This window comes from Ruegeria sp. BK1 (assembly GCF_056535645.1).
On the sequence record NZ_JBQFIS010000001.1, the window covers coordinates 564,032 to 619,004 of the forward strand.

At 58.1% G+C, this 54,973-nt stretch carries 59 protein-coding genes and 3 tRNA genes (1 of these 62 only partly in view); 26 read left to right on the plus strand and 36 right to left on the minus strand.

What is annotated here, in order from left to right:
* From ACR3E7_RS02775 to ACR3E7_RS02785, 3 genes are all read left to right on the plus strand, one after another.
* Nucleotides 1-571: the final stretch of an ABC transporter transmembrane domain-containing protein gene (locus ACR3E7_RS02775; protein ID WP_480503086.1), read on the plus strand. Its footprint begins 1,136 nt before the window's first position; 571 of the gene's 1,707 nt are visible here — the last part of the coding sequence; the start codon falls outside the window, past its left edge; its stop codon occupies nucleotides 569-571.
* Nucleotides 568-2,643 (plus strand): ABC transporter transmembrane domain-containing protein, encoded by a 2,076-nt coding sequence (locus tag ACR3E7_RS02780; protein ID WP_480503085.1) that lies wholly within the window; start codon nucleotides 568-570, stop codon nucleotides 2,641-2,643. Before ACR3E7_RS02775 ends, ACR3E7_RS02780 begins: the two co-directional genes overlap by 4 nt.
* Before the next feature lie 82 nt (nucleotides 2,644-2,725).
* Nucleotides 2,726-3,973: an HlyD family type I secretion periplasmic adaptor subunit gene (locus ACR3E7_RS02785; protein WP_480503084.1), complete on the plus strand. Its 1,248-nt coding sequence runs from the start codon at nucleotides 2,726-2,728 to the stop codon at nucleotides 3,971-3,973.
* 55 nt (nucleotides 3,974-4,028) lie between these two features.
* On the opposite strand, the gene ACR3E7_RS02790 is transcribed toward ACR3E7_RS02785, so the two are convergent.
* From ACR3E7_RS02790 to ACR3E7_RS02800, 3 genes are all read right to left on the minus strand, one after another.
* Nucleotides 4,029-4,559 (minus strand): DUF3299 domain-containing protein, encoded by a 531-nt coding sequence (locus ACR3E7_RS02790; protein WP_480503083.1) that lies wholly within the window; start codon nucleotides 4,557-4,559, stop codon nucleotides 4,029-4,031.
* A gap of 295 nt (nucleotides 4,560-4,854) precedes the next feature.
* A complete protein-coding gene (locus ACR3E7_RS02795) occupies nucleotides 4,855-5,280 on the minus strand; it encodes a hypothetical protein (protein ID WP_170784284.1) in 426 nt (141 codons plus the stop codon).
* Nucleotides 5,277-6,689, minus strand: a complete 1,413-nt coding sequence (locus ACR3E7_RS02800; RefSeq protein ID WP_480503082.1) for a GMC oxidoreductase — start codon at nucleotides 6,687-6,689, stop codon at nucleotides 5,277-5,279. Before ACR3E7_RS02800 ends, ACR3E7_RS02795 begins: the two co-directional genes overlap by 4 nt.
* Nucleotides 6,690-6,889: 200 nt before the next feature.
* On the opposite strand from ACR3E7_RS02800, the gene ACR3E7_RS02805 reads away from it, so the two are divergent.
* The 3 genes from ACR3E7_RS02805 (at nucleotide 6,890) to ACR3E7_RS02815 (ending at nucleotide 10,044) form a co-directional block, all read left to right on the plus strand.
* On the plus strand, nucleotides 6,890-7,081 hold the full coding sequence (locus ACR3E7_RS02805) for a hypothetical protein (RefSeq protein ID WP_170784288.1): 192 nt from the start codon (nucleotides 6,890-6,892) through the stop codon (nucleotides 7,079-7,081).
* Complete coding sequence (locus tag ACR3E7_RS02810; protein ID WP_480503081.1) at nucleotides 7,078-8,574, plus strand: GMC oxidoreductase; 1,497 nt, start codon at nucleotides 7,078-7,080, stop codon at nucleotides 8,572-8,574. Before ACR3E7_RS02805 ends, ACR3E7_RS02810 begins: the two co-directional genes overlap by 4 nt.
* A gap of 66 nt (nucleotides 8,575-8,640) precedes the next feature.
* Nucleotides 8,641-10,044, plus strand: a complete 1,404-nt coding sequence (locus ACR3E7_RS02815; RefSeq protein WP_480503080.1) for an MATE family efflux transporter — start codon at nucleotides 8,641-8,643, stop codon at nucleotides 10,042-10,044.
* 6 nt (nucleotides 10,045-10,050) lie between these two features.
* Here ACR3E7_RS02815 and ACR3E7_RS02820 read toward each other — a convergent pair whose 3' ends face one another.
* The 14 genes from ACR3E7_RS02820 to ACR3E7_RS02885 form a co-directional block, all read right to left on the minus strand.
* Complete coding sequence (locus tag ACR3E7_RS02820; RefSeq protein ID WP_480503079.1) at nucleotides 10,051-11,139, minus strand: M56 family metallopeptidase; 1,089 nt, start codon at nucleotides 11,137-11,139, stop codon at nucleotides 10,051-10,053.
* Nucleotides 11,126-11,521, minus strand: a complete 396-nt coding sequence (locus tag ACR3E7_RS02825) for a BlaI/MecI/CopY family transcriptional regulator (RefSeq protein WP_170769322.1) — start codon at nucleotides 11,519-11,521, stop codon at nucleotides 11,126-11,128. The genes ACR3E7_RS02820 and ACR3E7_RS02825 overlap by 14 nt, the downstream gene beginning before the upstream one ends.
* 66 nt (nucleotides 11,522-11,587) lie before the next feature.
* A complete protein-coding gene (locus ACR3E7_RS02830) occupies nucleotides 11,588-11,989 on the minus strand; it encodes a DUF2160 domain-containing protein (RefSeq protein ID WP_170769323.1) in 402 nt (133 codons plus the stop codon).
* 8 nt (nucleotides 11,990-11,997) lie between these two features.
* Nucleotides 11,998-12,795: a carbohydrate ABC transporter permease gene (locus ACR3E7_RS02835; RefSeq protein ID WP_085807800.1), complete on the minus strand. Its 798-nt coding sequence runs from the start codon at nucleotides 12,793-12,795 to the stop codon at nucleotides 11,998-12,000.
* The gene (locus ACR3E7_RS02840; protein WP_085807799.1) at nucleotides 12,792-13,655 is read right to left on the minus strand and encodes a carbohydrate ABC transporter permease; all 864 of its coding nucleotides are present in this window, start codon (nucleotides 13,653-13,655) and stop codon (nucleotides 12,792-12,794) included. The genes ACR3E7_RS02835 and ACR3E7_RS02840 overlap by 4 nt, the downstream gene beginning before the upstream one ends.
* Entirely contained in the window at nucleotides 13,655-14,728 is a 1,074-nt protein-coding gene (locus ACR3E7_RS02845; RefSeq protein ID WP_480503077.1) for an ABC transporter ATP-binding protein, read from the minus strand. The genes ACR3E7_RS02840 and ACR3E7_RS02845 overlap by 1 nt, the downstream gene beginning before the upstream one ends.
* Nucleotide 14,729: 1 nt before the next feature.
* Nucleotides 14,730-15,779: an ABC transporter ATP-binding protein gene (locus ACR3E7_RS02850; protein WP_480503075.1), complete on the minus strand. Its 1,050-nt coding sequence runs from the start codon at nucleotides 15,777-15,779 to the stop codon at nucleotides 14,730-14,732.
* A gap of 81 nt (nucleotides 15,780-15,860) precedes the next feature.
* Complete coding sequence (locus ACR3E7_RS02855) at nucleotides 15,861-17,600, minus strand: ABC transporter substrate-binding protein (protein ID WP_480503074.1); 1,740 nt, start codon at nucleotides 17,598-17,600, stop codon at nucleotides 15,861-15,863.
* Nucleotides 17,601-17,882: 282 nt separating this feature from the next.
* Nucleotides 17,883-17,957, minus strand: a tRNA-Glu gene (locus ACR3E7_RS02860).
* Nucleotides 17,958-17,979: 22 nt separating this feature from the next.
* Nucleotides 17,980-18,054, minus strand: a tRNA-Glu gene (locus ACR3E7_RS02865).
* A gap of 98 nt (nucleotides 18,055-18,152) precedes the next feature.
* A complete protein-coding gene (recJ, locus tag ACR3E7_RS02870) occupies nucleotides 18,153-19,895 on the minus strand; it encodes a single-stranded-DNA-specific exonuclease RecJ (RefSeq protein WP_480503073.1) in 1,743 nt (580 codons plus the stop codon).
* A gap of 97 nt (nucleotides 19,896-19,992) precedes the next feature.
* Nucleotides 19,993-20,973, minus strand: coding sequence for a class II fructose-bisphosphatase (gene glpX / locus ACR3E7_RS02875; protein ID WP_480503072.1), 981 nt, complete (start codon nucleotides 20,971-20,973; stop codon nucleotides 19,993-19,995).
* Between the two features lie 69 nt (nucleotides 20,974-21,042).
* The gene (locus ACR3E7_RS02880) at nucleotides 21,043-22,329 is read right to left on the minus strand and encodes a homoserine dehydrogenase (protein ID WP_480503071.1); all 1,287 of its coding nucleotides are present in this window, start codon (nucleotides 22,327-22,329) and stop codon (nucleotides 21,043-21,045) included.
* 125 nt (nucleotides 22,330-22,454) lie between these two features.
* Nucleotides 22,455-22,703, minus strand: coding sequence for a hypothetical protein (locus ACR3E7_RS02885; RefSeq protein ID WP_480503070.1), 249 nt, complete (start codon nucleotides 22,701-22,703; stop codon nucleotides 22,455-22,457).
* A gap of 99 nt (nucleotides 22,704-22,802) precedes the next feature.
* Here ACR3E7_RS02885 and ACR3E7_RS02890 point away from each other — a divergent pair, with 99 nt between their 5' ends.
* A complete protein-coding gene (locus ACR3E7_RS02890) occupies nucleotides 22,803-23,399 on the plus strand; it encodes a TetR/AcrR family transcriptional regulator (protein ID WP_480503069.1) in 597 nt (198 codons plus the stop codon).
* Here ACR3E7_RS02890 and ACR3E7_RS02895 read toward each other — a convergent pair.
* A complete protein-coding gene (locus ACR3E7_RS02895; protein ID WP_480503068.1) occupies nucleotides 23,380-24,291 on the minus strand; it encodes a pirin family protein in 912 nt (303 codons plus the stop codon). The genes ACR3E7_RS02890 and ACR3E7_RS02895 overlap by 20 nt on opposite strands.
* 91 nt (nucleotides 24,292-24,382) lie before the next feature.
* Between ACR3E7_RS02895 and ACR3E7_RS02900 the strand changes: the two genes are divergently transcribed.
* A complete protein-coding gene (locus ACR3E7_RS02900; RefSeq protein WP_480503067.1) occupies nucleotides 24,383-24,946 on the plus strand; it encodes a hypothetical protein in 564 nt (187 codons plus the stop codon).
* Here ACR3E7_RS02900 and ACR3E7_RS02905 read toward each other — a convergent pair.
* Genes ACR3E7_RS02905 through ACR3E7_RS02915 form a run of 3 tightly spaced genes read right to left on the minus strand, consistent with a single transcriptional unit; the run spans nucleotide 24,906 to nucleotide 27,668 of the window.
* Nucleotides 24,906-25,502 carry a TadE/TadG family type IV pilus assembly protein gene (locus ACR3E7_RS02905; RefSeq protein WP_480503066.1) on the minus strand — a complete coding sequence of 199 codons (597 nt, stop codon included), beginning with the start codon at nucleotides 25,500-25,502 and terminating at the stop codon, nucleotides 24,906-24,908. The two genes, ACR3E7_RS02900 and ACR3E7_RS02905, sit on opposite strands and share 41 nt — an antisense overlap.
* A gap of 7 nt (nucleotides 25,503-25,509) precedes the next feature.
* Entirely contained in the window at nucleotides 25,510-26,040 is a 531-nt protein-coding gene (locus tag ACR3E7_RS02910) for a TadE/TadG family type IV pilus assembly protein (RefSeq protein ID WP_480503065.1), read from the minus strand.
* The gene (locus ACR3E7_RS02915) at nucleotides 26,037-27,668 is read right to left on the minus strand and encodes a TadE/TadG family type IV pilus assembly protein (protein ID WP_170788418.1); all 1,632 of its coding nucleotides are present in this window, start codon (nucleotides 27,666-27,668) and stop codon (nucleotides 26,037-26,039) included. The genes ACR3E7_RS02910 and ACR3E7_RS02915 overlap by 4 nt, the downstream gene beginning before the upstream one ends.
* A 328-nt stretch (nucleotides 27,669-27,996) precedes the next feature.
* Between ACR3E7_RS02915 and ACR3E7_RS02920 the strand changes: the two genes are divergently transcribed.
* From ACR3E7_RS02920 to rpoD, 4 genes are all read left to right on the plus strand, one after another.
* Nucleotides 27,997-29,427: a Glu/Leu/Phe/Val family dehydrogenase gene (locus ACR3E7_RS02920; protein ID WP_170788419.1), complete on the plus strand. Its 1,431-nt coding sequence runs from the start codon at nucleotides 27,997-27,999 to the stop codon at nucleotides 29,425-29,427.
* A 126-nt stretch (nucleotides 29,428-29,553) separates the two neighbouring features.
* Complete coding sequence (locus ACR3E7_RS02925; protein ID WP_170769339.1) at nucleotides 29,554-29,850, plus strand: hypothetical protein; 297 nt, start codon at nucleotides 29,554-29,556, stop codon at nucleotides 29,848-29,850.
* Nucleotides 29,851-29,930: 80 nt separating this feature from the next.
* Nucleotides 29,931-31,877: a DNA primase gene (dnaG, locus tag ACR3E7_RS02930; protein ID WP_480503064.1), complete on the plus strand. Its 1,947-nt coding sequence runs from the start codon at nucleotides 29,931-29,933 to the stop codon at nucleotides 31,875-31,877.
* A gap of 114 nt (nucleotides 31,878-31,991) precedes the next feature.
* Entirely contained in the window at nucleotides 31,992-33,983 is a 1,992-nt protein-coding gene (rpoD, locus tag ACR3E7_RS02935) for an RNA polymerase sigma factor RpoD (protein ID WP_170769341.1), read from the plus strand.
* A gap of 163 nt (nucleotides 33,984-34,146) precedes the next feature.
* On the opposite strand, the gene ACR3E7_RS02940 is transcribed toward rpoD, so the two are convergent.
* Nucleotides 34,147-35,166 carry a helix-turn-helix domain-containing protein gene (locus tag ACR3E7_RS02940; RefSeq protein ID WP_480503063.1) on the minus strand — a complete coding sequence of 340 codons (1,020 nt, stop codon included), beginning with the start codon at nucleotides 35,164-35,166 and terminating at the stop codon, nucleotides 34,147-34,149.
* A 272-nt stretch (nucleotides 35,167-35,438) separates the two neighbouring features.
* Between ACR3E7_RS02940 and ACR3E7_RS02945 the strand changes: the two genes are divergently transcribed.
* From ACR3E7_RS02945 to ribD, 6 genes are all read left to right on the plus strand, one after another.
* A complete protein-coding gene (locus ACR3E7_RS02945) occupies nucleotides 35,439-35,876 on the plus strand; it encodes a thiol-disulfide oxidoreductase DCC family protein (RefSeq protein ID WP_480503062.1) in 438 nt (145 codons plus the stop codon).
* Between the two features lie 39 nt (nucleotides 35,877-35,915).
* Nucleotides 35,916-36,413, plus strand: a complete 498-nt coding sequence (locus tag ACR3E7_RS02950; RefSeq protein ID WP_480506603.1) for a DUF4166 domain-containing protein — start codon at nucleotides 35,916-35,918, stop codon at nucleotides 36,411-36,413.
* An 84-nt stretch (nucleotides 36,414-36,497) separates the two neighbouring features.
* On the plus strand, nucleotides 36,498-36,902 hold the full coding sequence (locus ACR3E7_RS02955; RefSeq protein WP_170788423.1) for a hypothetical protein: 405 nt from the start codon (nucleotides 36,498-36,500) through the stop codon (nucleotides 36,900-36,902).
* A gap of 17 nt (nucleotides 36,903-36,919) precedes the next feature.
* Nucleotides 36,920-37,333, plus strand: coding sequence for a secondary thiamine-phosphate synthase enzyme YjbQ (locus ACR3E7_RS02960; protein WP_170788424.1), 414 nt, complete (start codon nucleotides 36,920-36,922; stop codon nucleotides 37,331-37,333).
* Between the two features lie 120 nt (nucleotides 37,334-37,453).
* A complete protein-coding gene (nrdR, locus tag ACR3E7_RS02965; protein ID WP_008756450.1) occupies nucleotides 37,454-37,924 on the plus strand; it encodes a transcriptional regulator NrdR in 471 nt (156 codons plus the stop codon).
* The gene (gene ribD, locus ACR3E7_RS02970; RefSeq protein ID WP_480503060.1) at nucleotides 37,921-39,021 is read left to right on the plus strand and encodes a bifunctional diaminohydroxyphosphoribosylaminopyrimidine deaminase/5-amino-6-(5-phosphoribosylamino)uracil reductase RibD; all 1,101 of its coding nucleotides are present in this window, start codon (nucleotides 37,921-37,923) and stop codon (nucleotides 39,019-39,021) included. Before nrdR ends, ribD begins: the two co-directional genes overlap by 4 nt.
* Here the strand turns inward: ribD and ACR3E7_RS02975 are convergent.
* Genes ACR3E7_RS02975 through ACR3E7_RS02985 form a run of 3 tightly spaced genes read right to left on the minus strand, consistent with a single transcriptional unit; the run spans nucleotide 39,018 to nucleotide 43,517 of the window.
* Nucleotides 39,018-41,012 carry a capsular polysaccharide biosynthesis protein gene (locus ACR3E7_RS02975; RefSeq protein ID WP_480503059.1) on the minus strand — a complete coding sequence of 665 codons (1,995 nt, stop codon included), beginning with the start codon at nucleotides 41,010-41,012 and terminating at the stop codon, nucleotides 39,018-39,020. The two genes, ribD and ACR3E7_RS02975, sit on opposite strands and share 4 nt — an antisense overlap.
* Nucleotides 41,012-42,145: a polysaccharide biosynthesis/export family protein gene (locus ACR3E7_RS02980; RefSeq protein WP_170769347.1), complete on the minus strand. Its 1,134-nt coding sequence runs from the start codon at nucleotides 42,143-42,145 to the stop codon at nucleotides 41,012-41,014. The genes ACR3E7_RS02975 and ACR3E7_RS02980 overlap by 1 nt, the downstream gene beginning before the upstream one ends.
* Nucleotides 42,146-42,176: 31 nt before the next feature.
* Nucleotides 42,177-43,517, minus strand: a complete 1,341-nt coding sequence (locus ACR3E7_RS02985) for a capsule biosynthesis protein (protein WP_480503058.1) — start codon at nucleotides 43,515-43,517, stop codon at nucleotides 42,177-42,179.
* A 141-nt stretch (nucleotides 43,518-43,658) separates the two neighbouring features.
* Between ACR3E7_RS02985 and ACR3E7_RS02990 the strand changes: the two genes are divergently transcribed.
* From ACR3E7_RS02990 to ACR3E7_RS03010, 5 genes are all read left to right on the plus strand, one after another.
* Nucleotides 43,659-44,246, plus strand: a complete 588-nt coding sequence (locus ACR3E7_RS02990; RefSeq protein WP_170788428.1) for a riboflavin synthase — start codon at nucleotides 43,659-43,661, stop codon at nucleotides 44,244-44,246.
* Between the two features lie 103 nt (nucleotides 44,247-44,349).
* Nucleotides 44,350-45,471 (plus strand): 3,4-dihydroxy-2-butanone-4-phosphate synthase, encoded by a 1,122-nt coding sequence (gene ribB / locus ACR3E7_RS02995; protein ID WP_170788429.1) that lies wholly within the window; start codon nucleotides 44,350-44,352, stop codon nucleotides 45,469-45,471.
* A 2-nt stretch (nucleotides 45,472-45,473) separates the two neighbouring features.
* Nucleotides 45,474-46,025, plus strand: coding sequence for a 6,7-dimethyl-8-ribityllumazine synthase (locus tag ACR3E7_RS03000; RefSeq protein ID WP_480503057.1), 552 nt, complete (start codon nucleotides 45,474-45,476; stop codon nucleotides 46,023-46,025).
* Nucleotides 46,022-46,504 carry a transcription antitermination factor NusB gene (nusB, locus tag ACR3E7_RS03005; RefSeq protein ID WP_170784329.1) on the plus strand — a complete coding sequence of 161 codons (483 nt, stop codon included), beginning with the start codon at nucleotides 46,022-46,024 and terminating at the stop codon, nucleotides 46,502-46,504. The genes ACR3E7_RS03000 and nusB overlap by 4 nt, the downstream gene beginning before the upstream one ends.
* A gap of 56 nt (nucleotides 46,505-46,560) precedes the next feature.
* Nucleotides 46,561-46,866 carry a hypothetical protein gene (locus ACR3E7_RS03010; protein WP_170352750.1) on the plus strand — a complete coding sequence of 102 codons (306 nt, stop codon included), beginning with the start codon at nucleotides 46,561-46,563 and terminating at the stop codon, nucleotides 46,864-46,866.
* A 214-nt stretch (nucleotides 46,867-47,080) separates the two neighbouring features.
* On the opposite strand, the gene ACR3E7_RS03015 is transcribed toward ACR3E7_RS03010, so the two are convergent.
* Entirely contained in the window at nucleotides 47,081-47,506 is a 426-nt protein-coding gene (locus ACR3E7_RS03015) for an SRPBCC family protein (protein ID WP_170769354.1), read from the minus strand.
* On the minus strand, nucleotides 47,503-47,823 hold the full coding sequence (locus ACR3E7_RS03020; RefSeq protein WP_170750564.1) for an ArsR/SmtB family transcription factor: 321 nt from the start codon (nucleotides 47,821-47,823) through the stop codon (nucleotides 47,503-47,505). The genes ACR3E7_RS03015 and ACR3E7_RS03020 overlap by 4 nt, the downstream gene beginning before the upstream one ends.
* A gap of 114 nt (nucleotides 47,824-47,937) precedes the next feature.
* On the opposite strand from ACR3E7_RS03020, the gene ACR3E7_RS03025 reads away from it, so the two are divergent.
* Nucleotides 47,938-48,369, plus strand: a complete 432-nt coding sequence (locus ACR3E7_RS03025; RefSeq protein ID WP_170784335.1) for an MmcB family DNA repair protein — start codon at nucleotides 47,938-47,940, stop codon at nucleotides 48,367-48,369.
* Nucleotides 48,370-48,373: 4 nt separating this feature from the next.
* Here ACR3E7_RS03025 and ACR3E7_RS03030 read toward each other — a convergent pair whose 3' ends face one another.
* Nucleotides 48,374-48,562 (minus strand): DUF6324 family protein, encoded by a 189-nt coding sequence (locus ACR3E7_RS03030; protein WP_170769357.1) that lies wholly within the window; start codon nucleotides 48,560-48,562, stop codon nucleotides 48,374-48,376.
* Nucleotides 48,563-48,639: 77 nt separating this feature from the next.
* On the opposite strand from ACR3E7_RS03030, the gene ACR3E7_RS03035 reads away from it, so the two are divergent.
* Complete coding sequence (locus ACR3E7_RS03035; protein ID WP_480503056.1) at nucleotides 48,640-49,122, plus strand: GNAT family N-acetyltransferase; 483 nt, start codon at nucleotides 48,640-48,642, stop codon at nucleotides 49,120-49,122.
* Nucleotides 49,123-49,169: 47 nt separating this feature from the next.
* A tRNA-His gene (locus ACR3E7_RS03040) sits at nucleotides 49,170-49,246 on the plus strand.
* An 85-nt stretch (nucleotides 49,247-49,331) separates the two neighbouring features.
* On the opposite strand, the gene ACR3E7_RS03045 is transcribed toward ACR3E7_RS03040, so the two are convergent.
* The 8 genes from ACR3E7_RS03045 to ACR3E7_RS03080 all read right to left on the minus strand — a co-directional run bounded on the left by ACR3E7_RS03045 (nucleotide 49,332) and on the right by ACR3E7_RS03080 (nucleotide 54,906).
* Nucleotides 49,332-49,730, minus strand: a complete 399-nt coding sequence (locus ACR3E7_RS03045) for a hypothetical protein (protein WP_480503055.1) — start codon at nucleotides 49,728-49,730, stop codon at nucleotides 49,332-49,334.
* A 112-nt stretch (nucleotides 49,731-49,842) separates the two neighbouring features.
* The gene (locus ACR3E7_RS03050; protein WP_170788435.1) at nucleotides 49,843-50,649 is read right to left on the minus strand and encodes an ABC transporter permease; all 807 of its coding nucleotides are present in this window, start codon (nucleotides 50,647-50,649) and stop codon (nucleotides 49,843-49,845) included.
* Nucleotides 50,646-51,533: an ABC transporter permease gene (locus ACR3E7_RS03055; RefSeq protein WP_170769835.1), complete on the minus strand. Its 888-nt coding sequence runs from the start codon at nucleotides 51,531-51,533 to the stop codon at nucleotides 50,646-50,648. The genes ACR3E7_RS03050 and ACR3E7_RS03055 overlap by 4 nt, the downstream gene beginning before the upstream one ends.
* A 68-nt stretch (nucleotides 51,534-51,601) precedes the next feature.
* Entirely contained in the window at nucleotides 51,602-52,315 is a 714-nt protein-coding gene (locus tag ACR3E7_RS03060) for a transporter substrate-binding domain-containing protein (RefSeq protein ID WP_170769361.1), read from the minus strand.
* Nucleotides 52,316-52,347: 32 nt separating this feature from the next.
* Complete coding sequence (locus ACR3E7_RS03065; protein WP_170769362.1) at nucleotides 52,348-53,124, minus strand: ABC transporter ATP-binding protein; 777 nt, start codon at nucleotides 53,122-53,124, stop codon at nucleotides 52,348-52,350.
* A gap of 125 nt (nucleotides 53,125-53,249) precedes the next feature.
* Nucleotides 53,250-53,993, minus strand: a complete 744-nt coding sequence (locus ACR3E7_RS03070) for a phosphate/phosphite/phosphonate ABC transporter substrate-binding protein (protein WP_480503366.1) — start codon at nucleotides 53,991-53,993, stop codon at nucleotides 53,250-53,252.
* Between the two features lie 5 nt (nucleotides 53,994-53,998).
* A complete protein-coding gene (locus ACR3E7_RS03075; protein ID WP_170769364.1) occupies nucleotides 53,999-54,436 on the minus strand; it encodes a tellurite resistance TerB family protein in 438 nt (145 codons plus the stop codon).
* 20 nt (nucleotides 54,437-54,456) lie between these two features.
* A complete protein-coding gene (locus ACR3E7_RS03080) occupies nucleotides 54,457-54,906 on the minus strand; it encodes a tellurite resistance TerB family protein (RefSeq protein WP_170769836.1) in 450 nt (149 codons plus the stop codon).
* Nucleotides 54,907-54,973 lie beyond the last annotated feature (67 nt).

The window sequence follows — 54,973 nt, forward strand, 5'->3', positions numbered from 1 at the left end:
GTGCGACCTGGATCAGGGAAGCATTCTTTTCGACAAAGTGGATGCCAAAAAACGAGTTGCCTTTCGCGGCGAAAACGCGTTGGTCGCGCTGGAGAGCGAACCGGTTATCCTTTCAGGTACCTTGCTGGAAAACCTAAGTGCGTTTGGTGATCACGAACGGATCGAAAACGCCAAGACGGTTGCCGCTGCATTGGGGTTGGAACGCCGGATTTTTCGCCTTCCGCTTGGGTACAACACCCCAATGACAATTGGGTCGGCGTTCGAACGCGACCCGGTGAACCGGCAATTGATCGCATTGGTGCGCGCACTGGCTCTACAGCCTCACATCCTGCTAATGAACGAGCCGACCGCTGTGCTTGATACGGCTGAGCGACAGGCGCTGGCAGATTATCTGGCTAAGTTAGAAGTGCGACCGACGCTTATAGTGGCATCGCCCGACCCGCGTTTTAAGCAATTTGCGCCACAGGTCGTCAGGCTAAATGCAACCAAGTCACGCGACATGGCAGCGTGGGTCGCGGATACGGATCTTGAAAGGCTGACATCAGAGGCCATGCAAAAGGGGGCCGCATGACGACGCTTGAAGTAGAAAAAGCAACCGGCCTGCTGGACGCTCTGCTTTACAACCAAGGGTGCCGAAGCAGCCTAAACACGTTGCTGGAAGCACTCCCACATCAATCAGAAAGGCTAGATCAGGATGACATTCTGGATGTGCTCGACACGCTGAAAATTTCTTATACCAAAACTCGATGCCGGGAAGACACCATTGTGGACGCGGATTGCCCGGCTTTGGTTATTCCCGAAACCGGGCCGTGGTACGTCGCCTTGGGGCGTAACGGCTTGTCTTTGCGGGTGGCTGGCGCGAAAGACCACTCACCAAAACGTCGTAAGTGTTTGGTCATCCGAATTGAATCGAAGGCTTGGCGCGAAGAGGATGGTACGCCGCAAACTGTTCGTATGGCATTCCGAGTCTTTAGGCCGATGTTGCCTTGGCTTTTTCTTGCGTCATTCCTCATCAATCTATTGGGCTTGGCTGCGCCACTTTTGATCATGGCGATTTATGACAAGGTTATCCCATCGGGTTCGGTGGCAATGCTTACGTCATTGGTTGTTGCGGTCTTGGTTATCGGCCTCTCGGATATGTGTTTCCGACACGCGCGAACACGGGCATTGGCGTATATCGGCGCGCGCGGCGAACACCAACTCATGATTGCGTTGTTTCACAAACTGATGTCGCTGCCCCTGCAGCAGTTGCAGAAGTCGGATATCAGCCAACAGCTCTCTCGTTTCAGGCAATTCGAAGCCCTGCGAGACGTGTTCACAGGCCAGATCATGACCAGCTTGCTCGATTTGCCTTTCGTTTTAATTTTCTTTGCCGTCCTGACTTTTCTTGCCCCTCAGGTCGGATTGTTGACGCTTGGGCTTGTTGTTATTTTGGTGATACTCGGTTTCGTTACCATCCCCGAACAGCGGCGACTGGACAGTGCAGCCTCAGATGCGGCTGCAAAAAGTCAATCTGCAATGCAGCAGGCGATATTGCACCAGCGCATGATGAGCGACTTGGGACTGCAACAGAGATGGCTGGATCGCAGCTTGTCTTTGTCCGAAGCGGCAGAGGATGCAACGCGGCGTGCACGTGTGTTTCAGGCATTCACGCAGTCCTTGTCCCAATCGATGACAGCGTTGGCCACTGTGGGGGCCATTATTCTCAGCGCTTATGCAGCGGTGAATGGCGATCTCAGTTTTGGCGCTTTAATCGCTGTGATTGCTCTGGTGTCAAAAATTCTTGCCCCGGTACAGACATTGTGTAGTTGCTGGGCTCAAATCCTGATTTTCAGTCACAGCCGCAATCAGGCTGATCGGGTGCTTTCATTGCCAGAAGAGCTTGAACTGGGGTTGGAGCATTCTCATCGCAAAGACATTCAGGGCGCGATCCAGTTTTCTGCCGTCACTTTTCGCCCAGATCCGCTGAATGCACCGCTTCTGTCGCAGGCGAGTTTGAGCTGTGATCCCGGTGAAGTCACCTTAATCATGAGCAGTGATGCAGCCGTGCGAACGGCGGTCTTAGACCTGATGGACGGGTTGGCTACGCCTTTGGCGGGCACTGTATCTTATGATGACGTTGACTTGCGGCAAATCGCCAGGGACGAACTGCGCACTTCGGTTACTTACGCGACCTTTGAAAAAAAGCTGTTCTACGGCACGATCGCACAGAATTTTCGATTGGCGTCTGTGTCACTGAGTGATTGCCAAATCGAAACGGCCTTGTCGCAGATGGGATTGTCGCAGGACCAGGAGTTGTTGCCAGATGGTCTTGAAACTCGTCTGACCGACGCTCACCTGGCGCAGTTGCCAGATGAAACCCTCAAGGCTCTGACCCTTTCGCGTAGCATGGCGCGCCCTTCATCGGTTTATCTGTTTTCGGAACCGACCAATGGTTTGTCAGATCAGCGCCGTGCTGCCTTCAAGGAGTGGGTGCGACAGCAAAAGAGGCGGAGCACCGTTGTGATCGCAACTGCGGACCGGTCCTTCCTTTCGATCGCAGATCGCTTTGTGTTTCTAAACGGAGAGCGCGTGGTTTTGAATGACACCGGAGAGGTCGGGCGCAGAAAGTTGAAGGCCATTTTACAGGCAACGGAAAAATAAAATGAGAGAGCAGACACAACAAAATTCGACCTCCGGTCCCACGGCACGTTTAATAAATCGTCGTCGGATGCGACCTCCAAGGGTGGCCGCGTTTTTGGCGCTGACGATCTCGGGCTTTCTGGGCGTGATACTAGTTCTGGCGGGGCAAACCAACGTTCCTCAAATCACGCGGGCCCCGGGGACAATCTTGCCGTTCGGGGACTATGCTCAGATCGAAACTCTGCACGGAGGCGTGGTCAGTGCCGTTCATGTGCGCAATGGCCAAACGGTCGAGGCGGGCCAACTTTTGGTGGAATTGGACCATCCAGACCTTTCGCGTGAGCAGGACATTATGACGGGTCAGCTTTCAGCAATTATTCGTCAGACCGAAAATGCCAAAACCGTTTTGTCCATGCTAGACAGCGAGACTTTGCCAAGTGACCGCGCGCTTGATGAGATAAGGAGTAGAGGCCTGACCAATGCCGCGGCTAGGCTGGATCTGTATTCTGAAAGCCAGACGATCCATCAGGTATCGATCCAGCAGCAAGAGGGGACGCTGCGAATTTTGCAAGATGCAGCCGAACTGTCAGCAGCACGGGTCGAAAGAAAACAAGATCTTCTGGCAAGATATGCACAGCTTAGGGCACGTGGATTGAAAACCCTGAGCGACTATCTTGAAGAGGAAGATGAGGTTGAAGCGGTTCGAATTGCGGCATCGGACGCGCGGGTTCGGTTGGCCCAGGCTGAAAATGCGTTGAATTTGGCCCGCGCGTCTATGGCAGAGGAAACTCTGGCTCTGCGCGAAGAGGTATTGACGAAACTTTCTGATCTGGATCAGGAAAGGGCAGAGCTTATTGCCGCTCTCAAAATAGTGGGAGCTCAGATCGCAAGCCTGGCCATCGTGGCTCCGGCCCGCGGAGTCGTTCAAGCTGCTGCCTATCCCAATCCGGGAGAGGTCATTGCGCCAGGTGAGGTGCTGTTCGAATTGTCGCCAACACATGACGCGCTATTGGTTGAGGCACGCATTCCAAACGCGGATATCGGTCATGTGGATACCAGTCAGCCAGTGTCCGTCAGCGTTGACACATTCGATGTGCGCAGGTTCGGAAAGATCCAAGGGCGATTGCAAACTGTCTACCCCATGCCGCTTACCGATGAGAGGACCGGCGAGACCTATTTTCGCGCATCCTTTGTTTTGGCTGAAGGCAATGTGGGACGTGGACCTTATGAAAGGCCACTTCAGGCCGGGATGACGGTTGTGGCCGAGATGACGACAGGGGAGCAAACGCTGTTGTCCTACATGTTGAAACCTGTCCAGACGACTTTGGGCCGTGCTTTCAACGAAAGATAGTAGCCCGACCTGCGTGCTGCCTCATCTCGTCACGTAGGTTGAGCAGGCGATGAATTTAGTTTTCATTCGACAAAACCGCGCCACCCGTTTTGTTGCGGGATGCGGCACGCAGACGGTCCTTGAAAGTCTGGGTCGCGCTGTCTGCAACGTCAGCCCGGGTGACAATGGCGTCAGATAGAAGAAACGTGGCACGCATTGCGACAGGTCCATCCACGACAATAAATTGAGTGTTGCTCGGGGAAATCGTCAGCCGGCCAGTGACCTCTACACTTTGGTGAATGTATTCGGGCATCCAATCCGTCTCCAGTTCGACGCGGATCATCTGGTTCGGAGGCGGCGGCGGTAAATGGCTGCACATGCCTGGCCTCGGTACAAGGTATATGATTGAAGCACCGTTAGGAGCTTGAGGAGCCGGGATAGCATAGCCTTGAATTGTGGCGGCTTTACCCTCAAGATCGGGATTGCCTTGGGAACCGGCTTTCGCGCGCTGCGCGATCACATTGTCGCGCTGACTCAACAATCGGTCGATGTCGATTTTTTCAGCGGCAAGAGCATCTTCGGTTTCAAACAGATTTTGTTGCCACATCTGCCGTTCCTCGGCGGTGCCTACATCCTGTTGCAAGCGGCTGCGCAAACGCAGGACGTAAACAAGATCATCGAACTGTTCCGGGCTGAGTGCGCGAAACGGGTCGTGAAAATCCTGTACGGATGGGTCGGGCAATTCAGACCAAAGCAATGGCGTCGCGGCCCATGTCCCGAGGGGCGCACACAATACTGAAAACGCACAGATCAAAACTGCTCGCAGGCGCATCCCAACGGCCTTTCATGACTTAGAAAATAGCGGTCATTCAAATGTGAGAGATATCCGGGTAAACCGCAAATCACGACACTGCAAACGCCCCCAATTGGTTCAGGCAGGGGGTGTGATAGGGTTCGAACAAGGCGACAAATTCCAGCGGTAGTCCGTCCTCTGCTGCACGGATGACATTAGTCGAAGTTGCAAATTTGTCGATGACGCTGTCGTCGATCTTGCCGAGGACGTCTTTTGCATAGGGCAATCGGTGCAGCCCGCTCCAATATCCCAAATCCAGAGCCTTCCCTTCGATCCCTTTCTCTAGAACGAATTCTTCGTAAGCATAGGCGAACTCAGTGGCCGCATCCTGTCGCGCGATCTGGGGGCCATAGATCCGGTTGATGACGTCAAGCGCGTGACCGGCAATGCCGTGCCCCTTGATCAGCCGGTAGGCAACACCTGCGCCAAGGGCACCAACCCCCAAGGCAAGAACGCGACGGCGCGACCAGCTCATGTGACAACCTCCGATGCTCTGAGGGATAGGGCGGAAATGGTCAGGGATGGGTTGGCAGGCGAGCAGGTCGGGAAAGCGCCCGAGCCCAGTACGAACAGGTTTGGAACCCCATGCAGGCGCAACCGATCGTCAACCACCGATGACTCGGCCGAGGGACCCATGCGGTGCGTGCCTTGAATATGCGCCTGTGATCGGATTTTTTCGTCCACTATCAGTTTCTCGATCGTGTCGGGGATGATGCCCGGCAGGCCGTCAATCGCCCGCCGCAACCCGCGCATCGCATAGTCGGTGTACCCGATCCATTCGATGACGGGTTCGTCGTCCTCCAGCAGGATCCTGTTCTCTGCCATTGGAATATCATCGACGGTTAACCGGAGATGCAGTCGGTTGGCCCATTTGCCCTGTTCTCGTCGGATCGAGACCGGGGCGTTAACAGTTTCGATCAGAACAGCGCCGGCCTCTGATCGGTCAATGTCATGGTAGAAATGATACCCATGCCCGGTTTCGGACGCACCGCCGTAAAAGGCTTTGATATTTGCGGTGTCCAGAATGATATCAACCTCACCTTGCTCATGAAGGTACGCACCTAGAGCTTTGTTTTTTATTCCTGATCTCAGCAAAATGGCAGCGTTGAATATCCCGTTTGTTCCCAGCGCAATTGTGTTGCCGCGCAAGCGCGCCTCAGCCCCGTCAGCAGTCTTGACCTGTACTGCGCGGGCCTGACCGCCTTCGATATCCACCGTGCGTACTTCGGTGCCCAACAGGTAGTGCGCGCCGGGATGTTCCAGCCGCTCGAACCCGTTCAGAATTGTAAATTTCGCGTCCACTGGGCAGATGCGGCAGACACCGTTTGCACAACACCGCGCTCGCGAGCCTCCGTTCGAGGTCGCGCTTGGCAAGGGCACCCATAGCGGGCTGTCTTCACGCAAAGCTATGTCAGAGCGAGATGGCGCGTGGGGCGGATACGGAAACGGCGCACTGCGCGGCAGGATGTGATCGGATTGCCCACCGCAGACTTCAATCATCTCTTCGGCCTGAATCCAGAAAGGTTCAAGATCATCGTAGGTTATGGGCCAATCTTCGCCGATACCGAACTTGCTTTTCAGGATGAAATCATCGGGATGCAGACGCGGAGTGTTGCCCCACCAATAGTTCGAATTCCCGCCAAACAAGGTGAATGCAACCCATTCCTTGGGTGCGCCCGAGCTGTTGCGTTGCTCGATCTTTTCACGGACGGCCCACCCATGCGCGATCTGGTCTGCATGAGAATAGTCCTGCCCTTTTTCGACAAACAGGATGTTAAGATGATCGGGCAAGCCGTGGGCGAAAAACATCGCGGAAAAGCTGCTGCCTGCGATCACCACATCCCAATCGCGGGCGCTGGCTTGTTCAAGAGACAATAGGCGCATCAGAACTCATTAACCTTATTAATCTTCACCTGTTGACCAAATTACAGGCTTCCGTCCGACCCGACCAGATCACGCGAGAATTGCGGCGGGGCAAGACAATCACTTTATGGTTTGCAATAATCAGGCCCTTGTCAATAAAGTTAAAGAGACGGCAATGCAGTCGCCTTGCCGGAATTGTTGTTGTTTGTTTGGTGTGTTCGTTGAAATTTGCTTTGAAAAGACGTCATCTTCTTGGGGCTGTTGCTGCGGTGGTCATTGTCCCACCGGTTGCCAGGATTGCAATTTTGAAGTCGCGGGATAATCCGCTGCCTCCCATTTCCGATCCGAAAGTGGTTTTTGCTGATGGCTGGCTGTTGGATGCGAGCGACCTGGATGTGGACGGGTTGTCATGATCCTGGATGCGCGCGCTGAAATCCCGGCGTTAGAGGGGCCCTATGACTGCTGCATCGTAGGCGCGGGGCCGGCTGGTATCGCGCTTGCGCTGAAACTGGCACAGGCGGGCCGTCGAGTGGTTCTTCTAGAGGCCGGAGACCGTGAGGTCACGCCCGACTCGCAGGACCTCTATGAGGGCGAAAATCTGGGCCTGGAATATTACCCTCTGTCTGCGCCCCGGCTGCGCGCGCTTGGGGGGACGACCGGTCATTGGGGCGGGCAATGTCTTTTGCTGGACCGGTCCGACTTTCTGCCGCGCCCGGACGTACCCCTCAGCGGATGGCCCATTCGGTACGAGGATCTGGCCCCGTATCAGGCGGAAACAGCTATACTTTTGCAAACAGGGCAGTTCTCGGGCGGCTTCCGCAAACCGGTTGACGACAGCGGCACGCTGGATGTTGTTGAGCAGAGGTTCAGCTCTGACCGGGCGTTTTATGATATCGGCAACACGGACCCGGTACGCTTCGGTCCATTCTATCAGGGGCAATTGGAGGATGAGCCGAACATCGACCTTGTCTTGAATGCCAATGTGGTAGGGTTCGACGTCGATGGTGAGACCGGCCAAATCACGCAGGCGCAGATTCGTAACTATGGTGATGGCGAGGGGGCGGTGGCTGCCGGACGCTTTGTGCTGGCCATGGGCGGCTTGGAAAACAGCCGTATGTTGCTGCATCTGAACGCCCGGCAAAACAACAGGTTCGGCAATCAGAACGACATGGTTGGTCGCTGTTTCATGGAGCATCCGGTAATCGACCATGAAACATACTTCATCACACGGCGTCTTTATTCTCATTCCCCGACATGGGAATTCGAACGCCTGACGCGGCGCTCCCGCCCCGAGCTTGTGCTGAGTCCCAGCCAGGACCAGATGCTGAAAAACGGCTGGACCAACTCAGCCGTGCGGATGCGGCGACTAAGACGCAGAAAACTGCCGCCCGAAGAGCTGGGGGACACGGGCTTTATCAACGGTTTGAAATTCGACGAGGATTACTTTTTTACCAGCAATTCTCAGGTCACGGCTGAACAGCGCCCGAACCCTGCCAGCCGGGTTGTTCTGACCGACCAGCGGGATCGGTTTGATCTGAATACGGTCGGGCTGGACCTGCGGCTGATGCCCGAAGATATCGAGACCCTGCGCGGATCAACCATTGAAGTGGCCAAGTTCCTGATCCGAAACGGGCTGGGCCGGATGCGGATGGACCCCGCCTTGTGGAACCGCGATGCATTCGAAAACCTGCCGTTGGACTATGGCAGCCACCATATGGGCGGCGCGCGCATGTCCGAGACGCCCGAGACTGGCGTGGTTGATGCCAACTGTAAGGTGCATGGGGCCGCGAACCTCTATGTTGCGGGGTCAGGTGTGTTTGCGACCTGCGGCCACGCCAACCCCACGTTTACTATTGTACAACTGTCCCTGCGGCTGGCGGATCATTTGCTTGGGCCTTCTGCCTGACGGGGTTTTGGGGTTGAAGCCCCCTGTATTCCACTGGCAGGTTAGCCCCGCACAAGGGGGGCGTTCATGACATCTCAAAGCTCGGGGCAGGCAGTCTTTCTGTCGGGCAGCCTGATGCGCCATGTCACGCGCATGTCATTGACCACCAGTATCGGCCTGATGGCGATCTTCGCTGTCGACTTCGTCGATATGGTGTTCATCTCGATGCTGGGGAACGACGCGTTGGCGGCGGCGGTTGGCTATGCCGGGACGCTGCTGTTCTTTACCAACTCGGTCAATGTCGGCCTGTCTATCGCCGCAGGCGCGCTGGTTGCGCGCGAGCTTGGGGCAGGGCGGCCCGATCAGGCAAGGCGGTTCGGAACCAGCGTTGCCGTTCTGGGTGCGATCTCGGGCATGATCCTGTCCGCGCTTGTGCTGCTGAACCTAAACACACTGTTGTCGCTGTTGGGGGCCGAGGGAGAGGTTCTGCATCTGGCGGCGCGCTATAGCCGGATCATTCTTCCGACCATGTGGGTGATGGCTTTGGCTATGGCCGGGATGGCGGTCTTGCGGGCCCACGGGGATGCGCGCCGTTCCATGCAGGCGACGATTTTCGGCGGGCTGGTCAACGCGGTGCTGGATCCGATCCTAATCTTTGCGGTTGGGCTTGGGCTGGACGGGGCGGCGATAGCCTCGGTCATCGCGCGGGTCTGTATGCTGATAGCGGTGATGCGACCTGCTATAAAGGTGCATCGAGGGTTCGCGCAGCCTTCGCTTAAGCAAGTGGTTCAGGATGTACGCCCGGTGCGTGCCATAGCTGTACCAGCCGTCTTAACCAACATAGCCACGCCCGTCGGCAACGCCATCGTCATCCGTGAGGTGGCGCAGTTCGGAACCGATGCCGTAGCCGGCATGGCGGTTATCGCACGGCTGATGCCGGTGGCGTTTTCGGTTGTGTTTGCCCTGTCTGGCGCGATCGGTCCCATCGTTGGCCAGAACTATGGTGCGGGGCAGTATGATCGGGTGAAAGAGACGTTTCTGGCCGGGGTCAAATTCACCGCCATCTACGTTCTGCTGATGGCCGCTGTCTTGTTTGCCCTTCGAGGCCCAATTGCGGATCTGTTTCTGGCGCAGGGGGAAACGCGGGCGCTGATCTATCTGTTCTGCGGTCCTCTGGCGCTGGCGTCTTTCTTCAACGGGGTAATCTTTGTTGCCAATGCCAGCTTTAACAATCTGGGCCATCCCATCTATTCCACATGGGTCAATTGGGGGCGGCATACGTTGGGTACTTGGCCGTTTGCCGTGGTCGGAGGCATCCTTGCAGGCGCGCCCGGTGTCCTGATGGGGCAGGCGCTGGGGGGCGTTGTCTTTGCGGTTGTCTGCTGGGTGATGGTGCGCCGCGTTGTGTCAAAGCTCAGCACGCCGCAAAAGCCGGACCCGTTTGCCGGGCAGAACCGACTTCACGCGCTGTTTGGGCGGCGTGGTTGGTAGGCGGGATCAGTTGCCGCTGTTGCGAGCCTCGAGCCGTTCAAGGTTAACTACTGTCGACAGCATCAATCGGTCGTGGCTCCAATCCTCGGTCTGTTGCACGGAGGCGGCACCAAAACCCAGCACGGTTGCAAAGACCAGCGTCAGGCCCAGAAACAGCACCGGAGTGCCAGAGCGGACCGAGGGAGCCTCGGCCAGCGCCATCACGCGTTGGCGCAACACGCGCTTTGCTTTGCCTCCCGTGACCAGCGCGACATTCAGAACCCGAGGGCTGCCCTTGCGCACCGTGCGGGCGCAATAGTCCAGCAGGCAAGCGGTATAGTCGCGCGCGTTGATCCCGCGGCGGGCAACCACGGATTGGTCGCAGGCCAGCTCGCGCAGACGGTCGAACTGATATTTCAGCACCAGATAGGCGGGGTTCCAGAACAGAAATGGGCGTAGAATTTCGAACCCCAGCTCCCACTCCACATCGCCCGCACGCACGTGCTGAAGCTCATGCGCCAGCGCAAAGCGCAATTCGCGCGGCGTGTCCAGCAGATGGCTGGGCAGGACAACATGGCGGCGACGAAGGCCGCGCACGGCAAAGGGCACGGCGATCCGGTCGGAGAGGCGTATATCGACCTTGGCCGAATGCCGCCACAAAAAGCTGGTCTGGATCGTTTCACGGATCGCCAGCCCATCGCGCAGGACGCGCACGGCATAGGCCGCGGCCATCACGATCACCAGACCGAAGATCGCGGACAGAACCGGGTATGCACCGGAAACAAATACTTCGACCCAGCGTTCGCGTGTGTTCAAAAGCGCCTCGAATTGGGTTGCGGGCATGGCGATGTCGCCGCGCAGATAGGCGGCAACAGCGATGTCCCCCAAAGCAACGGTGCCATGGGCTGAGGTGAGTGCAAATGCCCCAATGGCCAGAACAGGGCTAAGAACGACGCAAAGGCACAGGGCCTTGAGCGCCTGAAGCTGCGCAACAAAGCCATATTGCAGCCGCGTCCGACCCATAATGGCCCGCACGACCAGCCACACCAGTGCCGCGAGGGCCAGTACGATATTCCATTCCAGATACGCGTCGAGAACCGGTTTAACCGCCGTCATTGTGCAGTCTCCTTTCTACCAGTGCTCGAATTTCCTCCAGATCGGCTTCGCTCAGGCCCGCATCGTCTACCAGACGCGCCACCAGCGAGGCAGGCGTGTCATCGAACAATGTACGCGAGAGGTTCTGCAACGACCGTGCCTGATATTTGTCTTTCTCCAGCAGCGGCGTATAGATCAGCGTCTTGCCGTCCTTGCGGCTTTCGACGAAGCCTTTCTCGTCGAGAATCCGCAGGATGGTTGCGCCGGAGGTATAGGCCAGATTGCGTTCTGGAGGCAGACGATCAAGCACGTCACGGACCGAGCCCTGACCAAGTGCCCAGAGCTCATTCATGAACTCCAGCTCTACCTCGGTCAGAAGGTTTGTTGTCTTTTTCTTTCGCATCGGTCTTTCGTGTCGCATTTTTTAGTATGCCTGACAGACAAGCATCCTTTCGCTGTTTCGCAAAGCTCAAACTTTCCAGAAGACGAAGAATCCCCAGCCGATCGACAGGAAAAGCGGTGCCCAGACGGGCTGGCCAACCAATCCCAGCCAAGCAAGGAAGATATAGGCCGATCCCAATAGGGTGATGAACAGTCGATCCCCCAGCGTAGTGGTCAGGCCCAGAACGCCGCGCCGTTCGATCCCGTCGCGGAACTTGAACCCCTCCAGCACGCCGATCAGGGCGATGGCCGAAAAGATACCGACGAACAGCGCCAGCGTTGCGGGGGTCCAAGCCATCCAGAAATCGGGCCACAAGGGATCGGTCCAGGAAAACCCTTTTTCCTCCTGCTGGCCGACGCTGCCCCAACCGGCCTGCTGGGCAGCCGCCATCGAGGGTAGAAAGGGGAGGGTGAGAAGAAGTTTACGCATATCGAACCTCACACACGGCCCATCGCGAAACCACGCGCGATGTAGTTGCGGACAAACCAGATGACGATGGCGCCGGGAATGATGGTCAGTGTTCCGGCGGCTGCCAGCAGGCCCAATTCATACCCCGCGCTGGATGCAGTACGAGTCATCACAGCGGCGATGGGCTTGGCCTCTACCGCCGTAAGGGTTTTGGCCAGAAGCATCTCGACCCACGAGAACATGAAGCAGAAGAACGCCGCCACGCCGACGCCCGCCTTGATGTTGGGTAGGAAAATCGTCACGAAGAAGCGCGGGAAGGAATAGCCGTCGACATAGGCGGTTTCATCCAGTTCCTTTGGGATGCCGCGCATGAAGCCTTCCAGAATCCACACCGCCAGCGGCACGTTGAACAGCGTATGCGCCAGCGCCACGGCGAGATGCGTGTCAAACAGCCCGATGGAAGAATACAGCTGAAAGAAGGGCAGCGCGAACACCGCCGCCGGGGCCATCCGGTTGGTCAACAGCCAAAAGAACAGCTGCTTGTCGCCCAGAAACCGATAGCGCGAGAACGCATAGGCCGCAGGCAGGGCCACACAGACCGACAGCACCGTGTTCAGTGTTACGTAGATGATCGAGTTGATATAACCCCAATACCATGTCGGATCGGTGAAGATGGTGATGTAATTTTCCAGCGTAAAGGTCTGGGGGAATAGGGAAAAGCCCGACAGGATTTCGTTCGTTGTCTTGAAGGACATCGCCACCAGCCAATAGATCGGCAGCATCAGGAACGCGATATAGAGGATCGGGATAAGAGACCGCTTCTTCATTGCGCGTCATCCTTTGTCATCAGAGTGTAGAAGACCCAGCTGACCAGCAGCGTGATGGCGAAATATATCAGGCTCATCGCGGCTGCAGGGCCAAGGTCGAACTGTCCCAGCGCGATCTTCACAAGGTCGATCGACAGCAAGGTGGTTGAGTTGCCAGGGCCGCCTCCGGTCAGAACGAAGGGTTCTGTGTAGATGTTGAAACTGTCCATAAAGCGCAGCAGAACGGCGATGGTCAGAACGGTTTTCATCTTGGGCAGCTGGATATAGCGGAACACCGACCACGGGCTGGCACCGTCGATCTTGGCCGCTTGGTAGTAGGCATCCGGGATCGAAACGAGGCCCGCATAGCACAGCAGCACCACCAGCGACGTCCAGTGCCAGACATCCATGACGACGACCGTGATCCAAGCCGACAGAGGCTGTTGCGTCATGTCATAGTTGATGCCCAGAACATCATTCAGGAAGTAGCCCAGCAGGCCGATCTTGGGCAGGGTAAAGATGTTCCACATCGAGCCGACTACGTTCCACGGGATCAGCATCGGCAGGGCCATCAGGACCAGACAGACGGGCACCCAGAACCCTTTGCGGGGCATCGATAGGGCTACAATAATGCCCAGAGGCACCTCGATCAGCAGGATCAGGAAGGTAAAGAGGAACTGCCGACCGAGGGCCGCTTGGAACCGATCTGAACGCAAAATTTGCTCGAACCAGCCAAGACCTTCCCAGAAGAACTGGTTGTTGCCAAAGGTTTCCTGCACCGAGTAGTTGACCACCGTCATCATCGGCACCAGCGCGTTGAATGCGACCAGCGCGAGTACCGGCAGGACAAAGAACCACGCTTTTTGGTTTTCCGTTCTCATCAGCTGCGTTCCTCGGTTGCGATCCAGCCGTCGCGGTAGACGCGGGATTGTTCAGGTTTGAATTGCAGGAAGACCTGCGAGCCCGGCTCGGGCACACTGTGTTCGGTTACGGCTTTCAGGGCGGTATTTCCAACCATGGCGCTGACCACATAGTGGCGGCCGATGTCGGAAACCTTGGTCACATGCGCCGGGATGCCGGTATCGCCAAAGCCCACATATTCGGGGCGGATACCCAGGTCGGTGCGGCCTCCGTCGCCATGGGTGGGGCCTTCCAGCATGACCTCGTGGCCTTCGAAAACCGCGCGGTCACCTTTGGCTTCGCAGGGTAGGACATTCATGCCGGGGGAGCCGATGAAGTGACCCACAAATGTGTGCTGAGGGCGCTCGAACAGTTCAACCGGTGTGCCGATCTGCACCACTTCGCCTTCCTGCATCACCACGACTTCGTCGGCGAAGGTCAGGGCCTCGGTCTGGTCATGGGTCACGTAGATCATCGTGGCTTTGACCCGCTGGTGCAGCTCTTTCAGCTTGGACCGCAGTTTCCATTTCAGATGCGGGTCGATCACGGTCAGCGGTTCGTCAAACATCACTGCATTCACGTCATCGCGGACCAGTCCACGCCCCATCGAGATTTTCTGCTTGTTGTCCGGGCTGAGGCCGCTGGCGCGGGTGCTCAGCATATCCGTGACATCCAGCATTTCGGCGATCTCATCGACCCGGCGTTTGATCGTTGCCGGGTCAACCCCCCGGTTTTTCAGCGGAAAAGCCAGGTTTTCGCCCACAGTCATCGTGTCGTAGATCACCGGGAACTGGAACACCTGCGCAATGTTGCGCTGATCGGGGGGCAGGGCGGTCACATCCCGATCATCGAATAAGATTTGCCCTTCGGACGGGGTCAGAAGGCCCGAGATGATGTTCAGCAAGGTGGACTTGCCGCAGCCCGACGGCCCCAGCAGCGCATAGGCCCCGCCATCGCGCCATGTGACGTCGATTTCCTTCAGCGCATAATCTTCGGGGCCTTTCGGCGCGGGCATATAGCTGTGTCGCAGATTGGAAAGTTTGATCTGTGCCATGTCAGGCCACCCTTTTGCCGTCTTGGCCGAAATACCGGCAATGCGCCGGGTTCAAGTAGAAACTGTGATCCTCGCCGACTTGGTAGGGATGCACGCCAGCCGCCAGGGAAACCCAATCATCCGATCCATGGCGGAAATGCGCGCTGGAATCTGATCCCGACAGCTCGGTCACAATGACCCGGCCGGTCAGTTCAACATCCGCATCCGATGTGCGGAACGGCGTCACCCGGTGCGGGCGCACGGCGACCATGTAGTCTCCATCGGCCATATCCGAGACGGCCCAGCCTCCGCCACCTGCCAGTTGCGCTTGAGCGCCGGACACGGTGATGTGGGCCACGTTGATCGGTGGGTCCGAGAACACACGCGCGGCGGCGATGTTTTCGGGATTGCGATAGATATCTGCTGTCGGGCCGAACTGCGTGACGCGACCATCCTCCATCAATGCGGTGTAGCCACCCAGCAGCAGCGCCTCTTCGGGTTCCGAGGTGGCATAGACCACCACGGCGCCGCGCCCTGCGAACAGGTCGGGCAGTTGTTCGCGCAATTCTTCGCGCAGTTTGTAGTCGAGGTTGGCCAGCGGCTCGTCCAGAAATACCGCGCGGCTTTCCTTGGCAATCGCGCGGGCGAGAGCTGTACGCTGTTGCTGACCACCCGACAGCTCATGCGGGCGGCGGTGCAGCATGGGGCGCAATTGCAGCAAGTCAGCGGCCTCTTCCACGCGGCCTTCGATCTCTGATTGCGCCATGCCCGCCACGCGCAGGGGTGATGCGATATTGTCGAAAACAGTCATATGCGGGTAGTTCACAAAAAACTGGTGCACCAGGCTAATCTGCCGCTTTTGCGTGTTCAGCCGGGTCACGTCCTGCCCATCCATCAGCACTTTGCCCGAGGCCATCGGATCCAGCCCGGCCATCATCTTGATCAGAGAGGTCTTACCTGATCCCGTCGCGCCCAGCAGCACATTGAAATGGCCGGTCTGCAGCGTCAGGTTGGTTGGCTTGATATGGATAACATTGCCAACCCGCTTGGTGGCGTCTTGAAGTTCGATCATGTCCGTGGGTTCCGGTCCTTCAGTGCGGCGCACTGGTCGTGGGGTGGGGATGCCGCGCACGGCACCCCCGGTTGCATTGGCTTAGTTGGCCTGCCAGCGCGCAACCAGTTCGTCATAGTTGACGGTCTGGCCCTGCGGCTTTTCGTTTTCCAACTTGGCCTTGGGCGAACCGGCTTTCTCCAGCCAGAAGGCAGGGTCCTGCGGCTCGTTCAGGCGCGGACCACAGCCGCCATAGACGTTGGCTGCCTCATCCGCGGCCTGCATACGGGCCATGGTGATGTCCATTTCCTCGGCCAGACGGTCCATCGCCTCTTGCGGGGTGAAGGCGCCCGAGTTCACGTCACCGATCTGCTGCCACCAGATCTGGGCCAGCTTCGGATAATCCGGAACGTTGATGCCGGTCGGCGACCATGCCACACGGTCAGGCGAGCGGTAGAACTCGACCAGACCACCCAGCTTGGGTGCGCGTTCAGTGAACGACTCGTGGTTGACCGAGCTGTCGCGAATGAAGGTCAGACCCACATGGGATTTCTTCACATCGACAGTCTTAGACGTCACGAACTGAGCGTAAAGCCACGCGGCCTGAGCACGATCCGAAGGGGTCGATTTGAGGAACGTCCACGACCCCACGTCCTGATAGCCAACCTTCTGGCCGTCTTCCCAGTAGGGGCCATGCGGGCTGGGCGCCATCCGCCACAGCGGCGTGCCTTCGTCGTCCACGGTGTTGTTGCCTTCGGACTTCGGCTTGACCATGTCGGCGGTAAAGGCGGTGTACCAGAAGATCTGCTGGGCCACGTTGCCTTGGCTGAGCGCCGGCAGCGACTGGTAGAAGTCATAGGACGCCGCACCCGGAGGCGCATAGTTCCGCAGCCATTCATCCCACTTGCGGATCGCGTAAACCGCAGCCGGGCCGTTTGCAGCACCACCACGCGAAACGGACGCACCAACTGGGTTACAGGTGCCCGCTTCCATGCGGATGCCCCATTCGTCGACGGGAACGCCGTTCGGCTCACCTACGTCGCCTGCGCCGGCCATCGAGAGCCACGCGTCAGTCATACGCCACCCAAGGTCAGGCGCACGTTTGCCGTAATCCATGTGGCCATAGATCGCCACACCATCGACTTCTTTCACGTCGTTGGTGAAGAACTCGGCGATGTCTTCGTAGGCTGACCAGTTGACCGGAACGCCCAGGTCATAACCATACTTCTCTTTGAACGCGGCCTTGTTGGCCTCATCATCGAACCAGTCCTTGCGGAACCAGTAGAGGTTCGCGAACTGCTGGTCGGGCAGCTGGTACAGGTTACCGTCCGGGCCAGTGGTGAACTGAATACCCATGAAGTCATCCAGATCCAATGTCGGCGATGTGGTCGCCGCCCAGTCACCTGCCATCTGTTCGGTCAGGTTATAGGCCAGTTGCAGGCGCGAGTGCGTGCCGATCAGGTCGCTGTCATTGACGTAACCGTCATACAGGTTCCGGCCGGTCTGCATCTGGGTCTGCACGGCCTGAACCACTTCGCCCTCACCGAGGATCTGGTGGTTTACCTTGATGCCGGTGATCTCCTCGAATGCCTTGGTCAGCACCTCGGATTCATAGGAATGGGTCGGGATGCCCTCGGACAGGACGTTGATCTCCATGCCCGCATAGGGTTGTGCAGCTTCGATGAACCACTTCATCTCACCCATCTGTTCGTCTTTCGACAGGGTCGATGGCTGGAATTCGTCGTCGATCCAACGTGTTGCTGCGGCTTCGTCGGCCCAAGCGGTACCGTGCCCCGCAATGACGGCTGCTGCCGCCACGGCGGAAAGTAGATGTCTCCGCATCTGTCTCCTCCCAAAGATTATGGTTTCCGGCGCGAACCGGATGGCGAGGAGCATCGGCGATTTTTTGCATATGTGTCAAACTAAATTTTTAGTAAATGAAATTGACGTCGTATAATGCGCTGAAAAAAAACACTTTTCAAGTTATTGCGAGCGCAGTTACAATACAGACAAAAGGCTGAGAGGAGGTTTGCCGCAACTGTGAGTTCGGGTTTGTTGTTGAAATCGATTCCCAGACATCCAAAGCGAAACCGGCGGACTGCACGGCGAAAAAGAGGGGGAAAATGGCAGCCCGTAGGGGAATCGAACCCCTCTTTCCAGGTTGAAAACCTGGCGTCCTAACCGATAGACGAACGGGCCATTTAAGCCGAACAAGCACAAGTGGCAGCCCGTAGGGGAATCGAACCCCTCTTTCCAGGTTGAAAACCTGGCGTCCTAACCGATAGACGAACGGGCCACGCTTGCTTGTGGAGGGCCTTTTACGGTTTACCTACACCCCCCGCAAGCCGAAAAATGCAGGGAGGGACAAGTTTTTTGGCGGGGTCGGGCGCGGGCCTAATTTGCCTCAGCTGCGTCCTCCAACCGAAGCTGCACGGATTGCCGTCCGCCCCACGTATTAACCTCGAGCCGCCCAGCAAAATGGAACCGAGCGCCACCGTGGTTGGACAGTTTTTCCCCGATTGGCCCGTCGAACGCACCGAACGCGATGGCGTCCAGACCGCTGCCCACACCATCGGACAGGGACAGTTTCAGATGTGACTCGCCTACGCGTTTGGCAAAGCGCACTTGCAGATCGGGCAGAGCATAGCGTGGGGCAGGGGCGCTGGCGCCAAATGGGCCAGCTTTTTCGATCTGTTCGATCAGGTCCACTGTGGCGGCACCCGGCATCAATGTGCCGTCCAGTTTCAGGTCCGCCGGGCCGCCTTCGCCCGCGCCCTGTTTGGCCAATAGTTCCGACAACCGCGCCATCGCCGGTTCCAGCTGATCGCGCATCACGGTTAGCCCTGCAGCCATCTTGTGCCCGCCACCTTTGAGCAGCAGCCCTTCGGCAGCCAGACGCTGGATCGAAGCCCCCAGATCGACGCCCGAAACCGAGCGACCCGAGCCCTTGCCTTCATCCCCGTCAAAGCCGATCACGATGGCTGGGCGGTTCGCGGCCTCTTTCAGACGCGACGCAACGATGCCAACGACGCCGGGATGCCAGCCCTCACCGGCGGCCCAGACCAAAGGCGCGTCCAGCCCGCGCTCCTCGGCCTGTTCCATGGCGGCTGCGCGTACGGTGTTTTCGATATCGCGGCGCTCGGTATTCAGTTCGTCCAAGCGCTGCGACAGGGCCTCGGCCTCGTGCATCGAATCGGTGCTGAGCAACCGCGCTCCCAGATCGGCCTGGCCAATGCGTCCGCCCGCGTTCACGCGCGGTCCCAGCATGAACCCAAGGTGATAGCTGTTGGGGGCCGAATCCATCCGCGCCACGTCCGACAGGGCCACCAGACCGGGCCGCTGCCGCTGTGCCATCACCTTCAGCCCCTGACGCACCAGCGCGCGGTTCGCCCCGATCAGAGGAGCGACATCTGCCACGGTCGCCAGCGCCACCAAATCCAGCAGCGAGATCAAGTCCGGTCCCTTAACCCCGGCCTCACGCAGTTGCCGCCCGGCCTCGACCAGCATTAAGAACACCACGCCAGCCGCACACAGATAGCCCAGATCGCCGCTTTCATCCTGCCGGTTCGGGTTCACCACGGCCACGCATTCGGGCAGGGTCTCGCCGCCCAAATGGTGATCCAGCACGATTACATCCGCGCCTTTGGCTGCCGCGATCGGTTCATGGCTCAGCGTGCCGCAATCGACGCAGATGATCAGGTCGTGACGGGCGGCCAGCTCCTCCATTGCGGGCACATTGGGGCCATAGCCCTCATCAATCCGGTCGGGCACGTACAGCGTCGCCTGCAACCCCATCTGCCGCAGCCAGACTAAAAGCAACGCCGCAGAACTGCCGCCGTCCACATCATAGTCCGCAAAAACAGCAATCCGCTGCTTGGCTCGCACCGCCGTCAGAAACCGGGTGGCTGCGACCTCCATATCCTTCATGTCACGCGGATCGGGCAGCAGTTCCTTAAGCTTGGGCTCCAGGAAACCGGGAACCTCCATCGCGGGAACGCCACGGACCGCCAGCACCTGGCAAACAGCACGCGGCAACCCAGCCTGTTGCACCAGCATCTCGGTCGCCCGTTCTACATCAGCCGAGGGGCCGACCCAACGCCGCCCGGACAAAGACTGTTCAACCCCAAGAAAGCTCATGACCCGCCCCTGATATGCCAAGGCCGGATACCTTTCGGACCCGGCCTCTTCATCTTTTTACAAATACTCTCGCCGAAGGCGGCGGCGCAAGCCGCTATCAGGTGTCGTGCGACCACATGGGCGTGCGGTAGGACATACGGCGCACCGACCCGGTTTTCGACCGCATCAACAGCGTTGTCGTCTCAACCCAGCCCGGCTCGCGCTTAATGCGCGGTAACAGCGACCCGCCGGTCACGCCGGTTGCGGCGAAAATCACGTCGGCTGTCACCATCTCATCGCGTGCGTAGATACGGTCCAGATCGGTGATGCCCGCCTTGGCCGCGCGGCCGCGTTCGTCATCGTTGCGGAACAGCAGGCGGCCAAAGATCTGACCACCCATGCATTTCAAGGCCGCTGCAGCCAGCACACCCTCGGGCGCGCCGCCTTGGCCCATATACATGTCGATGCCGGTCTCTTCACTTTCGGCGCAATGCATCACACCGGCCACGTCCCCATCGGTGATCAGACGGATCGAGGCTCCGGTCTCGCGTACTTCGGCGATCATCGCCTCGTGCCGGGGGCGTTCCAGAATGCAAACTGTAATGTCAGCGGGCGCGCAGCCCTTGGCTTTGGCCAGAGCCTCGACCCGTTCACGCGGGCTCATGTCCAGATTCACGACGCCTTCGGGATAGCCCGGACCCACGGCCAGCTTGTCCATGTAAACGTCGGGCGCATGCAGCATCGAGCCGCGCGGGCCCATGGCGATCACGGTCAGGGCATTGGGCATGTCCTTGGCGGTCAGGGTGGTGCCTTCCAGCGGGTCCAGCGCGATGTCCACGCCGGGGCCATTACCGGTACCGACCTCTTCACCGATATAAAGCATCGGCGCTTCGTCCCGCTCGCCTTCGCCGATGACCACGACGCCTGCGATATCTAGCAGGTTCAACTGTTCGCGCATCGCGTTGACCGCTGCCTGATCGGCTGCCTTCTCGTCACCACGTCCCACCAGCGAGGCAGAGGCCAGAGCAGCCTGTTCCGCAACCCGCGCCAGGCCCAGCGACAGCAGTCGGTCGTTGAAATCAATCTTGGCAGCACTCATTTTCACTATCCTCAGGTCAGTATAGGCGTTTTCTTGGGCATAGCCTGCGGCCTAGGCAGGCCGCAAGGGTCAAACCTCTTCAATGCGCAGCGCGACCGGTTCGCCCGATACCACATCGGTGTCGCGGAACCCGTCCAGCGCCACATCCAGCGTGGCCCGTGTTGTTTTATGCGTTACGATCAGGACCGGCGCGGTGCTGTCCGAGTGGCCATATTGGCGCATCCGGTCGATCGACACACCGGCATCGCCCAGAATGGCAGCCACTTTCGCCAGCGCGCCGGGTTTGTCGAACAGCGCAAGACGCAGGTAATAGGGGGCGGGCAGGCCGGTGATCGCCGGTGCCGCATCCTGCAACGAGGTCGCGGGCCGGCCAAAGGTCGGGATTTGCAACCCGCGCGCCAGATCACAGACATCGCCCATCACGGCGCTTGCCGTGGGGCCTTCGCCCGCGCCGGGGCCGCGCAGAACGACTTGTTCGACCGCATCGCCCTCGATCACTACCATGTTGGTGCCGCCTTCCAGTTGTCCCAGCGCCGAGCCGCTGGGTACAAGGCAGGGTTGCATCCGTTGGACCAGCCCTCGCGCGGTTTTCTGTGCGACGCCGAGCAGCTTGATGCGATAGCCCATATCGTCGGCCTGGTGGATGTCATCGAGGCTGATCTGCTGAATGCCCTCAATCTCGATCCCGTCGAAGTTGGGTTTGGTGCCGAAGGCAATCGACGACAGCAGCGCCAGTTTATGCGCTGCATCGACGCCGCCGACATCCAGATTTGGATCAGCTTCGAGGTACCCCAGCTGGGCGCATTCTTCGAACAGGGCGTTATAGCCCAGCTCCTGTGATTGCATCCGGGTCAGAATATAGTTGCAGGTGCCGTTCATCACGCCCATGACGCGGGTGATTTCATTGCCTGCAAGACCTTCGGTCAGGGATTTGATCACGGGAATACCGCCTGCAACGGCGGCCTCGAACCGGATCACGCGCCCGGCGGCTTCGGCCTTTTCGGCCAGCTCTTGCCCGTGGATCGCCAGCAGCGCTTTGTTTGCGGTTACGACGTCTTTGCCACTGGCCAGCGCCGCCTCGACCGAGGCTTTGGCGGGGCCGTTTTCACCGCCCATCAGTTCAACATAGACGTCGATATCGTCCCGCTGCGCCAAGGCGACAGGGTCGGTTTCCCAGGCATAGCCCGACAGGTTCAAGCCGCGATCCTTGGACGCGTCGCGTGCCGAAACAGCGGTGATTTCAATGGGACGGCCGGTGCGAGCCTGTAGAAGATCCGCATGTTGCCGCACGATCTTGACGACACCCACGCCGACCGTTCCCAAGCCCGCAATTCCAAGCCGCAGCGCCTGTGTCATCCCGTGGGTTCCTTTCGCTCGAATTCATCGCCTGTCGGGCCTTGCCCGTTCTCCGCTGCCTTAGCGGGTTCGGCGCGAGGGTGCAATGCGTCCCGAGCCAGGCCAACAAGGGATTTTGACGACGTTCAGTTGATTTCTGCGTTCTGCAGTTGATCCGCCTTGTTTTCCAGCGCTTCGCGGCGGGCGTTCAGCTCTTCTTCGACCTCGGCGGCTTCGCTGACGGGGTCGACTGGCGGGCCCAGCTTCTGCTGCAACGCGATCAGCTTGGGATAGCGTGCCTTTTTCACGTTGGTAGGTTCCTCTCCCTCCAATTCCGGGAAGTTTGCACAGGCTGCGCAAGCCAGCACAGCGATCAGAAATGGCAGGGGTTTCATTCAGAACCCTTTCGAACAGTACTGCTCCAGTGATGCCTCTTTTGCGACGGCGGTTCAAGCGGGGTTCTATCTGAACATCTGTTCAGATATTGTTGAGTTATGGCACGCACGCAAGGTTCACATTCCGATATCACTGGCCCCCGCATTCGCAAGGCGGCGCTGGCTTTGTTTGCTCGCCACGGCTATGCAGCGGTGTCGATGCGCCAGATCGCGGCCGAAGTCGGTGTGCAGGCCGGTGCGCTGTATAACTACACACCCGACAAGCAGAGCCTTCTATACAGGCTGATGTCCGACCACATGCAGGACCTTCTGACAGCCTATGGCGCGCTGGATCCCGCAGGTGATGCCATTGAGGCCCTGCGCCGCTTTGTCGGCTTCCATATCCGGTTTCACCTGCAACGCCCCGATGAGGTCTTCATCGCCTATATGGAACTGCGCAATCTGACCCCCGAGAATTTTGCCGAGATTGAGGCTCTGCGCCGCAGCTATGAGGATTCGCTGGAGACAATTCTGCAAGACGGTCAGCGGGCAGGGCAGTTTGACATCGCGGATACCAAGATCGCCACGTTGGCCGTGATTGCAATGCTGAATGGCGTGATGACCTGGTATCGCGCGGGCGGGCGTTTGTCGCTGGACGAGGTCGAGCGGATCTATTGGGATATGGTACGACGCTCGGTCAGTGCGCAGGGCGAATGAAGGTGCCGTTTTGCAGCTCTCGAAAGGCCTGCTCCAGTTCGGCGCGCGTGTTCATGACGATGGGTCCGTGCCACGCCACCGGCTCGTCGATCGGAGCACCTGAGATCAGCAGGAAACGAACCCCATCCGGCCCGGCCTGAACCGTGACCTCATCCCCGGTTCCAAACCGCACCAATGTGCGATCGCCGGACATGTCGCGGATATTGACCTCTTGCCCTGCGACCTCTTTTTCCAGCAAGACGCCAGTGGGTTGCGAGGCATCGGCGAAGGCCGCCTGTCCCTGAAACACATAGGCAAAGGCGCGGCGATAGGTGTCGACGCGAAAGGTCTTTTTCACGCCCGCCGGGATCTGGATATCGAGATATTGCGGGTCAGCGGCGATGCCGTCTACCGGGCCGGTTTTGCCCCAGAACTCACCAACAATGACGCGAACCTTGGTGCCGTCATCATCCGTGATTTCGGGGATCTCTTTGCTTTCCACATCCTGGTACCGCGGTGAAGTCATTTTCTGGGCTGAGGGCAGGTTGCCCCAAAGTTGAAACCCGTGCATCTGCCCAGAGCTGTTTCCCTTGGGCATTTCCTGATGCAGAATGCCGGACCCGGCGGTCATCCATTGTACGTCGCCCGCGCCCAAGGTGCCGGTGTTGCCCAGAGAATCCGAATGCTCGACCGTGCCGGACAGCACATAAGTGATCGTCTCTATCCCGCGGTGGGGGTGCCATGGAAAACCGGCCATGTAGTCCTGCGGACGTTCATTTCGGAAATCATCGAAGAGCAGGAAGGGGTCTAATTCGGACGGGTCCTGAAACCCGAATGCGCGGTGCAATTTGACGCCCGCGCCTTCCATCGTTGGCATGGCTTTTCTGGTCTCCAGCGTGGGTCTAAGCGACATATGGGCCTCCTGTATCTTATGCGAACCATGTATCGCGCGGGTAAGGTTCGTCAATTTGCAGTCGGGCACGGGACCTGTGCGCAAAAATGCAATGCACCGCCCTCTGTCCTTCGTCAGCGAAAGCGGCTACATCCGGTCAAACGAACGCGGGGATATGACGATGCAGCAAGAGGTACTGGCCACTGTAAGGGCTTCAACACCAAGACGTTGGCTTGGCGTTGGCATGTTGGCTGTGGTTGGGGCGCTGGTTCTCTATGTGGCAGCGGCAACCCCGCCAGAGCCGGCCTGGCAGGTGTTTCTGGTCTTTGTTGGGATCGCGGCATTCTGGCTGGCGCACCGTATGTGGACTGCAACTGCCGACTGGATCGAGTTGACCAAAACCGAGATGCGTACAGGGTCAGGGCGCGTTATCGCTTATGTCGACAGTATCGAGGCCGTGGATCGCGGGGTCTTTGCGTTCAAGCCCTCAAACGGCTTTTTGGTTCGCACGAAAGAGGGTCAGGCGAACGCCTGGGCACCGGGACTTTGGTGGCGTCTAGGCCGTCGGGTTGGCATCGGCGGCATGACATCCGCCGCCGAAACCAAATTCATGTCTGAGGCGCTTTCTATCTTGCTTATGAACAGACCGGCTGAGGGCCAAGGTTCTGCGCAATAGCGTTCGTAAAACGCGGACGAGTGAATACAAAATTTTCGAAGGTTGAATCGTCGCTTACCCAATCCCCGATGACTGCGGCGCCACCAAAGGCCGGATCGAAGTCATTTGAGGTTTCAACGATGATAAGTGTGTCCTGATCCGGCATCGGCGGCAAAGAGCCGCTAATGCTGGTGATGTTGTCATTGTCCAATTGATCGCAGAAGCCGCGAATGGCAGACCAGTCAACATAATGTCGTGCATCGCCTTCATCATACCTGACCAGCGAAATACGAACACGTAGTGGCGTACCATTGTCGACCATACGCTCCATCAATTCCTGCATGGAGTCTACGTATGTATCCGTAACCTCTGACGTTTCCCTCGAGATCAGATCTCCAACGGTATAGGCGGCCCGAAGGTTGGCGGCGCTTTGCCGGAAACCGTCGAAAAACGTGTAGGTGCCGGTGACCGTCCAGAACAGCATCGGAAAGACCAGAACAGCCTCGACCGACAGGGCACCGCGTTCGTCACGGGCTTTACGATTTAACAGGTTTCGAACTTTTACAAGCAGGGACATGGGACTATCAAGGCTCCTGTACAAATGCGGTGGTGGCGGTCAGAGCGATCTGGCCCCTGTCGTCAGACAAAGCGCGGCCCATCAACGAAGTGGGGAATACGGGGTCCACTTTGGCGCAGGCCCGCAAAATCATCAGCTCGTTTGACAGGCCCGGTGTAAACTCGCGCACAGGTTTGGCTTCTTCTGAGTTGTCAGTGCAGTCAGCCGTTTCCGGCAAGACAACCCCGGTGAACGCGCTCTGCACGATCATCTCAAGACGCATGTTGTCTTGGCAGTTCTTGATAACCAAAGTCCGTCCGCAGATGGAATCCTTGATGGAGTCATGTGTCGGCTCAGTGCCAGTGCCCAGACGAACGTCCCTAACGGTTTGGTCTACAGCGCGTTCCAACATCGCCTGCTGGAGCGTGACCAGCGAATACTCCGTCGCGCTCAGGATGAAGAAGATGAAGGCAGGGAACAGGAGTGCGAATTCGAGTGTGATCGATCCGTTTTCAGACTTTCTAAAAAGCCGTAGTTTTTTGAATGCTCGATGTGTCATTGAGTCAACCTCAACTTTTTGATCGACGATGCGATCGAGGCGAATGCCTCTTCCAAAGAGATACCTTCGGGATCATCAAACTCGTCGACTTCATAGACATGGCTGTCGGAACTTGCGCAATTCTTGATCGTAGTCAGACCCGCCGCGGGGGCTTCAAAAGCGATACCGTAGATAATCGTGCCCTTGTTCTTGGCCGCGGAGCAGATATTGGTTGTGCGCGTATTCTTGCTGGACGCTCCTGTCGAGCGGAAGGCGTTGTTGTACCAGTTGGTGCGGTGGTTGTTCTGCCAGCGGTAGTTGTTGACCGCGTTCCAGAACAGGGATGCTTGATTAAACAGTTGGGGGTATGTCAGGCGAGTGGCCCGACCTGGTTCGTTGTCACCAAAAGGGTGATCGCGGAAAACGCCTTGACGTGTCCAGAAATAAGTGGGCGGGTTGCTGGAAACGCGGGTGCTGTATTCACCTCGTTGGCCGTTGAAATGAACGTAGTTGGGGTTGTACCAGACGTTCGAGTTGCCACTGCGCAAGTCCGAGCGTAAACGGAATTGCGAGGTGTTCTGGCCGTCGGTCATAACAATCACAATTTTCAGAACATCTTCTTCGTAACCCAGCGGGCGGTTGCTGAATTTTGCCGGGACGTTGCCGTCAGTCGACAGATCGCTGACGACATCCTGGAAGGCAGGGTCCAGCAATGCCGTACCCCATTTCATGCCGACGTCGATCGAGGTGTTCCCGGTCGCTGTCAGAGCATCAATTCGGTTGTGCAATACGGTAATGTCGTCCGTGACAGGCGTAATCTCGCTCCCGGCGCGGACCGGGCAAACAGGGGCACTGATTGGGTTTTCCGAGTTCGTGAAAACGTCGAAATGTCCGGTGCGTTCCAACGCCGTTGCCGGGTCAAGGGCTGCTTGCTGGAACTGAGTCGAAGTAAAGTTAACGCAATGCGAAAAGCTGTGCTCGCTTGAGACATTGGTGAACTTGTCCAAAATGTCAGCACCCGCGTTCACCTGAGTGGCGTAGGGGATGATTGACATCGAAATCTCGCTGCCTTCCTGCTTTTGCAGCATCAGCGTGACAAATTCCTTTGCCGCATCCCTGAGAACTTCGATCTTGGTCTTGTTCGGTTCGGCTGAATCTTCGTTCATGGACCCGGACATATCCAGAACCAGAGAGATCTCGACAGCGCCGATAGATTCCTCGGCAGTACTTGCCGCAACGGCCGTGAGTTGCTTGACGCCCGAAAACCGCATGAAATGTGTGGGAACGACGGTCTGCGCCCTGGCAGAAACTCGACGAGACCCCAAGCCTTCCTCGACAACGGGTTCTCCGACCAGTTTATCTCCAAGCCCGGCCTTTTCCAGATAAGATACCACGACCGCTTTCGGAGGCAGTTGCTGATCAAGATCCGCGGCTGCCAGAACGGCGCGGTCCAACGTGGATTGAAGGTTCGCGCGATCTCGCTCAAAGTTCATCAAGTCAACGCCCATACCGGTCGTTGCCAAAATGACAAGGAAACCCAGCAGCACAAAAATGGTGAATGCACCGTCTTCTCGCTGCGCGAAATGACGAGCTAAAGGAATTTGTCGACCAAAAAACGTTTTGCCGCCGTGACGTGCGTGTTCAATCATTATGCAGACCTCGTTGAGCAGACATCCCAAGCTGCTAGGAAAAAGTTAACGCATGGAAATTACTGGTGAAACGTGGCGGGAATTGGGCGAAACGGCCCCCCTTTAGGCCCTTTTGGGGGCAAATGGAGGATAATTTATCGAACACGTGTCGCTCTGTTTTCCCGCTGGCGACAATCGCGTTGGCGCTGACGATCCCTCGCGACTCAGCGGGGGTTCAACAAGATGTGCAGAAAATTTCGACTTTTATTTCTGCTTAAATATTGATCGTTTAAGTAAGGGGTGCGACAAAACGTCAGAACGCCAGTCGTTCGTTGGCACGGAGGTATAGATGACGGCCATTAATGAACCAAGTTTTCGTGAGAGTGTTGATTTGATGTTCAACAGGGCGGCGTCCCTGATGGATTTGCCCCCCGGACTTGAAGAAAAGATACGTGTCTGCAATGCCACCTACACTGTTCGTTTCGGTGTGCGCCTACGTGGCGACATACACACCTTCACCGGATACAGATCGGTTCATTCCGAGCATATGGAACCCGTGAAAGGCGGTATTCGCTATGCGCTGGCCGTAAATCAGGACGAGGTCGAGGCGCTGGCTGCGCTGATGACTTATAAATGTGCCTTGGTAGAAACGCCGTTTGGCGGCTCGAAAGGCGGGCTATGCATCGACCCGCGCAAGTATGAAGAGCATGAGCTTGAGCAGATCACTCGGCGCTTCGCCTATGAATTGGCCAAGCGGGACCTAATCAACCCGTCTCAGAACGTTCCGGCCCCCGATATGGGTACAGGTGAGCGGGAGATGGCCTGGATGGCCGACCAATATGCGCGGATGAACACCACCGATATCAACGCGCGCGCTTGTGTAACTGGCAAGCCGCTGAACGCAGGTGGTATCGCCGGGCGGGTCGAGGCAACGGGGCGCGGTGTGCAATACGCGCTGCGCGAGTTCTTCCGCCACCCGGAAGATATCCAGAAGGCGGGCCTTTCAGGGAAGCTGGACGGCAAGCGGGTGATCATTCAGGGATTGGGTAACGTGGGCTATCACGCGGCTAAATTCCTGAGCGAAGAGGACGGAGCGATTGTCACCGGCATCATAGAGTGGGATGGCGCGCTATATAACCCTGATGGGATCGACGTCGAATCCGTTCGGCAGTGGATCGTCAAACATGGCGGCGTCAAGGGTTACCCGGACGCGACCCATTCCGCCGAAGGCTCGGCAGTGCTGGAACAAGAATGCGATATCCTCATCCCGGCGGCGCTGGAAGGCGTGATCAACCTGGAAAACGCTGATCGCATCAAGGCCCCGCTGATCATCGAGGCGGCCAACGGCCCTGTGACGGCGGGCGCGGACGAGATTCTGCGTAAAAAGGGCACCGTGATCATCCCGGATATGTATGCCAACGCAGGTGGTGTGACGGTCTCGTATTTCGAGTGGGTCAAGAACCTCAGCCATATCCGCTTTGGCCGGATGCAGCGCCGGCAGGAAGAGGCGCGGCACGAACTGATCGTCAGCGAACTGGAGCGTCTGGACCGGTATCTGGGCGATGCCTGGTCGATGTCACCGGACTTCAAGGCCAAGTACCTGAAAGGTGCGGATGAGCTTGAGCTAGTGCGCTCGGGCCTCGATGACACGATGCGGATTGCGTATCAATCCATGCGTGAGGTTTGGCATAGCCGCGATGATGTCGAAGACCTGCGCACAGCTGCGTATATCGTGGCGATCGACCGGGTCTCGAAAAGCTATCGCGCCAAAGGGCTGTGATGTCAGCGCAGGGGCGGCCTTGGGTCGCCCCTGTGCAACACGAAGGCGCGAGGTGCAAAACGGCGATGGCGGGACGGGTTTGCCGGGGATAGACTGCCGGAACAGAAACGAATCCCGGAGACCTACATGTTGCGTATCGCCGTTGCGGCCCTTGTACTGGCTACCCCTCTGGCCGCTCAGGAAACCAAGGAACAAAGCTGCAAGTTTCAAGCCGACGTCGTGGCCGCCATTCAGCAGGCGCGGCTGGACCGGGTGAAGGAACGCGACGTGCCGCAGGCTGTCGCCGATGCAGGGCCCACTTGGCCAGAAAATTACAATGCGGCTATCCCGCTGATCACGCCTTGGGTCTATGAGCAAAAGATGCGCGACGTGCGCAAGAAAGACCTTGGTGCCGCCTGGCTGGAGCTGTGCTTGCAGCAATAATCCACAGGCCCGCCATTTCCCTGTGGACAACCGCGCGCCATCCCCTTGGCGTGCGTTTTCATTTCTGGCAGGTTTAGCACATGTCATTGCCCCCCGGATTTCTGGATGAACTGCGTACGCGCCTCAGCCTGTCTCAGGTCGTGGGGCGAAAGGTCATGTGGGACCAGCGCAAATCCAATCAAGGCAAGGGTGATATGTGGGCGCCGTGCCCGTTTCACCATGAAAAGACGGCGTCGTTCCATGTGGATGATCAAAAGGGGTTTTACTACTGCTTTGGGTGCCACGCCAAAGGGGATGCGATCAGTTTCGTGAAAGAGACCGAGAATGTCTCGTTCATCGAAGCGGTCGAGATTCTGGCCCGCGAGGCCGGGATGCCGATGCCGCAGCGCGATCCCAAGGCGCAGGAAAAGCAGGACCGCCGGGCGCAACTGGCCGAGGTGATGGAGCAGGCGGTGCAGTTCTTCCGTCTGCAGCTCAAGACCGGGGCCGGGAGTGCGGCGCGCGATTACCTGACCCGCCGGGGGTTGGACGCGCAGGCGCTGGATCGATGGGAGATTGGCTTCGCCCCCGATGGATGGCAGGCTCTGTGGGATCATCTGAGCGGCAAGAATGTGGCCGAGGATCTGATCCTGGGGGTGGGTCTGGCGAAACCGTCGAACAAAGGCAAAAAGCCTTATGATACCTTCCGAAACCGGATCATGTACCCGATCCGTGACCCGCGTGGGCGGTGTATTGCCTTCGGCGGGCGGGCGATGGACCCCAATGATAATGCGAAATACCTGAACTCGCCCGAGACCGAATTGTTCGATAAGGGGCGCAGCCTCTACAACCACGGGCCCGCGCGGCAAGCGGCGGGGAAGGGGCGACCTCTGATCGTGGCCGAAGGCTATATGGATGTGATCGCGCTGGCCGAGGCCGGGTTTGGCGCGTCGGTTGCTCCGCTGGGCACCGCGATTACCGAACATCAACTGCAACTGCTCTGGCGCATATCCGATGAGCCGGTCATTGCATTGGATGGTGACACGGCGGGCTTGCGCGCCGCGATGCGCGCGGTTGATCTGGCCCTGCCGCTGCTTGAGGCAGGGAAATCTCTGCGGTTTGCCCTGATGCCCGAGGGCAAGGACCCCGACGACCTGCTGCGCGCCGAAGGGCCGGGGGCCGTGCAAGCCGTGCTGGAAGGCGCAATTCCCATGGTCAAGCTGCTGTGGCAGCGCGAGACCGAGGGCAAGGTGTTCGACAGTCCCGAGCGCAAAGCGGCGCTGGACAAGGCACTGCGCGAGAAGATCAAGCTTATCCGCGACCCCTCGATCCGGTCGCACTACGGGCAGGAAATCAAGGACCTGCGCTGGCAGTTATTCCGCCCGCAGCGCCAACAGCAGAACCGCCAATGGCAACCGCGTGGCAAGTGGCAGCCTCAGCCGACGGCGACACCAGGAGCACGCGCGTCCTTCCTGGCCTCGTCCGAAGGTTCGGAAATCCAACTGCGCGAAGCGGCGATTCTGGCCATTGCAGCGCTGAACCCGCAGGTGGTTGTGCAGTTCGAAATCCAGTTGGAAGAGATGGAGTGCCGTGACCCCGACCACGCCGCTCTGCGCCACGCCATCCTGCGCCATGCGATTGATGACCCCGAGAGTCTGAAAGACCACATTGCTGAAACTTTGGGGCCCGAAGCCCTTGAAAACCTGCTGGCCCTTCGCCATGTCGCAGTGATCCCTTGTGTGTATAAACCGGGCGATGTCGAAAAGGCCGAAATGACGCTGGCCGAGGAGCTCGCAAAGATCAAAGCTCTCAGGGGGTTGGACGCAGAGATTGCCGAAGCCGAGGAGGAACTGTCTGATCTGGCCGATGAGGCGCTGACATACCGGCTGGCCCAGGCCGCCGAAGAGCGTAACCGCACAAGCCGCAGCCAGAATGAGGACAGGGCGATATTCGACGTGGCCGACAATGGCGCGCGAATCAACCGCGACGAGAAAGACAAGTTTGAGGCAATCATGTCCGGGATCAATTTCGAGCGGAAACGCCGGTAAAGTGGTGTTTTCGTAAGGCACTGGAAAAGAAAAACGGGTAAACGGGTGGCCGAATCACTTCTACGCGCTAATGATTCGGTTCAAACGAATCACCCATCCCTGCAGGAGCATTGAATGGCCGCCAAGGATACCAACGAAGACCGCAAATCCGACGAGCAGGAACAGGAAATCTCGCTGGATATGAGCCAGGCCCAGGTCAAGAAGATGATCGCCGAGGCCCGCGAGAAAGGTTACATCACCTACGACCAGCTCAATCAGGTTTTGCCGCCGGATCAGGTCAGCTCGGAGCAGATCGAAGACGTGATGTCGATGCTGTCCGAGATGGGCATCAACATCATCGAAGATGAAGAGGCCGAGGAAGAAGAAAACAAAGGCTCGACCGAACTAACCACGACCGAAAGCAACCGCGAGGTTGCTTTGGCCGGGGCGGCGACCGAAAAGCTGGACCGCACCGACGACCCTGTGCGCATGTATCTGCGCGAGATGGGCAGCGTCGAACTGCTGAGCCGCGAGGGCGAGATTGCCATCGCCAAACGGATTGAGGCCGGGCGGAACACGATGATCGCAGGCCTGTGCGAAAGCCCGCTGACGTTCCAGGCGATCACCATCTGGCACGACGAATTGCTGTCCGAAGACATTCTGCTGCGCGACGTCATCGATTTGGAGGCCACTTTTGGCAACCAGATGGACGAAGACGGCGACGTCGAGGAACCAGTGGTTGACACCTCGAACGTGCAGGCCGCCAAGCCCGCGAAAGAGGATACCGGCCCCGAGCTGGACGCCGACGGCAACCCGCTGAACAACGACGACGATGATGACGACGATGATCAGGCCAACATGTCACTGGCCGCGATGGAAGCCGCGCTGAAGGATCAGGTTCTGACCACGCTAGAACGCATCTCGACCGACTTCTCGATGCTGTCGGAAATGCAGGATAGCCGAATTTCAGCCACACTGAATGAAGACGGCACCTTCAGCGAACAGGACGAAGCAACATACCAAAAGTTGCGCGCCGAGATTGTTGAGTTGGTGAATGGGCTGCACCTGCATAACAACCGGATCGAAGCGCTGATCGACCAGCTTTACGGTATCAACCGCCGCGTGATGTCGCTGGACAGTTCGATGGTGAAGCTGGCGGATCAGGCACGGATCAACCGCCGTGAGTTTATCGACGCCTATCGCGGGCGCGAGCTGGACCCCAACTGGCTGTCGGATATGGCGGAAAAGCCGGGTCGGGGCTGGCAGATGTTCATTGAACGCTCGACCGCGAAGGTCGAAGAACTTCGCAACGATATGGCTCAGGTCGGTCAGTATGTCGGTTTGGACATCCCCGAATTCCGCCGCATCGTGCAGCAGGTTCAGAAGGGTGAGAAAGAGGCGCGGCAGGCCAAGAAGGAAATGGTCGAGGCCAACCTGCGTCTGGTGATTTCGATCGCCAAGAAATACACCAACCGTGGCCTGCAATTCCTTGATCTGATCCAGGAAGGGAACATTGGCCTGATGAAGGCGGTGGACAAGTTCGAATACCGCCGCGGCTACAAATTCTCGACCTATGCGACCTGGTGGATTCGTCAGGCGATCACGCGGTCTATCGCGGATCAGGCGCGCACCATTCGTATTCCGGTTCATATGATCGAGACGATCAACAAGCTGGTTCGGACCGGTCGCCAGATGCTGCATGAAATCGGTCGCGAGCCGACGCCGGAAGAACTGGCCGAAAAGCTTCAAATGCCGCTAGAGAAGGTTCGCAAGGTGATGAAAATCGCCAAAGAGCCGATCTCTCTGGAAACACCGATCGGCGACGAGGAAGACAGCCAACTGGGCGATTTCATCGAGGACAAGAATGCAGTGTTGCCTCTGGACAGCGCCATTCAGGAAAACCTCAAAGAGACCACCACACGGGTTCTGGCCTCTCTCACTCCGCGTGAGGAGCGGGTGCTGCGGATGCGCTTTGGCATCGGTATGAACACCGACCATACGCTGGAAGAGGTTGGCCAGCAGTTCAGCGTGACCCGCGAACGTATCCGCCAGATCGAGGCGAAGGCGTTGCGGAAGTTGAAACACCCCAGCAGGTCACGAAAACTGCGATCCTTCCTAGACCAATAAACAAAAGGCGCCTCAACCAAGGCGCCTTTTTTCATTCAGATGACCGTTACAGAAAACGCTTTGGCAGGATTTCACAAGTTCTGAGCAGCAGCGGTACTTACCTCACTGTTGTCCACTCATGGGACGGACCGGGGCGAGGCATCTGCGCCGATGACCCCCGGTCTCACCCTTGGGGTGGAGGATCCAATCTGCTGCGGAACGTGCTTGGGGCTTGCCCGGTCCAGCGCTTGAAAGCGGTGGAGAAGGCGGGTTGATCGGCATAGCCAAGCGAATAGGCAATCTCGGTCAAGTTCATTCCGTTGGTAATGAAGGTCTGCGCCAGATCGCATCTGAGGTCATCGACGATCTCGCGATAGCTGGTTCCTTCATCCTTTAATCGACGCGCAAAGGTACGGGTGCTAAGACCCAAATTGGCGGCGGCTTCCTCGGCTTGCAGGATTGCACCAGGAAGGGATCTGGTGATCAGCCCTTCGACCTGCGCGCGCAATTTCTGTTTGGGTTGGCGTCTGTCGGCTATGACGCGATCCCCATATTCCAACAGATGCTGACGCAATTTGGGGTCATATGTCGGGACAGGTAAATCTAGCGTTGATAGGGCCAGAATGATCTCGAGCCTCTCGGTTCCGAAAGAGACGGGAAATCCTGCAAGCTTCTGATACTGCGCCTTGTTTTCCCCAACTTCGTGCTGAAAACACATTTCTATCGGGTAGAAATCAATCTGGGTAAGGTCGCGCATACGTGAAAGACCGGCGAACATCAGAAACTCGGTCCGGCGATGAAAACGGGCATAGCTGGCGTCCTTCCACTCGGCCTCGATCGTGGCAAAGTTCCCGGCCACGCGCAGACTGAAGCGCAGGGCGGGATCAATAAGGCCATGATAGCGGGCCGCGTTTTCCAGTACCTGCTTCAGATCGCGAGAATATTTGCTGACATAGGCCGTCAGGCTCGAGGATGATTTGAAGGCCAGCCCCGCTTGCGCGGCAAACGTGGGGTCGCCTAGGGCATCACAGGCATATCTGGTGAACAGAGCTTCGGTTTTTGCGCTGATCCCGCTGTTTAGCGCTTCGACCTCGGGCCGGCTGAGCCCACATTTCTCAAGCAATTTGTTGGCGACAGAATTGTCCGCCGCTTTCTGATCAAGCGTTCGGGTCAATGTCTGAATGCGGGCGATGTCGACGTCCATAGGTTCATCATAGCCTGTTTGCCCAGATTTTGCATCTATACTGCAACGACCATTGTCCGGTTGTCGAAAAAGCTTGGCGCAAAGTCACAAGCGCATTTTCTACTAAGGCATTATCTGAGCCTCGTTGCCGGGTTAGAACCTTCTCGGGGATGAGGTCGAGCCCAGTCCGGACACAAAACGGATTGTCAGTGGCTCCCCGGCACACCCGTGTCCAATTGTGTCGCATTGCTCCATTCACGCAACCAGCGCAAAACTGGCGTGAAAAGGGCGACATGCAGCATTTTGATCTGACCAGCGTGACGAAAGACCAGGACGTAATCGTTTTCGACGGCGAATGTGTCCTGTGTGCTGGTTTTTTTCAGTTCATGCTAAGACACGATAGGCTGGCTCGGTTCAAATTCGTCACGGCGCGGTCGCCGCTGGGGCAGCATATGTATATCAGTCTTGGCCTGCCAACCGAGGATTTTGAGACCAATCTGGTCATTGTTGATGGCCAGGTGTTCCAACGTCTGGATGCTTTTGCTGCAGCTATGCGGGCTTTGCCAGGTTTGTGGCCGGTTCTTGGGCTGTGCCGCTTTTTGCCAAGAATTATGAAAGACCCGGTCTATTTTGCAGTCGCGCGCAACCGCTACAGGCTATTCGGGCAAAGGCCTAGCTGCCTGATACCAGACGCGGCAATCCACACGCGTTTTCTGCCCGGAGGGTTCTGATTGGACCCGTTCTGGCAAGCCCTGCCAACGCATTCCGATTTGCCTGACGCGCTTCGCGCTCTGCACGAACATCCTGGCAAGTTTTCAGGGCGTTGTTCGGTCGAAGCCGGAACAAGTTGGGTCGTAAGATCAGCGCTATGGCTGGGTAGGTTCCCACCCGTGGCTAGCGACATTGCGATCCGCATCGTGACCCGACAGGACAATGAGACGTGGTTTTGGACGCGAGATTTTGCCGGGCATCTGATGCAATCGTCAATTCGGTTTGATCCAAAGACCATGTTGGTCTGTGAAAAGGCGGGCGTACTGACATTTTGGCTAAAACCGATATGGAACGGCGCAGAACTGAAATTGAAAATTCAGGGCTTGTCTGTTTTCGGGGTCCCATGTCCGGGCGTTTTGGTGCCCAAATCCTCGACCGTCGAATGGCAGGACGCGGTGGGTCGGTTCCGTTTTGACGTTTCGGCCAGATTGCCCGTATTGGGACTGCTCATCCGATATCACGGATGGCTAACGCCGGATCACGCGAGCCCCGACTGAGGCTGAATTGATCGTGAACCGCCTTTGACTGCAAGCAGCGTATACTATTTCCAGTCTTACCTCGTAACAGGAAAGAGTATGATTATGAAACAGGTTATGACATATGCCGCTTTGGCGGCAGTGGTGCTGAGTACGCCGGTCTCAGCGACGGGATTTGCACGACTTGGGTACCAAATCGCGTCCGTCAACAGCAACGTTTACGAAGTGATCCCGCGCGGTCGAACTGATGTGGACGGATATTGGTGCGCCGCTGCGGATTACGCGCGCAGAACATTGGGTGCGGGTTGGAAACAGCCGATCTATGTTGTGCGCGGCTATGGTCCCAGCGAAGCGACCGGTCGTCGTACGGCGGTCCAATTCTCGATCAATCCGCCAGCGGGTGTCAGCACCCCGACCAAGACTGTGTCTGTCGGGTTTGTCGCCGGTCAAAGCAGATCGGTTCAAAGTGCCAATTCGCTGTGCTACCGTCGCCAAATCTTTGACGACTAACGGAGTCTAGCGCCGTCTTGCAGACCGAGTTTATTATTTCGACGCGCGGACCGGGTTTGTATGAATTCACCCGCGACGTGTGTAACTGGCTCAACTCGGTCCAAGCAGACGGGCTTTTGACCCTGTTCGTGCGCCATACGTCGTGTTCTCTGGTGATACAGGAGAACGCAGACCCCGAGGTGCAGACGGACATGAATGCTTTTTTTCAACGGCTGGTGCCGCCCTCGAACCATCCATCGATGTCTTACTTGCGGCACACTTATGAGGGCCCAGACGATATGCCTGCGCATATCAAGGCAGCCTTGTTACCTGTGTCGCTGACTGTCCCGGTGGCGAACGGTCGCCCGGTTTTGGGAACGTGGCAAGGGATCTACGTTTTTGAACATCGCTCCCAGCCGCATACCCGCAAGGTCGCGGCGCATTTTGCTTAGAATCAGGATATTGCGGTAAAATTTTCCGACTACCCAAACCCTAGCGGCTGCCCTATAGTTGTGGATAAGTAAGCCACAGCGCTTACAAAAGAGGCGGATATAGGGACGAGGAGACGGCGGATGCGCTGCCCGTTTTGCGGAAATATTGACACACAGGTGAAAGATTCACGCCCGGCTGAGGATCACGTTGCGATCCGCAGACGTCGCTTTTGCCCGGCATGTGGCGGGCGGTTTACCACCTATGAACGGGTCCAGTTGCGCGATCTGGTCGTGATCAAGACAAACGGCAAGCGCGAAGATTTCGACCGCGACAAGCTGGAACGGTCGATCCGTATTTCGATGCAGAAACGGCCCATTGACCCCGAGCGTATCGACCAGATGATCTCGGGCATCGTTCGGCGGCTGGAAAGCATGGGCGAGACGGATATCCCCTCGAACAAAATCGGTGAGATTGTCATGGAAGCTCTGGCACGGATCGACACCGTCGCCTATGTACGCTTTGCAAGCGTATACAAGAATTTCCAGGCGGCCGATGATTTCGAGGAATTCGTCCACGAACTGCGCCCGCCGCAGCCTTCGACGGACGAGTGAGCGACTCAGATAAGCGATATATGGCGCTGGCCCTGTCTTTGGGGCAGCGCGGACAGGGGTTGTGCTGGCCTAACCCGTCTGTGGGCTGTGTCCTTGTGCGGGACGGTCGGATTGTCGGGCGCGGTTGGACGCAGCCCGGCGGTCGCCCGCATGCTGAAACCGAGGCACTGAAACAGGCTGGTGACGCGGCTCGCGGTGCGACGGCCTATGTCTCGCTGGAACCATGTGCGCATCATGGCAAGACACCTCCCTGCGCGCAGGCGCTGATTGCTGCGGGTGTTTCGCGCGTGGTTTCACCCATCGAAGACAGTGATCCGCGCGTGGCGGGGCAGGGCTTTGCGATGTTGCGCGACGCGGGGATCGAAGTCACGACCGGTGTCCTCTTGGATCAGGCCGAGCGGGATCACGCGGGCTTTTTCCTGAAGAACGAGCAGGGTCGCCCGTTTGTAACGCTCAAGCTGGCCAGCAGTTTTGACGGCCGTATTGCCACGTCGTCCGGGCACAGCCAGTGGATTACCGGTCCCACGGCGCGCCGAGCCGTCCACGCAATGCGTGCCCGCCACGATGCGGTGATGGTGGGCGCTGGGACCGCACGGGCGGATGACCCCTCACTGACGGTGCGTGATTTGGGGGTCCAGGCGCAACCGGTTCGCGTGGTGGTCTCGCGCCATTTGGACCTTCCCTTATTGGGGCAACTGGCCAGAACGGCCAAGGACATCCCGGTCTGGCTCTGTCACGGACCATCCCCCGACCCCGAGCGGGCAAAAGCGTGGGAGGGGTTGGGCGCGCGTTTGATCCCTTGTGCCTTGCACGATCATCAAATTGATCCCTTGGATTTGGTGCAGCAACTTGGGCAGGCCGGTTTGACCCGTGTCTTTTGTGAGGGCGGCTCGGCTTTGGCTGCGTCTTTGCTCGCGCAGGATCTCGTGGATGAGCTGATCGGTTTCAGCGCCGGGTTGACCATCGGGGCCGAGGGGCTGCCCGCGATTGGGGCGCTGGGACTTGAAACGCTGGAGGCCGCGCCCCGGTTTTCTTTGATGGAAACCCGTGCCATCGGGCCGGATATCCTGCACCGCTGGGAAAGATCCCTGCGCTAGCGCCGCCAGAGATGCGCGTAGGTCGCAAAGAGCCCTTGTAGTTTCGACAGTGCCCGTAATCCAGGCCGGTCGTTTTGATATCCCTCGCACAGACGTTGAACCGCAACTTCGACGGGGCAGGGCAGGCCGGTCACAGGATCAAGATAGCGCGGGTAGTCTATCAATGCGGCATGGACCAGCCCCAGCATTGACGGGCGCGCGCCGCGCCGCGCGGGAACTGAACCCAGGTCGGTCGTTAATCCCCAACCTGCATAGAATGGCGCGCCCAGAGTGGTCACGGGTATCCCACGCATCAGCGCTTCGAACCCAAGCAACGAGGTCATGGTCCAGACCTCGTGCACCTGCGCCAACAATGAGGCCGGATCGGTATCCGAGACGACGACGTCCGCCAGATCGCGGGCGTCGATATTGCCACTGCGCAGGCCAGCCTCGACATCAGGATGGGGTTTGTAGATCAGCACTGCGTCCGGGTTGGCGGCGCGCACAGCGCGTAGCAAATCTGCATTGGTGCGGACATCGCTTGCCCCCAGCTGGATCGATGCGTCATCCTCGACCTGACCTGGAATCAAAATGCGGTGCCCATCGGGCAGGGCGGGGGCGGTGTCGCCTGTGTTGTATTTGCTGATCTGGCCCGAGATGATCTGCGCCACCAGCCCCGAGGCGCGCAGCTCCTGATCCGGGCGCAGGGTTTCGCGCCGGGCGATCAGGTTCTCCAATTGGCTGGGACGGGTTGGATCATAGTAGATTCCCAGATCATCCGTCGCCAGCGACAGAGGGGGCACCAGCCGGGCCCCCAGCCCCCGAGACCGCAGAAATCCATCCTCGACACGCACAACGTGATCCGTCGCCCCGGCTTGATTGGCCCAGACCATATGTGGTTGTTCGCCCGCCGTCGGAATATCCGGGGTGAACCTGACTTTTTTCTCGCGCCCGAACATCTGTTGGATGTGTTTACGTTTCCACAAACGCATCCCCGAGGCGGTCCACCCTTTGTGATCCTGCCGCCATGCGCGGGTCTGCGCTTCGAGCGTGTCCAGAACGGTTTCCAACTGACAGAGCTGATCTCGGAATGGGTCGTACCATGTCGGGTACAAGATCATCGCCGCCGCGAATAGCTGCGGTCGTGTCAAGTTGCGCTGGCGACGGGGCAGGTAGGGCTCGTCCTGCGTCAATCCCCAACCGGCATAGAATGGCAGGCCAAAGACACGCGGTTTGTGCCCGGCCAAAATGGCCTCGAACCCGAATTGCGACGACAGCGTGTAAACGCCAACGGCACCTTCCAGCAGGGTCCAAGGACTGATCGGATCGCGGAACAGTGTGACCCGGCCTGTCTCATCCTGGTCCGAGTAATAGCCGGGGCGGTGGCCTTGGATGGTTTCGGGATGCGTTTTGATCAGGACGCGGGCGCAGGGGTTCTCCTCTTGCGCCATCACCAGCATTTCGCGAAAGCGCGCCAGATCCCCGCCACTGGCCTTGACCGAGGCGTCATCGCGTGCCTGATCAACGACCAAAACATATCCGGGTTCAGGTGGTTCGATGTCCGGGTGATAGGCCGAGTATTTGCCAAGATGTCCGTCACGCAAACGCTCGATCCCGCTACGGGCGCGGTTCAGAAGGGCGGTGTCGTCCAGCGGGTGTGTGGCCAGAAGTGTCTCAAGCTCAGAGGGTAGCGACGGGTCGAAATGCAGGCCCGACCGGTCCAGCAACAGACCCATAGGGACTTCTCCGCTTCGACCGGGATGAAGAGAGCGCAGAAAGGCATCTTCGACATGCAGGATGGGTGCGTCATACCTTTCTGCCACCCATCGGCCACGATGCGCGGTGGGGCTGTCGCCCCAGACACCCACCAAGTCGCCGTCTTTCGGCAGGCCGAGGCGGATGTCGTAACCTGCAAGCGTCAGGATTCGGCGGATGCGGCGTTGGGTCAGAAACCCGCCGTTGTAGACAAGCAGTCGGGTCCGACTGTCCCCGGCTGTTGTGCCGGAATACATCAGCCGCCTGTCAGCGTTGTGACATTTGCCAGCGGTGTCAGGCCGCCCGCGATCAGCGAGATGGACTTGCTCCACTGTGAGTAGGGGGCTTCGGTGACATAGATCGTGTCATCATCGCGGATGACGAAATCGCGCGCGATGAACAGCCCGTTGGGTGCGGTGAGGTTCAATAGGTAGATCATGCGCTGATCCCCTTGCAGATCAGGCTGCCCCATGACCGCACGTGCGATTTCTTCGCGTTCCTTGCGCAGCACGAAAATACCGGTTGGGTCTGAGGACAGAGATTGTAAGCCGCCAACCTGGGCCAAAGCCTCTAGGGCGGAAAGGTCCTGACTGTCAAAGGCTACCCGCGATTGCCCGCCGGTGGCGCCAAGCGCCACGTAAGAGCGGGTGTCCGCCTCGATCAAGATGCGATCTCCGGCGCGTAGCGCGACGTCCAGTTTGGGATCGCTGAACAAGTCGTTGTACCAGACCGTCCCCCGCTGATCGCCGCGTATCAGTGTGACCAGAGCGATATCGGAACCGACCGAAACACCACCAGCCCGCGACAGCATCCCACTGAGCGTTCGGGTCGGGCGTTCGATCGGGTAAATGCCCGGAGACGCCACACCGCCAACCAAAGATACGGTTGACCCATCCCCCGCAGCACGGCGTACTTCGACTTGCGGATCAGGGGTTTGCTCGCGCAGCTTGTCGGTGATGACGATGCGCAATTGTTCCGGAGTGTTGCCCGCTGCGCGGACCCGCCCGGCATATGGGACAAAGATGAAGCCCTCGCTATCGACCTGCACTTCGTTCAGGGATGTGGCCGCGCCCGCCTGAACCGACAAAAGGCCGTTGTCGACGTTTTCCCAAATCGACAGACCGAGAACATCGCCGGGGCGCACCGTGTCTGCCGTCAGATTTGGCGCGCTGCGAAAGGCTGCTGAGAACCCGAATTGTGGGATGGCCGATGTTTCCTTGGTGACGCGGTCATCCACCTCGACGACAAAAGCGTTGCCTCCATTCGCGGTGGAGCCCGCTAATATTTCGGATTTATTAGGACCAGATTTGGGAAGCTGGCACGCCGCCAGCAGACCGAAAGCGGCCACAAGGGAGACCCCCCGTACCCAGCGGATGGGAAAGCACTGCACTGCCGAATATCCTCAGTCTTTTTTGTTTGTGTCAGGCTAACCGGTTCGCCGCACGACTTCCAGTCTCAACCCGTTCGAGTCCTTGCACGATTTTCAACTGTGGCCTCTCGGTCTCGTTCAGCAGGGTTTGGTAGGGATCATATTGGTTCAGCATCAGATCAGCCGCACGGCGTAGCAGCTGCCGACGCCCTCGCACCGAGTAGAAACCACCCGGAATTTGGCTGGTCTTCAGCAAAAACCGGCGATAGCTCCGGTAGGCGTCCAGATCGGGCCGGGTGGGATTGGCAAAAAACGCCTCAAGCGGTTGTTGCGAGACGAATTCCGCCTTGTCATAGACCGACCGTCCAAAAATGCGCAGCGGTATGCCGCGCCAAAGCACCTGCTGTCCTGCTGTCGAGTTGATCGTCACGGCCGAGCTGGCCTCATCCAACAGACGGGCCAATTTGCCGCCGGGGACATAGTGCACCCTGTCGGCAACCCCATACGAGCGGGCCAGATCGCGTGTGCGTTGTCGCAAAGGCTCCCGATGATTTTCCAGAGGATGTTCCTTGACCACCAGTTGGTGATGCCGGAGCGCACCTTCGGCAAAACCGCGAATGACATGTTCCAGAAACTCGCTCATTCCGTTGAAATCCGAATGCGCCTGTACTGAGCTGTCATGCCCAAGTTGCAGCAACGCCAGATGGTAGGGCTGCCCAGTCCGGCGCACGCGCTGGGTGGCCCAAAAGCGTTGTAGCCTGTGGAAGGGCATCAGCATGAAGCGTTTAAAATAAAGCAGAAACTCCCGTGAGACGGGTAATTCCCGGTGACGGCGGAAATTACGGTAGCGTTGGTTCAGAAACAGGACGAACCAATGATAGAGCGCACCATAGAAAATATGCTCACGCATGTCGCCCCAATGGGCAGGCGGAGGCGATGTCTGAGTGTCAGTCTGTTCCAACGCATCCTGCATCTGCGTGATATCCATGGACATAAGCCGCGAGTTCCCGTTCGAGCCCGCCCTTTCGTACGTCACCCACCAGGGGCGAAGATACCCTTCTTCGAACACATGCACTGTCAGCCCGTTTTCTTGCGCGATTTCGGCAGCCTGCGCGTGGATCGGTCGCGTGTCGCCATAAAGCACCAGATCTGTGACGCCGAGATCCGTTATCAGTCGGGTGAATGTGTCCGGCCAATCTTCAGGCCTGCCGCGAAATGGGATATAGCTGGCCCGGTCGAACCAAAAGGCTCGGTCGCCAGCGTTGAACCCCACGCGCCACACCGTCGCCCCTGTTTTGCGCAAAATCCGCCCTAGCGCGTTGAAGAACGGGCCGTGCGGTCCTTGCAGGAACAGAAAGACGCGTTGATCCGCGTCTGGGGGGATTGGTGGCATGAGAACTGCTCGTGTGGTGTTATGGCTAAATTTATGCCCGTTTCCATCATTCCCGGCAAGGCAGGGCTTGCCCGCCATGGCGGTTACGCTTACCTCGACAGGGACAACGGGTCATAGGTTAGCAAACCAAGGGTAAAGAAAATGTTCACTGGGATCGTCACAGATATCGGAACCATTACCGAGTTAGATCAGCAGGGCGATTTGCGGGCGCGCATTCAGACGGGCTATGACACCGCTGGGATTGATATCGGCGCATCCATTGCCAGTGACGGCGTGTGCCTGACTGTGATCGCGCTGGGCGATGACTGGTACGATGTCCAGATCAGCGCCGAGACCGTGTCGAAGACCAATCTGGATGGCTGGAAACTCGGGAAACGCGTCAACCTTGAACGCGCCTTGAAAGTTGGCGATGAACTCGGCGGGCATATCGTATCGGGCCATGTGGATGGCGTGGCCGAAATTGTGGCCATGCAGGACGAAGGCGACAGCACCCGCGTCACCCTGCGCGCTCCCAAGGACTTGGCGCGGTTCATCGCGCCGAAAGGATCTGTTGCGCTGAACGGGACGTCTTTGACCGTCAATGACGTGGACGGATGTGACTTTGGCATTAACTTCATCCCTCATACCAAAGAGGTGACAACCTGGGGCGATGTTGCGGTCGGAGACACGGTGAACCTTGAGATCGACACGCTGGCTCGTTACGTCGCGCGTCTGGCCGAAATGTCCTGAGTTAAACGCCGCGTTCTGACCGGTTTGGGACGTTTGCAGACTGGTCTTTGCGCGCGGGGTGGTCTATCCACCCGTGCAAACATGCTCTGCGAAAGGCTGCCCAATGAGCTTTGAAACCCCCGGACCCGTCGAGGCGCAACTGCGCGACGTGATCAGCCCGATTGAAGAGATCATCGAAGAGGCGCGCAAAGGTCGGATGTATATTCTGGTCGACCACGAAGACCGTGAGAATGAAGGCGATCTGGTTATCGCCGCCGAGTTTGCGGATGCCGAGGCGATCAACTTCATGGCCACCCATGGGCGCGGCCTGATCTGCCTGCCGATGACCGCGGAACGGGTGGATGCGCTGGGCCTGCCGATGATGGCGGTGAACAATTCCTCGCGTCATGAAACCGCGTTCACCGTGTCGATCGAGGCACGCGAAGGTGTGTCGACCGGGATTTCCGCCGCTGACCGCGCCTTGACTGTTGCGACGGCCATCAATGAACAAAACACGATGGCGGCCATTGCCACCCCGGGCCATGTCTTCCCCTTACGCGCCAAGCGGGGCGGGGTGCTGGTGCGTGCGGGCCATACCGAGGCTGCGGTTGATATCTCGCGCTTGGCCGGGCTGAACCCTTCGGGCGTGATCTGCGAGATCATGAAGCCCGACGGCACAATGGCGCGTCTGCCCGACCTGGTGGAATTCGCACAAACCCATGACATGAAAATCGGTACGATCAGCGACCTGATCACCTACCGATCCCGCAATGACAATCTGGTGGTCGAGACGTCGCGTGAAACCGTCAATTCGGAATATGGTGGCGAATGGGAGATGCGGCTGTTCACTGACCAGCTTCATGGCATCGAACATGTGGTCATGATCAAAGGCGACATCACCACGCCCGAGCCCGTTCTGACCCGCACCCATGCTTTGCACGAAGCGCCGGATATCTTGGGCCTCGGGCCTAAATCTTCGCGCGAACTGCCGCGTGCGATGGAGAAGATCGCCGAAGAGGGGCGCGGCGTCGTCTGTCTGTTCCGCCAACCGCGCAACTCGCTTTACGCGGTCGAGGATGAAGGCCCTCGGACCATCAAACAAACAGGACTGGGGTCTCAGATCCTGTCCAAATTGGGCATTCACGAGCTGGTGCTGCTGACCGACTCGCCCGAAACCGTATATCTGGGGCTCGACGCGTTTGGCCTGTCCATCGTCGGCACCCGTTCCATCCTCAAGGAAGACTGATCGTGGCTGAACAAGACAAACACGGCGTCCTGCCGACTCCGACATTCGACAAGCCGGTGAAACTGCTGTTGGTGGTGGCTCCGTTCTATCGCGCTATCGCGGACAATATGGTCGCCGGTGCGAAAGCAGAGATCGAGGCCGCAGGCGGCACCTGTGAAGTGGTCGAAGTTCCCGGCGCGCTGGAGATTCCCACCGCCATCGCAATGGCCGACCGTCAGTGCGATTTCGACGGCTATGTTGCGCTGGGCTGCGTTATTCGCGGCGAGACCACGCATTATGAAACTGTCTGTAACGACTCCAGTCGGGCCATCCAACTGATGGGTCTTCAGGGTCTACTGATCGGCAACGGTATCCTGACCGTCGAGAATGACGAACAGGCCGAGGTCCGCGCCAATCCCAAAAAGATGAATAAAGGGGGCGGGGCAGCCGCTGCGGCCTTGCATCTGATCGCGCTCAGCCGTAAGTGGGGCTCTTCCAAAAAGGGCGTGGGCTTCAAGCCGCCGTCCGAGTCCATCCTTGTGGCGGGCGACAGCAACGGATCCACGACAGCATGACCCAGACAGACGCGCCGAAACCGGCCAACCAGAAACGCCTGATGAAGTCCGCCGCCCGGCTTTACGCCGTGCAGGCACTGTTCCAGATGGAGCAGTCAGGCCAGACGACCGAAGCGGTCGTGACCGAGTTTCTGGATCACCGGTTTGGTGCCGTTTATGAGGGGGAAGAGATGCTGGACGGCGATATCCGCCTGTTCCGCAAACTGGTCGAGGACGCCGTGAACTATCAGGCCCCCATCGACCAGATGACCGACCGCGCGCTGGTGGCCAAATGGCCCATCGCACGTATCGACCCGACCTTGCGCGCCGCTTTCCGCGCCGCCGGGGCCGAACTGACCCAGAGTGACACGCCGCCCAAAGTGGTTATCACCGAATTCGTCGACGTGGCCCGCGCCTTTTTCCCGGAAGGCAAAGAGCCGAAATTCGTGAACGCTGTACTGGACCACATGGCGCGCGAGGCTCAGCCCGAGGCGTTCTGACGCCTTTACTCAGAGCATCCGAAGGCTACGCTTGTGACCAAACAAGGAGTGCCGCTATGCCCAAGCTCATCCGTCTTTATATCACTCAGGTTATCTGGGGATTTGTGATCTCGGCCGTATTTGTCGGCGTGCTGTTGGCTGTGAACGTGGCCAATCTGCGCGGGTTGATTTGGGGTTCGGATGTTGGGTTGGTGGCACTCGTCATGATCTGGTTCATGAACGGCATCGTTTTTGCAGGTGTCCAGTTCGCCTACAAGATCATGAGCATGGCGGAAAGGCCGGGTGGTCCGCGCCGTGGATCACCCGTCGTTAATGTGTTCAAACCTGTGCTGGCCAAGCAAGGCTCACGCGCAGAGCGCTGATAATTTTAGAAAAATGTGGCGGGACCACCAGTCAACCGTGCGGTGTGATTCCCGAGGACCTGTATGTACAGGTGGGCGCCAGGTAATCAGGCCAGGACCTGAACAGAGCCAGCCCCCTCGGAATTGCTTAAGGCCACCAGAATGCTACCAGTCACAAGAAGGGCAGAACCCGCCAAGCGCTTAGTTAGGGCGTCTGACGGGCTGGCACAAGGGGTTAAGCGTCAACAGTTTCGTGCAGAGCTTTGCGCATCTTGCCGAAATGCTCGTCCCAACCGTTGTCCAGGGCCAGGATCAGGCCGAAAGCCTCAGCGCCCTGGGGCAGGCCTTCGTGCACCAAGGACAATCGTGTGCCGCCGTCTACGGGCTCCAACGTCCATTTGACCACACTGACGGAGTCTCCCATCGGTTTCACCGTGAAGGTATATTCAAGATACTGCGGCTTGCGCGCCTCGCGCACCTCTCCCCAGATCAAAAGATCGCCGCTTGTGGTTCCGAACATCTCAAGCTTTTGTCCTGCTGCCAGTGGGCGTTCGGGCTTGTGAAACCATTCGGCAAGGCGTTCCGGTTCGGTCAGATAGTCCCAGACAGTGTCCGGCTCAGCGCGCAGGAAGATGGTCTTTTGCAAAACTGCGTTGGTCATGTCTCTTTCCTCTCAATGGCTTCTTTCAAGTTACGCAGGCGCTCGTCCCAGAACTGATCAAAGAAGCTCAACCAATCCAGAACAGGGGCCATTCCCTTGGGTTCAAGACGGTTGATGCGTTCTCGCCCCCGAGCTTCGACCCGGATGAGGCCCCCGTCCGACAACACGGTCAGGTGTTTCTTGACGGCCGCTCGGGTCATGTCGAAGCAATCTGTCAGTTGCGCGATTGTCATATCCTGCGATGCAAGCATCTGAACGATGTCCCGGCGCGTGGGGTCCGCAAGCGCGCGAAACGCGTTTTGGATTTGGTCAGGCATCCGTTTCCTCATATCCGATACCATTTGGTTTCATATTTATTCAATACCATATGGTATCATGTCAACCGCAATCTCACCCTTGCAATTTGTTCACGAATTGTTCACATTTTCTCAATGACATTGGATCTACAACCCGGCCAGAAGCTAGCACGCGGCGTGGCGCGTCATCTCAGCGCGCATGGTTTTGTTTCTGTTGAGGAATTCGTGCCGGCGCGCGGGTTGCGTGTGGACGTTATGGGGTTGGGCCCCAAGGGTGAATTGTGGGTAGTGGAATGCAAATCCAGCCGGGCGGATTACCAATCGGATTCCAAGTGGCAGGGCTATTTGGAGTGGTGCGACCGATTCTTCTGGGCCGTGGATACCGAGTTCCCGACCGAGCTGTTGCCAGCCGAGACTGGTCTGATCATCGCCGACGCCTATGACGCCGAGATCGTGCGCATGGCCCCAGAGGATAAGCTGGCTCCGGCGCGCCGGAAGAAGATGATCCAGAAATTTGCAACCGATGCCGCCCGAAGGCTGCACGCATTGCGAGACCCAAGGCTTTAGCGCGTTAGCCTTTCACCGCCAGCGCGGCTTGCGCGGCAGCGCGAATCTCTTCGGCGATTTCTTCAGCCTCGTCGGGTTCGAAATCCATCGGAATCTCGACGCCATCAGCCTCGATGAACAGGCGCACCATGCCTTGGTCGGTCGGGCCGATTTGCAGGTTGGCCTGAATGTCACGTTCGGTGTTGATACCCATTTGCGCCTCCGGGGATGAGCGTTTGTGCTAGCGCGCAAAGACTTGAGAATCAAGCCGCTGATCGGGCCAGATGAGGAATGAACGACACGGTGATCAGACTTTTTCACCCATCAGACGTTCCGTGGCTGGTCGCGCAGCACGGCCTTCTTTACGAGCGCGATGAAGGGTTCGACAAAAGCTTTGCGCGCCTTGTGCAGCAGATACTGGATGAGTTTGTGGCAACCCATGATCCCTCCTGTGATCGCGGTTGGATCGCGGAACAGGCCGGCGTTCCTCTGGGCAGTATCTTCTGCGTGCGACTGGATGAGACCACTGCAAAACTGCGCCTGTTCTTTCTGATGCCCGAGGCGCGTGGAAAAGGTTTGGGTAAGCGCTTGCTGCATACCTGTATGGACCACGCCCGCGACACTGGGTTTGAGAAAATGTCGCTATGGACCCACGAAAGCCACCGTGCCGCTTGCGCGCTGTATCAGGCGACGGGATGGCAATTGACGGGTAGCAAACCGGTGCATTCTTTCGGGGTCGATCTTGTCGAACAAAGCTGGGAAATTCGGCTTTAATCCTCTTGCATTCCCTCGGCGCGTTCGGTACATCGCCCCTCACGAGTGCCGCCTTAGCTCAGTTGGTTAGAGCGCTGGATTGTGGATCCAGAGGTCCCCTGTTCAAGCCAGGGAGGCGGTACCATCTCCCTCATCATCGGTTGAATAATTACAATGCTGCTTGTCCGGCTGAATGCATGTGCATTGCTGTTCGCAACGGCGATTTTTCCTTAGACCGAGACCTTACCAGACAGAATTCCTGCAAAGAAGGTGATCAGCCAAAGCGCAACCCAGATCCACAGGAGCGGCTGTTTCTTGATCCGGCCGTGTCGGATCAAAGGAAAGGACAGGGCCGCGCCCGCCAGAGGGAACAGAGCCGTGAATGGCACCAGTGAAAATATCAGCGGCAACATGAAAGGCAGGGTAAAAGCTGCCATTAGAAACGACAGCCCGACATAGGCCAGTGTGACAACCGGGCCGGCCTGAGACTCGCCGACGAGGAACGGAATGGACGATACCAGCATCAGTGCCGCTGTTAACGGAGCCGAGATGACAAGCGCCAGGGCAGCACAGGTGCAAAGGCTGCGGAAGGGCTTGGTGGTATCAAAATTCCAAGTTCTGAGCTTCACGAAGAAACGCCTCGGGGTGTTGGCCGGCGAAGCTGCGGGGCCGCTCTGCGGTGGCGTGCTTTCGGGACCACTGCCAGAACCGCATCAAAGCCTGCGACAGGAATGCTGTGTCTCAGCGGGCCAGATTTAGTCTCAACTTCATCTTGCTGCGTTTGGCCACGGGCAGGTGCCGGTTTAGGTGTTTGTTCACCAGCCCAAAGCCCCAGATCACCACTAGAGTCAGCAGAATGAAATAGAAGGCCAGAATAGGGTAGGGGATGAACGGATTGAACGTCTTGTCCGCGAAATAGCCCGCGTAATAAAGCGCATCGCCCCGTTGTTGCCAGACTGGGAAGGCCGAGAAGAAGACCAGCGTGGTGGCGTGGAACAAAAAGATTGCCTCATTTGTGTAGGCAGGCCAGGCAAGCCGCAGCATGGTCGGCCAAATGATACGGCGAAACCGCGACCAGCCGGTCATTCCATAGGCGTCTGCAGCCTCAATATCGCCCTTGGGGATCGAGCGTAGGGCACCATAGAAGATCTCGCCTGAATATGCGGCGGTGTTGCAAAACAACACGATCAACGCTCCCAGCCAGGCAGAGGTCAGTGCGTCGAAGAAGGGAAAACTCTGCTTGAGGGACAGGAAGAAGAAGTAGGCAAAGAAAAACTGGATGAACAGAGGAGATCCCCGGAACAGGAAAATGAACCACTCGGACGGTTTGCGCAGCCATTTCTTGCTTGACGCTTTGCCAACGGCCAGCGCTGTAGCCAGAAAGAACCCGGTCGCCAGCGCCATGATCCCGAAATAAATATTCCAGATCATGCCCGAACCGATCAGGGTGAATTGCTCGCATAGTGTAAAATCATTGCGCGGCAGAAGGCGTTCACCGATGCCGACCGAGCGGAGCGCATAGTCCTGGATGGTCTGGATGCAGCTCATGCGGTGGTCTCCTTGCGCAGAAGCTCTCCGCCTGCGGTGGCTTGTCCGTGCGACAGGCGACGCATCAACCGTTCAAGGCCGATTTCCGAGACGCGGGTCATGCCCAGGTAAAACACGAGCAGAGCAAGGAAGTACCACATACGCCAGTCGCCGTGAGGGTATTGGGTGAATTTCGGGTTTTTGAACGACCCCAGTTCGCGGGCCCAATAGACGATGTCTTCGATGCCCAGCAGGAACAGCAACGGTGTGGCCTTGATCAGCACCATCCAAAGGTTAGACAGGCCGGGCAGGGCGTAGACCCACATCTGTGGTACCAGAATGCGCCAGAATGTCTGGCGGCGGGTCATACCGTAAGCTTCGGCGGTTTCCAGTTGCGCATGCGGGACGGCGCGCATGCCGCCAAACAGAACATTGGCGGCAAATGCGCCAAACACGATTGAAAAAGTAATAACGGCCAGGAAAAAGCCATAGGTCTCGTGAACCCATTCGGGTGCAGTTCCAAGCGGCAGTTTGGCGGCCTGACAAACGATGAAATCATTGCCCTGTCGAACGGGGTCAGTCCATTCGGGGCAAAGAATCTTGTGGCGCGTCCATTCGAATGCCTGATCCAGCGCTATCACGAAGAACATGAAGAACGCGATATCCGGCACACCGCGAACGATGGCGATATAGCCTTTGCCCAACATGGCAAGCGGTGGAAAATGTGACCGCGCGGCCATGGCCCCCAAAAAGCCGAACCCCAATGCAACCGGGGCGGTGATCGCCAGCAGCAGCAGGACCTTGAAGAAGGATAGATAAAACAGCCAATGCACACCGTTGGTCAGGTAACAGGCAAACCAACGGAACGTGCCGAGTGTTTCGGGATCGGTGCAGAACGAGAAAATGGCGGGCCTCTTTGACTTGCAAGGGCTCTGAGGCGGCGCGCCCTAAGTAAGGCGCGCCGCAGAGTTTATCAGAAGGTCGAGGACACTTCCCACTTGGTGATCAGCGCGTTCAGGCTGCCATCGTCCTTCATGGACTGGATGGCCGCGTTGAACTTCTCTTTCAGCTCACCATCGGATTCGCGGATACCCATTCCGACACCGCCGCCCAGCGGAACGTCGTCACCCACAAAAAGCAGGCCCGAGCCATCTTCGGTAAAGGGTGCCAGGAACGACCGGTCAGCAAGGACTGCATCCGCTTCGCCGTTGCGCACAGCAGCAATGGTTTCCTCGGGGCTGGCGAACTCAACCAGAGTTGCTCCGGAATCGGCCACATAACCCGCCTGAATCGTGCCGGTCTGGGCGGCGATCACACCACCAGCCAGGTCCACGCCATCAGACATGGCGATATAGGCCGACGGATCAGGCGGCGTGTAGTTCTGGGTAAAGTCGATGACTTCGTCACGCTCATCGGTGATCGACATGCCAGCGATGATTGCGTCGTAGTTGCCTGAGACGAGGTTCGGAATGATCGAATCCCAATCATTCTTGACCCACTCGCATTCCAGGCCTGCGCGTTTGCACAGCTCATCGCCCAGTTCACGCTCGAACCCGTCGATTTCGCCGGCGTCGTTGACAAAGTTCCACGGCGCATAGGCGCCTTCGGTGCCCAGACGAACGGTGTCCGCCATGGCCATGCCGGCGCTCAGCGCCAAGGCCGCAGTGGTCAGAATCAGTTTTTTCATTGGTTACTCCCCAGTTTAGTTCTGTCCTGAATTTATGCCGCCATAGTGGCGGATAGAAAGCCCTGAAGCCGTTCGGATTCAGGGGTGGTGAAGATATCTTCCGGCAGGCCTTCTTCTTCGATGAGGCCCTGATGCAGAAAGACGACATGGCTAGAGATATCAGCAGCCATCTTCATGTCGTGGGTCACGATGATCATGGTGCGGCCTTCGGCAGCCAGATCCTTGATCACCTTAATCACTTCCTGTTCCAGTTCGGGGTCCAGCGCCGAGGTGGGCTCGTCAAACAGCAGGGCCTCGGGCTCCATGCACAGCCCGCGTGCAATGGCGGCGCGTTGCTGCTGCCCGCCCGAAAGCTGCGCCGGGTAGACATCACATTTGTCGCCAATTCCCACTTTTTCCAGGTATTTTCGGGCGCTGTCCTCAACTTCGGCCTTGTCGCGGCCCAAAACGGTGACGGGGGCCTCCATCACGTTTTGCAAGATGGTCATATGGGACCACAAGTTGAATTGCTGAAACACCATCGACAGATTGGTGCGGATGCGCAGGACCTGTTTGGGGTCGGCGGGGCGGCGGTTGTGGCCCGAACCGCTCCACTGAACCGGTTCTCCCTTGAACAGGATTTCGCCCTGTTGGCTGTCTTCCAACAGGTTGCAGCAGCGCAGTAGTGTAGATTTTCCGGACCCGGATGAGCCGATCAGCGATACGACATCGCCGCGTCTGGCCGTAATATCCACCCCTTTCAGCACCTCAAGATTGCCGAAGCTTTTGTGTAGGTTCTTGATCTCGATGACCGGAGTGGAATCTGTCACGGGCGACCTGAGTGTTATTGGTGTTGGTGCGGTACTAGGGCTTAAAAATCAGCCTAATGCAATGCGCAAATGACATATATGAGGTCCGAAACCGTCAAATTGACCAGACGTTCTGGTCGAATCGGTCAGGGATTGAGCAGCTTGGCAGCATCCTGCGAAGGGTTGGGGATGGCTAGATAGTCGCGGGCCGGTATCTCTATCAGATCCAAAAGGTGCAATGCATTGCGGTCGCGCGGGGATAAGGCGTTGATCGCACGCCGAACAGCTTGAGTTATGGCGGCCGCATCTTGAGTGCCCGATGTGATATAAGGCAGCGCCGGAGTGGGAGCTGTTGCCTCGACATCCCGCAATGCGGTTCCCAGCTTGGTGTGTTCCTTCAGCATCAACCAGGTTAGCGCATCCAGCGCTGCGAAATCGGCCAGACCGTCGGCAACAGCGCGCGCTGAGTTGGCATGTGCGCCTGTTTCCAAAGCAGACATCGGGCATAGGCCCAAAGCCTCCAGGTGTACCAAAGGTCCGGTCCATCCAGACTGAGAAAGCGGCTCATTATAGGCAAAAACACCACGTGATAGCTCGGTCAAGTCGCGCGGGTCCTGAGTTCGCGCCACAAAAACCGAACGATAGTGGCCCGGTGGGCATCCCGAAAGCCCATGATCCGGTGTTCCTACCAGTTGCACCTGATCTTGCAAATGGGTGCGATAGGGCATTCCGCAGGTCTGCGCGAACAACAGGTCAGGGCTTTGCCAAACCTCCCAGGCGTCGACATCGCGGGTCAGTTCGACAGGTCCATAGCCCAGATTGTCTCGGATCAGGGTCCAAAAGCGGTCGTGGGCAGGCCGCAGGCCGGGCATGTCGTACATGCCCAGCATCGCAATCACGACTTGGCGGCCTTTTGTCTGGCCAGCGCAGAATCCACATCGCTGACGCCAAGCAAGCTAACCACAAGTCGTAGCAGCGAGTCCTCCTCGCCGGTGCGGTGCCCATCAGCCAGCGCTACAGACCAGAGCGCCTGTACGACGGCCAGACGATCATCATAAGCCACGGCTTCTTTGATGGCGCGGGTAAAGCGCACGGTATCGGGGGCCTCGGACTCAAGATCTTCGGCGCGGGCGCGCAGACCGGCCGCCTCGAACGGGGACAGGCCATAGCGTTCGGCGGAAATTCGGTCGATTCGCGCCATTTCGCTGTCGGCATAGTCATTGTCAGACCGCGCGATGCGCACCAGCAGCGCCGTTAGGGCAAGGCGGGCATCATCATCGACAAGTGGGTCGGGCTGGGGCTGCGTGAGCCGGGACAAGAAATCACTGAACATGGGTCAGATATAGATTGGGCCTAAGCCTCTTCCAAGCGCCTTTGCACCCGTTCGCGGGCTGTCTGGCTGTCATTATAGCTGAGCCCCATCGAAATACGGGCCTCTTCCACGATTTTCATCTCTCCCTCATCTGACTTTCCGTCGGCCAACACGACTTCCCACAAGGCGTCAAGCGCGGCGAGGCGTTCGTGCAGATCTGTGGTTTCGCGGATCAGCTTGCCGAACGTGTCGGTTTCTGGCGCGGCAGCGTGTAGCTTTTCGCAGGTGGCGCGAACCTTGGCGGCCTCGATCGCGTTATGCTGATAGAGCCGCGCAAGAATGCGGTCGATCAGGCTGATCTCTTCCAGTTTATAGTCCCGGTCCGCTTGCGCGACCCGCACCATCAGAGCCCCAAGGGCCAATTCGGCATCGGGGTCGGGCAGGGCATCGTGTTGGGGCGGGCGAAAGGCCTGAAAGAACTTTTTCAACATAGCGTGAGGATATTCCATATTTTGTAGTCCGCCAAGCACGGACTACAGGTCATAGCCTCAAATTGAC

Bases quoted from the DNA above. Each gene is read 5' to 3' on its own strand.
- ACR3E7_RS02780 (WP_480503085.1), top strand. From the start codon at position 568: ATGACGACGCTTGAAGTAGAAAAAGCAACCGGCCTGCTGGACGCTCTG.
- ACR3E7_RS02790 (WP_480503083.1), bottom strand. From the start codon at position 4,559: ATGTGGCAACAAAATCTGTTTGAAACCGAAGATGCTCTTGCCGCTGAA.
- ACR3E7_RS02795 (WP_170784284.1), bottom strand. From the start codon at position 5,280: ATGAGCTGGTCGCGCCGTCGCGTTCTTGCCTTGGGGGTTGGTGCCCTT.
- ACR3E7_RS02800 (WP_480503082.1), bottom strand. From the start codon at position 6,689: ATGCGCCTATTGTCTCTTGAACAAGCCAGCGCCCGCGATTGGGATGTG.
- ACR3E7_RS02810 (WP_480503081.1), top strand. From the start codon at position 7,078: ATGATCCTGGATGCGCGCGCTGAAATCCCGGCGTTAGAGGGGCCCTAT.
- ACR3E7_RS02815 (WP_480503080.1), top strand. From the start codon at position 8,641: ATGACATCTCAAAGCTCGGGGCAGGCAGTCTTTCTGTCGGGCAGCCTG.
- ACR3E7_RS02820 (WP_480503079.1), bottom strand. From the start codon at position 11,139: ATGACGGCGGTTAAACCGGTTCTCGACGCGTATCTGGAATGGAATATC.
- ACR3E7_RS02825 (WP_170769322.1), bottom strand. From the start codon at position 11,521: ATGCGAAAGAAAAAGACAACAAACCTTCTGACCGAGGTAGAGCTGGAG.
- ACR3E7_RS02830 (WP_170769323.1), bottom strand. From the start codon at position 11,989: ATGCGTAAACTTCTTCTCACCCTCCCCTTTCTACCCTCGATGGCGGCT.
- ACR3E7_RS02835 (WP_085807800.1), bottom strand. From the start codon at position 12,795: ATGAAGAAGCGGTCTCTTATCCCGATCCTCTATATCGCGTTCCTGATG.
- ACR3E7_RS02840 (WP_085807799.1), bottom strand. From the start codon at position 13,655: ATGAGAACGGAAAACCAAAAAGCGTGGTTCTTTGTCCTGCCGGTACTC.
- ACR3E7_RS02845 (WP_480503077.1), bottom strand. From the start codon at position 14,728: ATGGCACAGATCAAACTTTCCAATCTGCGACACAGCTATATGCCCGCG.
- ACR3E7_RS02850 (WP_480503075.1), bottom strand. From the start codon at position 15,779: ATGATCGAACTTCAAGACGCCACCAAGCGGGTTGGCAATGTTATCCAT.
- ACR3E7_RS02855 (WP_480503074.1), bottom strand. From the start codon at position 17,600: ATGCGGAGACATCTACTTTCCGCCGTGGCGGCAGCAGCCGTCATTGCG.
- recJ (WP_480503073.1), bottom strand. From the start codon at position 19,895: ATGAGCTTTCTTGGGGTTGAACAGTCTTTGTCCGGGCGGCGTTGGGTC.
- glpX (WP_480503072.1), bottom strand. From the start codon at position 20,973: ATGAGTGCTGCCAAGATTGATTTCAACGACCGACTGCTGTCGCTGGGC.
- ACR3E7_RS02880 (WP_480503071.1), bottom strand. From the start codon at position 22,329: ATGACACAGGCGCTGCGGCTTGGAATTGCGGGCTTGGGAACGGTCGGC.
- ACR3E7_RS02885 (WP_480503070.1), bottom strand. From the start codon at position 22,703: ATGAAACCCCTGCCATTTCTGATCGCTGTGCTGGCTTGCGCAGCCTGT.
- ACR3E7_RS02890 (WP_480503069.1), top strand. From the start codon at position 22,803: ATGGCACGCACGCAAGGTTCACATTCCGATATCACTGGCCCCCGCATT.
- ACR3E7_RS02895 (WP_480503068.1), bottom strand. From the start codon at position 24,291: ATGTCGCTTAGACCCACGCTGGAGACCAGAAAAGCCATGCCAACGATG.
- ACR3E7_RS02900 (WP_480503067.1), top strand. From the start codon at position 24,383: ATGCACCGCCCTCTGTCCTTCGTCAGCGAAAGCGGCTACATCCGGTCA.
- ACR3E7_RS02905 (WP_480503066.1), bottom strand. From the start codon at position 25,502: ATGTCCCTGCTTGTAAAAGTTCGAAACCTGTTAAATCGTAAAGCCCGT.
- ACR3E7_RS02910 (WP_480503065.1), bottom strand. From the start codon at position 26,040: ATGACACATCGAGCATTCAAAAAACTACGGCTTTTTAGAAAGTCTGAA.
- ACR3E7_RS02915 (WP_170788418.1), bottom strand. From the start codon at position 27,668: ATGATTGAACACGCACGTCACGGCGGCAAAACGTTTTTTGGTCGACAA.
- ACR3E7_RS02920 (WP_170788419.1), top strand. From the start codon at position 27,997: ATGACGGCCATTAATGAACCAAGTTTTCGTGAGAGTGTTGATTTGATG.
- ACR3E7_RS02925 (WP_170769339.1), top strand. From the start codon at position 29,554: ATGTTGCGTATCGCCGTTGCGGCCCTTGTACTGGCTACCCCTCTGGCC.
- dnaG (WP_480503064.1), top strand. From the start codon at position 29,931: ATGTCATTGCCCCCCGGATTTCTGGATGAACTGCGTACGCGCCTCAGC.
- rpoD (WP_170769341.1), top strand. From the start codon at position 31,992: ATGGCCGCCAAGGATACCAACGAAGACCGCAAATCCGACGAGCAGGAA.
- ACR3E7_RS02940 (WP_480503063.1), bottom strand. From the start codon at position 35,166: ATGGACGTCGACATCGCCCGCATTCAGACATTGACCCGAACGCTTGAT.
- ACR3E7_RS02945 (WP_480503062.1), top strand. From the start codon at position 35,439: ATGCAGCATTTTGATCTGACCAGCGTGACGAAAGACCAGGACGTAATC.
- ACR3E7_RS02955 (WP_170788423.1), top strand. From the start codon at position 36,498: ATGAAACAGGTTATGACATATGCCGCTTTGGCGGCAGTGGTGCTGAGT.
- nrdR (WP_008756450.1), top strand. From the start codon at position 37,454: ATGCGCTGCCCGTTTTGCGGAAATATTGACACACAGGTGAAAGATTCA.
- ACR3E7_RS02975 (WP_480503059.1), bottom strand. From the start codon at position 41,012: ATGTATTCCGGCACAACAGCCGGGGACAGTCGGACCCGACTGCTTGTC.
- ACR3E7_RS02985 (WP_480503058.1), bottom strand. From the start codon at position 43,517: ATGCCACCAATCCCCCCAGACGCGGATCAACGCGTCTTTCTGTTCCTG.
- ACR3E7_RS02990 (WP_170788428.1), top strand. From the start codon at position 43,659: ATGTTCACTGGGATCGTCACAGATATCGGAACCATTACCGAGTTAGAT.
- ribB (WP_170788429.1), top strand. From the start codon at position 44,350: ATGAGCTTTGAAACCCCCGGACCCGTCGAGGCGCAACTGCGCGACGTG.
- nusB (WP_170784329.1), top strand. From the start codon at position 46,022: ATGACCCAGACAGACGCGCCGAAACCGGCCAACCAGAAACGCCTGATG.
- ACR3E7_RS03010 (WP_170352750.1), top strand. From the start codon at position 46,561: ATGCCCAAGCTCATCCGTCTTTATATCACTCAGGTTATCTGGGGATTT.
- ACR3E7_RS03015 (WP_170769354.1), bottom strand. From the start codon at position 47,506: ATGACCAACGCAGTTTTGCAAAAGACCATCTTCCTGCGCGCTGAGCCG.
- ACR3E7_RS03020 (WP_170750564.1), bottom strand. From the start codon at position 47,823: ATGCCTGACCAAATCCAAAACGCGTTTCGCGCGCTTGCGGACCCCACG.
- ACR3E7_RS03025 (WP_170784335.1), top strand. From the start codon at position 47,938: ATGACATTGGATCTACAACCCGGCCAGAAGCTAGCACGCGGCGTGGCG.
- ACR3E7_RS03030 (WP_170769357.1), bottom strand. From the start codon at position 48,562: ATGGGTATCAACACCGAACGTGACATTCAGGCCAACCTGCAAATCGGC.
- ACR3E7_RS03035 (WP_480503056.1), top strand. From the start codon at position 48,640: ATGAACGACACGGTGATCAGACTTTTTCACCCATCAGACGTTCCGTGG.
- ACR3E7_RS03050 (WP_170788435.1), bottom strand. From the start codon at position 50,649: ATGAGCTGCATCCAGACCATCCAGGACTATGCGCTCCGCTCGGTCGGC.
- ACR3E7_RS03060 (WP_170769361.1), bottom strand. From the start codon at position 52,315: ATGAAAAAACTGATTCTGACCACTGCGGCCTTGGCGCTGAGCGCCGGC.
- ACR3E7_RS03070 (WP_480503366.1), bottom strand. From the start codon at position 53,993: ATGCTGGGCATGTACGACATGCCCGGCCTGCGGCCTGCCCACGACCGC.
- ACR3E7_RS03075 (WP_170769364.1), bottom strand. From the start codon at position 54,436: ATGTTCAGTGATTTCTTGTCCCGGCTCACGCAGCCCCAGCCCGACCCA.
- ACR3E7_RS03080 (WP_170769836.1), bottom strand. From the start codon at position 54,906: ATGTTGAAAAAGTTCTTTCAGGCCTTTCGCCCGCCCCAACACGATGCC.